Source organism: Nocardia sp. NPDC101769, assembly GCF_044766925.1.
GTDB lineage: Bacteria > Actinomycetota > Actinomycetes > Mycobacteriales > Mycobacteriaceae > Nocardia.
The window spans coordinates 900-57,858 of the sequence record NZ_JBIWMX010000029.1 but is presented as its reverse complement, the minus strand read 5'-3'; the positions used below and the strand labels follow the sequence as shown (position 1 = coordinate 57,858).

48 protein-coding genes and 5 pseudogenes are annotated in these 56,959 nt (G+C 69.4%); 22 read left to right on the top strand and 31 right to left on the bottom strand.

The annotated features are described in order from the left end of the window. Positions 1-83: 83 nt before the first annotated feature. On the bottom strand, positions 84-599 hold the full coding sequence (locus tag ACIRRA_RS34335) for a MarR family winged helix-turn-helix transcriptional regulator (RefSeq protein WP_402776864.1): 516 nt from the start codon (positions 597-599) through the stop codon (positions 84-86). An 85-nt stretch (positions 600-684) separates the two neighbouring features. Between ACIRRA_RS34335 and ACIRRA_RS34330 the strand changes: the two genes are divergently transcribed. After that, on the top strand, positions 685-2,472 hold the full coding sequence (locus tag ACIRRA_RS34330) for an ABC transporter ATP-binding protein (protein WP_402776862.1): 1,788 nt from the start codon (positions 685-687) through the stop codon (positions 2,470-2,472). 61 nt (positions 2,473-2,533) lie between these two features. Here ACIRRA_RS34330 and ACIRRA_RS34325 read toward each other — a convergent pair. Continuing rightward, positions 2,534-2,775: pseudogene (locus ACIRRA_RS34325) on the bottom strand (CocE/NonD family hydrolase C-terminal non-catalytic domain-containing protein); the annotation flags it as partial. 69 nt (positions 2,776-2,844) lie between these two features. Here ACIRRA_RS34325 and ACIRRA_RS34320 point away from each other — a divergent pair. Together ACIRRA_RS34320 and ACIRRA_RS34315 are read left to right on the top strand one after the other, a co-directional pair. Then, positions 2,845-3,636 (top strand): SDR family oxidoreductase, encoded by a 792-nt coding sequence (locus tag ACIRRA_RS34320; protein WP_357000398.1) that lies wholly within the window; start codon positions 2,845-2,847, stop codon positions 3,634-3,636. Positions 3,637-3,802: 166 nt separating this feature from the next. Further along, complete coding sequence (locus ACIRRA_RS34315) at positions 3,803-4,585, top strand: VOC family protein (protein ID WP_402776859.1); 783 nt, start codon at positions 3,803-3,805, stop codon at positions 4,583-4,585. Between the two features lie 54 nt (positions 4,586-4,639). Here ACIRRA_RS34315 and ACIRRA_RS34310 read toward each other — a convergent pair whose 3' ends face one another. Next, entirely contained in the window at positions 4,640-5,779 is a 1,140-nt protein-coding gene (locus ACIRRA_RS34310) for a lipase family protein (protein WP_402776857.1), read from the bottom strand. Between the two features lie 119 nt (positions 5,780-5,898). Between ACIRRA_RS34310 and ACIRRA_RS34305 the strand changes: the two genes are divergently transcribed. After that, the gene (locus ACIRRA_RS34305) at positions 5,899-6,537 is read left to right on the top strand and encodes a TetR family transcriptional regulator (RefSeq protein ID WP_402776855.1); all 639 of its coding nucleotides are present in this window, start codon (positions 5,899-5,901) and stop codon (positions 6,535-6,537) included. Between the two features lie 3 nt (positions 6,538-6,540). Here ACIRRA_RS34305 and car read toward each other — a convergent pair whose 3' ends face one another. After that, positions 6,541-10,071: a carboxylic acid reductase gene (gene car, locus ACIRRA_RS34300; protein ID WP_402776853.1), complete on the bottom strand. Its 3,531-nt coding sequence runs from the start codon at positions 10,069-10,071 to the stop codon at positions 6,541-6,543. Between the two features lie 188 nt (positions 10,072-10,259). Then, positions 10,260-10,581: pseudogene (locus ACIRRA_RS34295) on the bottom strand (alpha/beta hydrolase); the annotation flags it as partial. Between the two features lie 57 nt (positions 10,582-10,638). Here ACIRRA_RS34295 and ACIRRA_RS34290 point away from each other — a divergent pair. Then, a complete protein-coding gene (locus ACIRRA_RS34290; protein WP_402776851.1) occupies positions 10,639-11,943 on the top strand; it encodes an MFS transporter in 1,305 nt (434 codons plus the stop codon). 173 nt (positions 11,944-12,116) lie between these two features. Continuing rightward, on the top strand, positions 12,117-13,169 hold the full coding sequence (gene trpS, locus ACIRRA_RS34285; RefSeq protein WP_357000412.1) for a tryptophan--tRNA ligase: 1,053 nt from the start codon (positions 12,117-12,119) through the stop codon (positions 13,167-13,169). Here trpS and ACIRRA_RS34280 read toward each other — a convergent pair. From ACIRRA_RS34280 to ACIRRA_RS34265, 4 genes are all read right to left on the bottom strand, one after another. Beyond that, the gene (locus ACIRRA_RS34280; RefSeq protein ID WP_402776849.1) at positions 13,166-14,377 is read right to left on the bottom strand and encodes a serine hydrolase domain-containing protein; all 1,212 of its coding nucleotides are present in this window, start codon (positions 14,375-14,377) and stop codon (positions 13,166-13,168) included. The genes trpS and ACIRRA_RS34280 overlap by 4 nt on opposite strands. Before the next feature lie 92 nt (positions 14,378-14,469). Next, the gene (locus ACIRRA_RS34275; RefSeq protein WP_402776847.1) at positions 14,470-16,851 is read right to left on the bottom strand and encodes an ATP-binding cassette domain-containing protein; all 2,382 of its coding nucleotides are present in this window, start codon (positions 16,849-16,851) and stop codon (positions 14,470-14,472) included. Positions 16,852-16,897: 46 nt separating this feature from the next. Beyond that, on the bottom strand, positions 16,898-17,311 hold the full coding sequence (locus tag ACIRRA_RS34270; protein WP_402776845.1) for a VOC family protein: 414 nt from the start codon (positions 17,309-17,311) through the stop codon (positions 16,898-16,900). A gap of 5 nt (positions 17,312-17,316) precedes the next feature. Beyond that, on the bottom strand, positions 17,317-17,766 hold the full coding sequence (locus ACIRRA_RS34265; RefSeq protein ID WP_402776843.1) for a helix-turn-helix transcriptional regulator: 450 nt from the start codon (positions 17,764-17,766) through the stop codon (positions 17,317-17,319). Positions 17,767-17,964: 198 nt separating this feature from the next. Between ACIRRA_RS34265 and ACIRRA_RS34260 the strand changes: the two genes are divergently transcribed. After that, the gene (locus tag ACIRRA_RS34260) at positions 17,965-18,984 is read left to right on the top strand and encodes an alpha/beta hydrolase (protein ID WP_402776841.1); all 1,020 of its coding nucleotides are present in this window, start codon (positions 17,965-17,967) and stop codon (positions 18,982-18,984) included. A gap of 62 nt (positions 18,985-19,046) precedes the next feature. Here ACIRRA_RS34260 and ACIRRA_RS34255 read toward each other — a convergent pair whose 3' ends face one another. The 7 genes and pseudogenes from ACIRRA_RS34255 to ACIRRA_RS34225 form a co-directional block, all read right to left on the bottom strand. Next, positions 19,047-19,946 carry a GNAT family N-acetyltransferase gene (locus ACIRRA_RS34255; protein WP_402776839.1) on the bottom strand — a complete coding sequence of 300 codons (900 nt, stop codon included), beginning with the start codon at positions 19,944-19,946 and terminating at the stop codon, positions 19,047-19,049. A gap of 59 nt (positions 19,947-20,005) precedes the next feature. Then, on the bottom strand, positions 20,006-21,115 hold the full coding sequence (locus ACIRRA_RS34250; RefSeq protein WP_402776837.1) for a PrsW family intramembrane metalloprotease: 1,110 nt from the start codon (positions 21,113-21,115) through the stop codon (positions 20,006-20,008). Between the two features lie 162 nt (positions 21,116-21,277). Next, positions 21,278-21,847: a hypothetical protein gene (locus tag ACIRRA_RS34245; RefSeq protein ID WP_402776835.1), complete on the bottom strand. Its 570-nt coding sequence runs from the start codon at positions 21,845-21,847 to the stop codon at positions 21,278-21,280. Positions 21,848-22,023: 176 nt separating this feature from the next. Next, positions 22,024-23,100, bottom strand: coding sequence for a polyprenyl synthetase family protein (locus ACIRRA_RS34240; protein WP_402776833.1), 1,077 nt, complete (start codon positions 23,098-23,100; stop codon positions 22,024-22,026). Continuing rightward, positions 23,097-23,219, bottom strand: a pseudogene (locus tag ACIRRA_RS34235) (4-hydroxy-3-methylbut-2-en-1-yl diphosphate synthase); the annotation flags it as partial. The pseudogene ACIRRA_RS34235 and the gene ACIRRA_RS34240, both read right to left, overlap by 4 nt. A gap of 20 nt (positions 23,220-23,239) precedes the next feature. Further along, on the bottom strand, positions 23,240-24,265 hold the full coding sequence (locus ACIRRA_RS34230) for a polyprenyl synthetase family protein (RefSeq protein ID WP_402776831.1): 1,026 nt from the start codon (positions 24,263-24,265) through the stop codon (positions 23,240-23,242). A 744-nt stretch (positions 24,266-25,009) separates the two neighbouring features. Next, positions 25,010-25,858 (bottom strand): lysophospholipid acyltransferase family protein, encoded by an 849-nt coding sequence (locus tag ACIRRA_RS34225; protein WP_402776829.1) that lies wholly within the window; start codon positions 25,856-25,858, stop codon positions 25,010-25,012. Between the two features lie 174 nt (positions 25,859-26,032). Here ACIRRA_RS34225 and ACIRRA_RS34220 point away from each other — a divergent pair, with 174 nt between their 5' ends. After that, on the top strand, positions 26,033-26,602 hold the full coding sequence (locus ACIRRA_RS34220) for a hypothetical protein (RefSeq protein WP_402776827.1): 570 nt from the start codon (positions 26,033-26,035) through the stop codon (positions 26,600-26,602). Here ACIRRA_RS34220 and ACIRRA_RS34215 read toward each other — a convergent pair. Together ACIRRA_RS34215 and ACIRRA_RS34210 are read right to left on the bottom strand one after the other, a co-directional pair. Then, a complete protein-coding gene (locus ACIRRA_RS34215) occupies positions 26,557-27,324 on the bottom strand; it encodes an ABC transporter permease (RefSeq protein WP_402776825.1) in 768 nt (255 codons plus the stop codon). The two genes, ACIRRA_RS34220 and ACIRRA_RS34215, sit on opposite strands and share 46 nt — an antisense overlap. Further along, positions 27,324-28,274 carry an ATP-binding cassette domain-containing protein gene (locus ACIRRA_RS34210; protein ID WP_402776823.1) on the bottom strand — a complete coding sequence of 317 codons (951 nt, stop codon included), beginning with the start codon at positions 28,272-28,274 and terminating at the stop codon, positions 27,324-27,326. The genes ACIRRA_RS34215 and ACIRRA_RS34210 overlap by 1 nt, the downstream gene beginning before the upstream one ends. A 104-nt stretch (positions 28,275-28,378) precedes the next feature. On the opposite strand from ACIRRA_RS34210, the gene ACIRRA_RS34205 reads away from it, so the two are divergent. Both ACIRRA_RS34205 and ACIRRA_RS34200 read left to right on the top strand, forming a co-directional pair. Then, positions 28,379-29,110 carry a TetR/AcrR family transcriptional regulator gene (locus ACIRRA_RS34205; RefSeq protein ID WP_402776821.1) on the top strand — a complete coding sequence of 244 codons (732 nt, stop codon included), beginning with the start codon at positions 28,379-28,381 and terminating at the stop codon, positions 29,108-29,110. A gap of 213 nt (positions 29,111-29,323) precedes the next feature. Continuing rightward, complete coding sequence (locus ACIRRA_RS34200) at positions 29,324-29,605, top strand: hypothetical protein (protein ID WP_402776819.1); 282 nt, start codon at positions 29,324-29,326, stop codon at positions 29,603-29,605. On the opposite strand, the gene ACIRRA_RS34195 is transcribed toward ACIRRA_RS34200, so the two are convergent. Next, on the bottom strand, positions 29,571-30,683 hold the full coding sequence (locus tag ACIRRA_RS34195; RefSeq protein WP_402776817.1) for an MFS transporter: 1,113 nt from the start codon (positions 30,681-30,683) through the stop codon (positions 29,571-29,573). The genes ACIRRA_RS34200 and ACIRRA_RS34195 overlap by 35 nt on opposite strands. Here ACIRRA_RS34195 and ACIRRA_RS34190 point away from each other — a divergent pair. From ACIRRA_RS34190 to ACIRRA_RS34180, 3 genes are all read left to right on the top strand, one after another. Continuing rightward, entirely contained in the window at positions 30,682-31,131 is a 450-nt protein-coding gene (locus ACIRRA_RS34190) for a hypothetical protein (protein ID WP_402776815.1), read from the top strand. The two genes, ACIRRA_RS34195 and ACIRRA_RS34190, sit on opposite strands and share 2 nt — an antisense overlap. Before the next feature lie 19 nt (positions 31,132-31,150). After that, positions 31,151-32,056: a LysR family transcriptional regulator gene (locus ACIRRA_RS34185; protein WP_402776813.1), complete on the top strand. Its 906-nt coding sequence runs from the start codon at positions 31,151-31,153 to the stop codon at positions 32,054-32,056. A gap of 65 nt (positions 32,057-32,121) precedes the next feature. After that, entirely contained in the window at positions 32,122-33,387 is a 1,266-nt protein-coding gene (locus tag ACIRRA_RS34180) for a hypothetical protein (RefSeq protein ID WP_402776811.1), read from the top strand. Here the strand turns inward: ACIRRA_RS34180 and ACIRRA_RS34175 are convergent. Then, positions 33,384-35,657, bottom strand: coding sequence for a bifunctional serine/threonine-protein kinase/ABC transporter substrate-binding protein (locus ACIRRA_RS34175; protein WP_402776809.1), 2,274 nt, complete (start codon positions 35,655-35,657; stop codon positions 33,384-33,386). The genes ACIRRA_RS34180 and ACIRRA_RS34175 overlap by 4 nt on opposite strands. A gap of 754 nt (positions 35,658-36,411) precedes the next feature. On the opposite strand from ACIRRA_RS34175, the gene ACIRRA_RS34170 reads away from it, so the two are divergent. From ACIRRA_RS34170 to der, 6 genes are all read left to right on the top strand, one after another. Beyond that, positions 36,412-37,308: a ParA family protein gene (locus ACIRRA_RS34170; RefSeq protein WP_402776990.1), complete on the top strand. Its 897-nt coding sequence runs from the start codon at positions 36,412-36,414 to the stop codon at positions 37,306-37,308. 83 nt (positions 37,309-37,391) lie between these two features. Further along, positions 37,392-38,270, top strand: coding sequence for a segregation and condensation protein A (locus ACIRRA_RS34165; RefSeq protein ID WP_402776988.1), 879 nt, complete (start codon positions 37,392-37,394; stop codon positions 38,268-38,270). 293 nt (positions 38,271-38,563) lie between these two features. Beyond that, positions 38,564-39,334: an SMC-Scp complex subunit ScpB gene (gene scpB, locus ACIRRA_RS34160; RefSeq protein ID WP_402776986.1), complete on the top strand. Its 771-nt coding sequence runs from the start codon at positions 38,564-38,566 to the stop codon at positions 39,332-39,334. A gap of 11 nt (positions 39,335-39,345) precedes the next feature. Next, positions 39,346-40,929: a pseudouridine synthase gene (locus tag ACIRRA_RS34155; RefSeq protein WP_402776807.1), complete on the top strand. Its 1,584-nt coding sequence runs from the start codon at positions 39,346-39,348 to the stop codon at positions 40,927-40,929. A gap of 65 nt (positions 40,930-40,994) precedes the next feature. Further along, entirely contained in the window at positions 40,995-41,663 is a 669-nt protein-coding gene (cmk, locus tag ACIRRA_RS34150) for a (d)CMP kinase (RefSeq protein ID WP_402776984.1), read from the top strand. Beyond that, positions 41,660-43,075, top strand: a complete 1,416-nt coding sequence (gene der / locus ACIRRA_RS34145; RefSeq protein ID WP_402776806.1) for a ribosome biogenesis GTPase Der — start codon at positions 41,660-41,662, stop codon at positions 43,073-43,075. Before cmk ends, der begins: the two co-directional genes overlap by 4 nt. A 66-nt stretch (positions 43,076-43,141) precedes the next feature. Here the strand turns inward: der and xerD are convergent, their stop codons facing one another. The 5 genes from xerD to steA form a co-directional block, all read right to left on the bottom strand. Beyond that, positions 43,142-44,062 (bottom strand): site-specific tyrosine recombinase XerD, encoded by a 921-nt coding sequence (xerD, locus tag ACIRRA_RS34140; RefSeq protein WP_402776804.1) that lies wholly within the window; start codon positions 44,060-44,062, stop codon positions 43,142-43,144. Between the two features lie 101 nt (positions 44,063-44,163). Continuing rightward, entirely contained in the window at positions 44,164-44,817 is a 654-nt protein-coding gene (locus ACIRRA_RS34135; protein ID WP_402776802.1) for an NUDIX domain-containing protein, read from the bottom strand. Positions 44,818-44,912: 95 nt separating this feature from the next. Further along, positions 44,913-46,640, bottom strand: a complete 1,728-nt coding sequence (locus ACIRRA_RS34130; RefSeq protein WP_402776801.1) for a CTP synthase — start codon at positions 46,638-46,640, stop codon at positions 44,913-44,915. Between the two features lie 152 nt (positions 46,641-46,792). Next, positions 46,793-47,713: a copper transporter gene (locus ACIRRA_RS34125; protein WP_402776800.1), complete on the bottom strand. Its 921-nt coding sequence runs from the start codon at positions 47,711-47,713 to the stop codon at positions 46,793-46,795. A 6-nt stretch (positions 47,714-47,719) separates the two neighbouring features. Continuing rightward, entirely contained in the window at positions 47,720-48,931 is a 1,212-nt protein-coding gene (steA, locus tag ACIRRA_RS34120; protein WP_402776799.1) for a putative cytokinetic ring protein SteA, read from the bottom strand. 174 nt (positions 48,932-49,105) lie between these two features. On the opposite strand from steA, the gene ACIRRA_RS34115 reads away from it, so the two are divergent. Then, positions 49,106-49,525 (top strand): SRPBCC family protein, encoded by a 420-nt coding sequence (locus tag ACIRRA_RS34115; RefSeq protein WP_354844850.1) that lies wholly within the window; start codon positions 49,106-49,108, stop codon positions 49,523-49,525. A gap of 96 nt (positions 49,526-49,621) precedes the next feature. On the opposite strand, the gene recN is transcribed toward ACIRRA_RS34115, so the two are convergent. From recN to ACIRRA_RS34095, 4 genes are read right to left on the bottom strand one after another with little or no spacing between them, the layout of a single operon-like run. Beyond that, on the bottom strand, positions 49,622-51,403 hold the full coding sequence (recN, locus tag ACIRRA_RS34110; RefSeq protein WP_402776797.1) for a DNA repair protein RecN: 1,782 nt from the start codon (positions 51,401-51,403) through the stop codon (positions 49,622-49,624). Next, positions 51,381-52,421 (bottom strand): NAD kinase, encoded by a 1,041-nt coding sequence (locus tag ACIRRA_RS34105; RefSeq protein WP_402776795.1) that lies wholly within the window; start codon positions 52,419-52,421, stop codon positions 51,381-51,383. The genes recN and ACIRRA_RS34105 overlap by 23 nt, the downstream gene beginning before the upstream one ends. After that, positions 52,418-53,308, bottom strand: coding sequence for a TlyA family RNA methyltransferase (locus ACIRRA_RS34100; protein ID WP_402776793.1), 891 nt, complete (start codon positions 53,306-53,308; stop codon positions 52,418-52,420). The genes ACIRRA_RS34105 and ACIRRA_RS34100 overlap by 4 nt, the downstream gene beginning before the upstream one ends. A 1-nt stretch (position 53,309) precedes the next feature. Beyond that, a complete protein-coding gene (locus tag ACIRRA_RS34095; RefSeq protein ID WP_402776791.1) occupies positions 53,310-53,621 on the bottom strand; it encodes a hypothetical protein in 312 nt (103 codons plus the stop codon). Positions 53,622-53,804: 183 nt separating this feature from the next. Between ACIRRA_RS34095 and ACIRRA_RS34090 the strand changes: the two are divergent. Beyond that, positions 53,805-53,981, top strand: a pseudogene (locus tag ACIRRA_RS34090) (SAM-dependent methyltransferase); the annotation flags it as partial. 455 nt (positions 53,982-54,436) lie between these two features. On the opposite strand, the gene ACIRRA_RS34085 reads toward ACIRRA_RS34090, so the two are convergent. After that, complete coding sequence (locus tag ACIRRA_RS34085; RefSeq protein WP_402776789.1) at positions 54,437-55,339, bottom strand: HAD-IIA family hydrolase; 903 nt, start codon at positions 55,337-55,339, stop codon at positions 54,437-54,439. Between the two features lie 264 nt (positions 55,340-55,603). Continuing rightward, positions 55,604-56,587, bottom strand: a pseudogene (locus ACIRRA_RS34080) (hypothetical protein); the annotation flags it as partial. Here ACIRRA_RS34080 and ACIRRA_RS34075 point away from each other — a divergent pair. After that, positions 56,498-56,959 (top strand): hypothetical protein (locus ACIRRA_RS34075; protein WP_402776996.1); only part of this gene is annotated, 462 nt, incomplete at its 3' end. The pseudogene ACIRRA_RS34080 and the gene ACIRRA_RS34075 sit on opposite strands and share 90 nt — an antisense overlap.

The following is a 56,959-nucleotide window of genomic DNA, read 5'->3' as shown; positions in this document are numbered from 1 at the left end:
GATCGGCACAACGCCCTCCCGACCGTACTCGAGGCCCACGACAGCCCCGCCCCCATCCGTGAGACCGACCGGACCTTCGGCTGCTACTCCGGGCCGGTTCGCCGGGTCACCGGCGACGCGCAGTCGTCGGCCGCCAATGTGGCGAGGAGCTCGCGCAGGGTGCGGCGCTGGCCGGGCGAGAGGGCGGCGAAGATCTCTTCGGCGGCGTCGCGGCGAGCGTCCGACATCCGAGCCAGTACCCGGCGGCCCGCCGCGGTCGGGGTCACCAGGGTCGCGCGGCGGTTGGCCGGATCCGGCTCGCGGGCAACCAGTCCGGCGGCGACCAGCGCGTCGACCACCGTCGTGGCCGAGCGGGGCACGATGCCGAGGAGATCGGCGAGGGCGGACATGCGCAGCGGTTCGTCGCCGTACTCGTCGGCGCGGCCGATGATGCGCAGCGCGCGGGCCTGGGCCGGGGTGAGGCCGAGCGGGGACAGCCGCGCCGACTGCGTGCGGCGCAGCCGTTTGGTCGTGCGCAGGAAGAGTTCGGCGAGGTCATCATCGGGAACGACATGCCTCTCGCCCGTCGCGCGCGGCTCGTCCACAGGGCTGCTCGACATGATTCAGAGCATAACTCATTGTCCCTGGAACAATTATGAGTCAAACTCAGTTATAGCGCGTGACTCCCCGCGAAAGGAGGCGCTGATGGCTTCACAACCGGAACTTCGCCGGATCGTCCGGCTCTTTCATCCGTATCGCGGGCGCTTGGCCCTGGTCGCGGCCCTGGTGGGTTTGGCCTCGCTGGCCGGTCTGGCTTCCCCGTTCCTGCTGCGCGGCATCATCGACAACGCCCTGCCGCACGGTCGCACCGGACTGCTGACCCTGCTGGCCGTGGGCATGATCGCGGTCGCCGCGCTGAACAGCGTGTTCGGCGTCTTCCAGACCTATATCTCGACCGCGGTCGGCCAGGACGTCATGCACGATCTGCGGTCGGCGGTCTACGCACGGCTGCAGTCCATGCCGCTGTCCTTCTTCACCACCACCCGCACCGGCGAGGTGCAGTCGCGAATCGCCAATGACATCGGCGGCATGCAATCCACGGTCACATCGACCATCACCTCGCTGGTCTCCAACTTCACCTCCGTCGTCGCGGCGGTCATCGCCATGTTCGCGCTGGACTGGCGACTCACGCTGGTCTCGCTGGTCATGCTGCCGCTGTTCGTGTGGATCAGCCGCCGGGTCGGCTCCGAGCGCCGGCGCATCACCGCGGAGAAGCAGCGCAAGCTGGCGGGCATGTCGGCGATCGTGGAGGAATCGCTGTCGGTGAGCGGAATCCTGTTGTCGCGCACCATGGGTCGCTCACCCGCGCTGGTCGAGGATTTCACCCGGGAATCGCGGGGGCTGGTGGATCTGGAGATCCGCTCCAGCATGGCCGGGCGGTGGCGGCAGTCGACCATCTCGATCGTGATGGCGGCCATGCCGGCGGTCATCTACTGGGCGGCGGGCATGACCGTGGCCCAGGGGCATCCCCTGGTGTCGATCGGCACACTGGTCGCATTCACCACGCTGCAGAGCGGCCTGCTGCGGCCGACCGTCATGCTGCTGTCGACCGGCGTCGATATCCAGAGCTCGCTGGCGCTGTTCGGGCGGATCTTCGAATACCTGGATCTGCGACCGGACATCGAGGAACCCGAGCAGCCCACACCCCTGCCCGAGCAGGTGACGGGCGCGGTGCAGTTCGAGCGCGTGGGGTTCGCCTACGACGCGGATCGGAACGTGCTGAGCGACATCGATATCGAGGTCCCCGCCGGGTCGAGTCTGGCGATCGTCGGCGAAACCGGCTCCGGGAAGACGACTCTCGGGTATCTGGTGGCGCGCCTGTACGACGTGACATCCGGACGGATCACCGTCGACGGCGTGGATGTGCGGGAGCTGTCCTTCGCCGACCTGTCCGCGGCGGTGGGCGTGGTGTCGCAGGAGACCTACCTGTTCCACTCCTCGGTCGCCGACAACCTACGTTTCGCGAAACCCGATGCGACAGAGGAGGAATTGCATGCCGCGGCCCGGGCCGCGCAGATCCACGACCACATCATGAGCCTGCCCGACGGGTACGACACCCTGGTCGGCGAGCGCGGCTACCGGTTCTCCGGCGGGGAGAAGCAGCGGCTGGCGGTGGCGCGGGCCATCCTGCGCGATCCGCCCATCATGGTGCTCGACGAGGCGACCAGTGCACTGGACACCAGGACCGAGCGCGAAGTGCAGGCGGCGATCGACGCGCTGTCCGCGAATCGCACCACCATCACGATCGCGCACCGGCTGTCCACGATCCGGGACGCCGATCAGATCGTGGTGCTCGATCATGGCCGCGTCGTGGAACGCGGCACGCACCGGGAACTGGTGGAGCGCAATGGTTTCTACGCCGATCTGCTGGCCCGCGACACCTTCGACGATGTCATGGCCGCGGCCGACGTGGTCGGCGCGCTCGAATCCTGAACCCGGACAGCAGAGGCCCTGTCGTCCACGCTGACGACAGGGCCTCTTTCTCTCCCTGCCAGCCGATATTTCCGCCGAGAGGGACGTTCACCCAGCTGGGCGCGTTCGGGTCGAGGTCGATGTGCCGGGGCAGCAGCTCGCTCTCGTTCAACAGCGGGCGCAGCGGCAGGCCGCGCGGGAAGTTGAACGCGAAGACGTCGATGCGCAGGCGGTGGCCAGGCTGCAGGACCGCGTCGGTGGCGGTCAGGCCCAGATCGACGCGGTGGGCTGACCGGGGACGAGCGGCTCGCGATCGGCCAGCGTACCCAACGGTCGGACTGTAATGGCCGACACTGTCGACCGCAATCGTGGCGGGTGTCATATGTTGACCTGGTGAATACAGCAGCAGGCGAATTGGCGGGACGCGTCGCGCTCGTGACCGGCGGCGGGCGCGGTATCGGGCGAGCCATCAGTCATGCGCTGGCCGCCCGCGGCGCCGCGGTCGCGGTCAACTGGGTGCGCCACGAGCAATCAGCGAAAGACACTGTGGCCGAACTGCATTCCCTGGGGGCCACCGCCCTCGCCGTGCACGCCCCGGTCGACGATCCGGTGGCCGTGACCGCCATGGTCGACCGCGTGATCAGTGAGCTCGGCCCGATCAGCATCCTCGTCCACAATGGCGGCATCGCCAGCCGTGGCCGCCCGGTCTCGGACACCGATCCGGCGGAGGTCGAGCGACTCCTGCGCATTCAGGCCATCGGCCCGCACCACCTCAGCAAGCTCGTGCTACCCGGCATGCGCACCTGTGAACGCGGCGACATCATCATGATCAGCAGCGTGGCCGCCCACACCCTCGGCGCGGCCGGCGCCCCCTACAACATGGCCAAGGCCGCCCTGGAAGCCCTCGCCCACACCCTCGCAAAAGAGGAATCCCCCAACGGAATCCACGTCAACATCGTCGCCCCCGGCCTGGTCGCCTCCGACATGGGCGACCGCCTCACCGCAGCCCTGTCCGGCGGCATCCACCGCCACGCCGCCGACCTCGACGCCACCTCCCCCTTCGGCCATGTCTGCCGCCCCGAAGAGGTAGCCGACGTCGTCGCCTTCCTCGTCTCCCCCGCCGCCGGCTATCTCACCGGCCAGCGCATCGTCATCGACGGCGGCGCCTACCCGTACCGCCCGTGATCCGGAATCGCCGCCGACCTGGTCGACGCCGGGGTGCTCCCGGAATGTTCAACACGAGTTCGTGACCAGTCGGTATTCCGTGATCGGAATGCCGGGAAGCATGGTTAGCTGACCATGTGCCTGCCCTCCGACAGGCCGCTACCGACCGATTCTCGGGAGGATACGTATGCCCACGACAGACAAGGTTTGGCCGCAAGGAACTCCGTGTTGGGTCGACTGTTCGGTCGACGATCCCGCCGCTGCGCGGGACTTCTACGCCCAGCTGCTCGGCTGGGACGTGCTCGACAGTCCGCCCGAGGCAGGCGGGTATCTGATGGCGATGCTCGACGGCAAGCCCGCCGCGGGCATCGGGCCCAAGATGGGTGAGGCCGCCATGCCCTCGGTGTGGACCACCTACTTCGCCGCCGAGAATGCCGATGCGATCGCGGGCGCGGTCACGGCCGCCGGCGGCATGGTGTTCATGCCGCCCTTCGACGTGATGGACGTCGGGCGCATGTTCGTCGGCGCGGACCCGGGGGGCGCGGCGTTCGGCGTGTGGGAAGCCAAGGCGCACACCGGCGCCGGCATCTTCAACGAGCCCGGCGCGTACTGCTGGAACGACCTGCACACCACCGCGTACACGCCGTCGCAGGAGTTCTACAAGCAGGTCTTCGGCTGGTCCTTCGACGAGATCGGCAGCGAGCAGATGCCGTACTCCACCTTCGCCGGCGCGGACGGGCGCCCGATGGGCGGCGTGGCCGACAGCACCGGCCAGCCCGGCGGCGGCCCCAACTACTGGCTGACCTGGTTCCAGGTCGCGGGCGCGGACGGCGCGCTGGACAAGGCCAAGGAGCTCGGCGCGACCGTGCTGATGGGCCCCTCGGACAGCCCCTTCGGGCGCATGGGCATCGTGTCGGGCCCGCAGGGCGAGGTCTTCGGTCTGATCGACACCACCGTCACCATCGGCTGATCAGGAGCAGCAGTCGCCGAGGCCGAGTGGCTCTGTGCCACTCGGCCTCTCGCGTCAGGAGAACAGTCGCGCCACGAACGGCACGCTGTCGGCCAGTGAGGCGAGCATGGCGCCGCTGTGGTCCTTCCCGGGGTAGACGTGCACCTCGGGATGCGTTCCGGCTGCGGCCATGTCGGCGACCAGCTTGGCGGTCAGCGGTGCGGGGACATCGGTGTCATTGGTGCCCTGCCCGATGAACAGCGGCCGGTCGTAGCCGGTCAGCGGCACGTCCATGACCGACCGCGCGGTGGGCACGAAATCGCCGTCGGCCAGCGGCCGCGACACCAGCTGGTTCAGCGACACACCGGCGGCGCGATCGGCCAGCGGGGTGAAGCACAGGGTCTGGGCGTCGGTCACCAGCTGCTTGCCCAGCGGGGTCAGGTAGCTGTCGAGGTCGAAGTCCGGGCGGGCCGCCTTCAGGCCGTTGAACACGTAGGTGGCGTAGGCGGTGATGTGCGAGGACCCGATGGGCGGGGTGTCCGGCCCGATCAGGGTCGCGGCGTCGACGATATTGGAGGCCGGGCCGGTCGCCACCGCGCCGCGGTAATCCAGTTCGGGCGCATAGCGTGTCGCGAGCGAGGCGGTGAAAACCGCTGCGCCGCCGCCCTGCGACTGCCCGATCGCCACCCACTTCGGGGCCAGCGAATCGTCCACCGCGCGGGCGGCGCGCACCATGTCGATGGCGGCGTGCGCCTCGGCGCGGCCGTCGAGGTAGGCGTGCACGCCGGGGGTGCCCAGGCCGATGTAGTCGGTGGCGACGATGGCGTAGCCCTGCTTCATCCAGGTGGCGAGGAACCCCATGTCGCGGTCGGAACGACCGGTCACCGAGGGCGCGCAGTCGTCGCCGATGCCGACGGTGCCGTGCTCCCAGGACAGCACCGGCCAGCCGCCGGGCGGCGGGGTGCCCGCCGGGGTGAAGACCACGCCCGTGGACAAGGCGGGCTGATCGGAGGAGTCGCGGGTCCAGTAGGTGAGCTTGCGGGCCGAGCCGGCGCCGTCGATCCAGAGGTCCTGCGCCAGAGCCTCATTGCCGACGACGGCGCCCGGGGCCCCGCCCTCGGCCCGGGCGGGCGGGTCGGCCTGGGCGGTGGCGGCGAGCGGCCCGGTGGCCAGCACAGCCGCCGAGACCAGGGTGATCACGGTGCGTCGCGTCATCGGAGGAGTCCTCTCGTATCGTCTCGCTTTGGTGTCACAGTGAGACACTTCGGCCAGACTATCCTGTGAAGTGTCACTTTGAGACACCAGGGTTGATATCGGCGACACGAGAGGGCGGGATGACGGCACCGACCGGGTTGCGCGAACGCGAGAAGGCCAGGGTGCGGCGCGAATTGATCGACGCGGCGCTGCTGCTGTTCGAGCGCCGGGGCTTCGAGCAGACCACCGTGCAGGAGATCGCCGACGCCGCCCAGGTCTCGCGGCGCACCTTCCACCGCCACTTCCCCGCCAAGGCGGCCGTGGTCTTCAGCCACGAGGAGGACGTCATGTCCTACCTGCTGGCCGCCCTGGACCGCCGCCCGCCGCACGAGGCGGTCTTCGTCGCGCTGCGGGCCGCGCTGCGCGAGTTCCTGCTCGACGATGCCGAGGCCGAGCTGCGCCGCCGCCAGGCCGACACCGCCCGGCGGGCGCGGCTGGTGCTGATCACCAATCCGCAACTGCGCCAGGAGAATTTCACCGGCACGTTCGGCCGCCGGGACGCGCTGGCCCGGAGTTTCGCCCGCCGCGGCGGTCTGGCCGAGGACGATCTGCGGGCGAAACTCGCCGCCGCGACCTGCTTCGCGGCCTTCGGGGTGGGGCTCGACGACTGGGTGGCGAGCCCCGATCCGTCCCTCACCCGCCTCTACGAGATCCTCGACGGCACCGTCGCCGCGCTGCAGCACGGTCTCGAGATCCCCGCGGCGGCGGGCGGCGACTGAGGGCTACAGCAGGCCGCGCAGCCCCAGGTCCGTCACGTACTTGTCGATGAGTTCCCTTGTCAGGTGCGGGATGTCGCCGTTCGGACCGAGCTTTGCCTGCTGCACGGCCGTCTGGAAGCGCTTGGCCGGGAGCGCCGCGCCCGGGATGGGCAGGCCGGGGCGGCGGTAGGCGTGCAGGAGCGGCAGCACCGAGTGGGTGCGCTGGTGCTCCGGCAGGGCGCGCAGGGCGGTCTCGAAACGGCCGACCCAGTCGGGGTAGGAGTCGATGCGGTCGATGGGATGACCGGATTCGATGAGCCAGTCCACGAATTCGTCGAGGGAGATGCCGTCGTCATGGGGGTTGAAGACGTCGTAGGTCTCGAAACCGCTGGTGACGCGGGCGCCGAGGGTGGTGATGGCGGCGGCGGTGAAGTCCGCGGGCAGGCCGTCGTAGTGGGCTCGTTGCCGCCCGCCGTCGGAATCCAAGGCGTAGAACGACTTCGGGGCCAGACCGGTGGCGAGCACGCTGAGCAGCAGGCGGGTGAACATGTCGGGCAGGTTGAACTGCCCGGCGAACACGCTGTGCGCCAGGATCATGTCGGAGCGGAAGACCGCCACCGGCAGCCCGCACAGGTCGTGGGCCTCGCGCAGCAGCACCTCACCGGCCCACTTGCTGTTGCCGTAGCCGTTGGCGTACCCGTCGCCCACCGTGCGCACCGCGCTGATCTCGCGGATGTCGCCGTCCTCAGTGAACACGGCGGGGTCGATCTGATCGGCGACACCGACCGTGGACAGGTAGGTGACGGGTTTGCGGGTCGCGGTGAGCGCCAGGCGGATCACCTCGGCGGTGCCGACCACGTTGGGACCGAACAGCTGGTCGTAGGGCAGCACGTGATTGACCAGCGCCGCCGGGTGCACGATGAAATCGACGGTCTCGGCGAGCTCCTGCCAAATCGCTTGATCCAGACCGAGATTCGGCGCGCCGATGTCGCCGGCCAGCACACGCAGGCGACGCCCGGCCAGCTCCCGGTAGCGCCGCAACAGCTCGGGATCGCCGCTGTCGAACACCTCGTCCAGCCGCCGGCGCGCCGATTCGGCGTCGCGGCCGCGAATGATGCAGACCAGGGTGCCGCCGGTGTCGTCCAGGCGCTGCAGCCATTCCAGGCACAGGAACCGGCCGAGGTAACCGTTGGCGCCGGTCAGCAGTACCGTGCGCGGCGGCTGCGGCGCGAGCGGCAGTCCGGGCGCGGCCGCCAGCGTCGCCGCGTCGACGAACTTGTCGAGGGTGAGATCGGCGGCGCGAATCTCGCTGCCGCCGTGCACGGTCGACGCGGTGGGACGACCGCCGGCACCGGACCGTTCGGCCTCGATGTGGGCGGCGAGCCCGGCCAGGTCGCCGGCGGGGCTGACGATCACGCCGACCGGTACCTCGACATCGAAGATCTCACGCAGCAGCGTCGAGAACGACAGCGCCGACAGTGAATCCCCGCCCAGATCGGTGAAGTGCGCATCCGCCTGTGGCTCGCCGCCGCCGAGGATGGCGCGGGCGGCCCGGCACACCGTCTCGAGCACCGGCCGGTCGGCGGCCTCGCGGCGCAGCGCGAGCAGCTCATCCTCCTGCTGGCGCGCCTGCGCGCGATACAGCTCCTCGAGCCGGTCGCCGTAGCGCTGCCTGAGCTTGGGCCGCAACAGCTTTCCGATGCCGGACAGCAGGCCGTTCTCCTGGGTGAAGGGCTCGGTCTCGATCAGGAACTCGCGCGGGATCTCGTAGGACTCCAGCTCGGCGTCCTTGGCGATCTGCTGCATGGATTCGGTGATGGCCGCGGTCATCTCGGCGGGTTCGAGCGCGAGGGCGGCCGGCGAGGGCACGATGACGGCCAGCAGGTGCGCACGCTCGCTGGACCCGTGCACGAAGATCTGGGCGATGAGCGGGCTGGTGGCGAAGGCGGCCTCGAGCTTGGCCACGGCCACGAACTCGCCCTGCGACAGCTTGAGCACATTGTTGCGGCGGTCGACGTACACCAGATGGTCGGGCCGGACCTCGGCGACGATATCGCCGGTGCGGTAGTAGCCGTCCTCGTCGAAGATCTCGGCGGTCACCTCGGGACGCTTGAAATAGCCCGGGATCTGCTGCATCGACTTCACCAGGAACTCGCCGCGCGGATACGGCTTGTCGGTGGCGAAGTAGCCGAGCTCGGGCACATCGGTCAGCTTGTAGTCGATCACCGGCGGCCGGCGGATCTCATTGTCGATGAGCAGGCCGCCGCCCGCCTCGGTGGAGCCGTAGCCGTCGACGAGCGGCTGGCCCAGCACCGAGTTCATGAACTCCTTCATGTCCGCGGAGATCGGCGCGCTGCCGACCATGACCCGGAGTAGGCGGCCGCCCAGGAAGTCCTGTCGCAGTGCGGCTTTCGCGTCCTCGTCGGCCTGGTCGGCGGACACACCCGCGGCGATGCGGCGCTGCACGTCGCTCTGATAGCGCTGGAACACCATGTCGCACACGCGTGGGACGAAGAACGCCTCGGTCGGCCGGGCCAGGCCGAAATCCTCGAACAGGGTCGACATGTCGCTGGCCGCCGCGAAATACGCGGTTCCGCCACGCGCGAAGGTGCCGCTGAGCACCATCCGCCCGGCGATGTGACTCAAGGGCATGTAGCAGAAATTGATGACCGGGGCCGGAATGATCGTGGGCCCCAACCACATACCGGTCGCCAGGCGCTGCGGGTAGATAGCACCCTTGGGGGTCCCGGTGCTGCCGGAGGTATAGACGAGCAGGGCGAGCTCGTCCTCGTCGGCGGGCACGTGGAGCGGTACCGCGGGCAGGTCCCGGCCCCGTTCCGCCACGGCGGCGAGCGATTCCAGGCCGATCGCGGCCCCCGACTCCGCGATGCGGCGCTGTGCGGCGGCGTAGGTCTCGGCGTGGTGGTCGTCGCCGGGTTCGAAGTCGAAGACCACGATCGATTCCACCGGCGTGCCGCCGAGCACGCAGTCGAGCGCGGGCGCGAGCTGCTCCAGGCTCACCGCCAGCATCCGGGCGCCGGTCTCGGTGATGATCGAACGCCATTGCGCGGCAGGTGAACTCGATTGCAGTGGCACGCTCACCAGGCCCAGCCGGATGCCGGCCAGCTCGACGGCGGTGAAGTCGCCGCTGGCGAAGCCCAGAACGCACAGGAAGTCCCCGGCGCGCAGGGGGTTTCGCGGGTCCGCGTGCCAGGCGGCCGCGATGTCCCCGGAGCGCACCCACAGCTCGCTGTAGGTCGTGGTCCGGTACGCGGGCAGCAGCCGCCGGGTGCGCCGCCCGTCGGCGCCGGTCACGATCTCGGTGGCCCGCTCGGCGATGGCGGGCCGGTCGGCGTATCCGCCGAAGAGCACCGCCGCCACACCGGCCAGCCCCTGCCCGGACTGCTGAGCCGCGGCCGCGACCTCGGGTAGCGGAACCAGTGCCCGCACCTGGTCGTCGGCCATCAGTTCCTCGAACTGCTTCGCGATCTCGGCATGCGCGAGCCGATCCGCGAATCGCTGGGTAAGCTCCGCCCGAACGGCGTCCTCGACCATCAATGGCCTCCCTGGTCTCCGGCGATCACGACGCCACGAGATCTCGTTCGGGCGTCAGGTTGTCTCCCCATCAATTAGCATTGCTAATTTTTCCACCATGAGGGGCCGGGAAGGGAAAGTCAAGATCTCCGCGGCGCACCCCGAAGTCCAGGATGCGCCGCGAATCCGCAGCGTGCTACCGGGTAGCCCAGATCGGTCACCGCGGCATCGATCAGGTCGGCGATGGCGACCGGCTGCGAGGCCGGCGAGGCGTGGCTCGAGGGCAGCTCGACGGTCCCGGCGCGAGCCCATCCGCTCGGCCACGCGGCGCTCGTTGTCCGGGTTGATCACGCAGTCCTCTGAAGGTGGAGCCGAGTGGGGCCTTCCGGGTGACCGCCATGACCGGCCCTCGTCCTCGGTCAGGTCCTGACAGAAGCTGTCGTGGAACTTCTCCTGCGTGATCCGGAGATATCCGTCGGAGTCGTAGTCGGAGTCGGGGGCGATGGCGTCGACCGCGGCGGGCGGCAACTGGTGCCCCGATGGGGCACACTCGAACGGCACGTACACGACGATCCGCCCCGAGGAACAATGCAGAACCTTCCCGACGACGCCGTGCGCGTCGAAACCCCCGCGCGCTACCGGATATCGAACTCCGCGGCGTTCTGGCTGCTCTCGATCGCGCTGGGGCTGCTGCTGTTCGCGTCGGCGGCCCCGTCGCCGATGTATCCGGTGTATCAGCAGATGTGGCACTACTCGTCACTGATGTCGACGGGTGTGTACGCCGCGAATGCCATTGCGCTGCTGGTGACTCTGCTGTTCGCCGGCTCGCTGTCCGACCATATCGGGCGGCGGCCGGTGCTCATCGCGGCGGTGCTGGTGGAGCTGGCCGGGACGCTGGCCTTCGCCGAAGCGCAGTCGGTGGCTTGGCTTTTCACCGCCCGCATCGTGCAGGGTATCGCGACCGGACTCGCCACGGGTGCGATCACGGCGACGCTCATCGATCTACAGCCCGCGGAATCGCGGCTGGGCGCGCTCATGACGAATGTGGCGGCCGGCGGTGGCCTGGCGGTGGGCGCCATCAGTTCCGGGCTGCTGGTGGCCTACGCGCCCGCGCCCACCCGGCTGGTGTACTGGCTGCTGGCGGTGGCGTTCACCGTCATCGTCATCGGCGTGCTGCTGATTCCCGAGACGGTCGCGCCCGACGGGCGGGGCCTGGCGTCACTGAAGCCCAAAGTGTCGGTGCCGCAAGAGGTCCGGGTGGCCTTCCTGACCCTGGTGCCGTCGATCGCGGCCACCTGGGCGCTGGGCGGGCTCTATCTGGCGCTGGGCGGCGCGCTCATGAAGGTGCACTTTCACGTCGGCACTCCGCTGGCCGGGGGTCTGGTGGTGGTCGCGTTGCAGGGCACCTCGGCGGTCACCGCACTGCTGGCCCGCGACTGGACCATCGATCAGGCCCTGCTGCGCGGACCGATCCTGCTCATGTCCGGGGTCTCGCTGGCGCTGCTGGGCGCGGCGACGGAGTCGGTGTGGCTGTTCTTCGCGGCCAGTGTGGTGGCCGGGGTCGGTTTCGGGCCGTCGTTCTCGGGCGCGCTGCGCATGTTGACCGGCCTGTCACCCGCCGAGACGCGGGCAGAGGTGGTGACCGCGATCTATGTGGTCTCCTACCTGTCGCTCAGTGTGCCGGCGGTCATCGCGGGGCTGTGCGTGCAGCGGTTCGGGCTGGCGGCCACGACCTACGGCTACGGCCTGATCGTGATCGCGATGGAGGCGGTCGCCGTGGCCGGGTCGCTGCGCCACCGCAGTCCGCACACCGCGCTGGCCGGGCATCTGTGCCCCGCGCCGTGCCCCGGCTCGGTCGCGCCGATGCCGCGGGTGGTGTCGGCGCACCCCTGACCGGCGGTTGCGGCCGCGGCTTGTTAAGCTGGACAAGTGATTCCCACCCGGCAGGCATGGCGCTGGCTGCACTAGCAGCCCGATGAACCATGACCACGGGCTGTACGCGGCCCGTGATTCCCGACCGGAACACCCAACTCGTGCAGCCCCCATGAACTTTCAGGAGTTGTACGGTGACTACCCCTTCGGATTCCTTCGCCGCGTCCCGCGAGCGCAGCGACGAGCTGGCCGCCGAGGTGGCCGCGCATCCCGGCCGCTTCCGCGTCCTCACCGGTGAACGGCCCACGGGCAGACTGCATCTGGGCCATTACTTCGGCACCGTGCGGGAACGGGTGCGGTTGCAGGAACTGGGCGTGGACCTGTGGGTGATCCTGGCCGACTATCAGGTCATCACCGACCGTGACAGCCTCGGCCAGGTCCGCGAGAACGTCTACAGCGCGGTGCTGGACTACGCCGCCGCCGGGATCGACATGAGCCGGGCGACCGTGTTCACCCATTCCTCGGTGCCGGCCCTCAATCAGCTCATGCTGCCGTTCCTGAGTCTGGTCACCGAGTCGGAGCTGCACCGCAATCCGACGGTGAAGGCGGAGCTGGCCGCCTCGGAGCGGGCGCTGAGCGGGCTGCTGCTCACCTATCCGGTGCATCAGGCCGCCGACATCCTGTTCTGCAAGGGAAATCTCGTGCCGGTGGGCAAGGACCAGCTGCCGCACCTGGAGGTCACCCGGGTCATCGCGCGGCGGTTCAACGAGCGCTACGGCCGGGTGTTCCCGGAACCGCAGGCGCTGCTCACCTCGACCCCGGAGATCCCGGGCCTGGACGGCCGCAAGATGTCCAAGAGCTACGGCAATGCCATCTCGCTGTCCATGACCGCGGATGAGACCGCCGCGCTCATCCGCCGCACCGCAACCGATTCCGACCGGCGCATCACCTTCGATCCCGATGCCCGGCCGGGCGTCTCGGCACTGCTCACCACGGCCGCACTGTGCCTGGGCACCGACGAGCAGACGCTGGCGGACAAGCTCGGCGACGGCGGCGGCGCGGCGCTGAAGAAGCTGGCCACCGACGCGGTGAACGACTTCTTCGCGGGTCATCGGGCCCGGCGCATGGAGCTGGCCGCGGACCCGGATTTCGCGAGCGGCATTGTGCGCGAGGGCAATCGGCGCGCCAATGAGATCGCCGAGCGCACCCTGGACGAGGTGCGTTCGGCGATGGGGACGGTGTACTAGTCCGCCAGGGCCCCGTAGACCCCGGTCAGGAAGTCGTCGCCGAGCGGGCTGCGCCACTCGGCGGCGATGATGATATTGGCGGACTGCACGAAAAGCAGTGTCACCAGATCCTTTTCGGGGTCCGCGTACCAGGCGGTGCCCAGGCCGCCCGGCCAGGACAGAGTGCCGACGCTGGGTATGCCGCTGCCGGGTTCGGTCTGCATCTTCACGCCGTAGCCGAATCCTTGGTCGGCCCAGATGGCCTGGCCCAGTGGCGGATTGAAGGGGGCGGCCGCGTGCTGTTCGGGGGTGAGGTGGTCCCGGCTCAGCGCGGCAACCGTTTCGGCCGACAGGATCCGGACCCCGTCCAGCTCACCGCCATTGAGCAGCATGCGGGCGAAGCGCGCGTAATCGTCCACGGTGGACACCAGGCCCGCACCGCCGGAGGGGAACAGCGGTGGCTCGCCCCACGCGGTGGTGGCAGGCCGGTCGAGTTCGGTGCGGCCGGGGCCGTACAGCACACTCAGGCGGTCGCGCTTCGATTCGGGCACCGCGAATCCGGTGTCCACCATGCCCAGCGGCGTCAGGACCCGTTCGCGCAGAACGGTTTCCAGCGGCTGCCCGGTCACCCGGCTGATCAGGATGCCGAGGATGTCGGAGGCGGTGTGATAGCGCCACACCGTACCGGGCTGCGCGATGAGCGGCAGCTCGCCCACCCGGGCCAGCCACTCGTCCGGTGCGAGCCGTTCGGCGTTCGCGACGCCGATGGCGCTCGCGATGGGATCGGCGGTGAGCGCGAACAATTGCGGTGCGAGGCTGGAGCGGCCCCAGCCCAGGCCCAGCCGGTAGGTGAGCAGATCCTCCACCGTGATCGGGCGCTCGGCGGGCACCACGTCCGCGAGCGAGCCGTCCGGATCGCGCATGACGGTGCGGCCGGCCAGTTCCGGCAGCCAGGCGTCCACCGGATCCGACAGCGCGATGCGGCCCTCGTCCACCAGGGTCAGCGCCGCCACCGCGGTGATCGGCTTGGTCATGGAGGCGATGCGGAAGAGGGTGTCGCGCCGCATCGGCTGCCCGGCCGCCCGATCCCGCCAGCCCGCCGTGTCCACCTGCACCAGTTCGCCGTGCCGGTAGATCGCGGCGACCGCGCCGGCCACCTCGTCCCGCTCGACGTACCCGTCGAGTACCTCGCTCACCTTCTTCAGCCCCTCGGCCGAAAACCCGTTCACCGCAATCGCTCCCTTCCGTCGGCAGCCGAGATCAACCGCCGGCGGCCGCCGATATTCCCGGCGGGGTTCGGGTTTTTCCTCGGGGTCGGTTCTCAGGCACCGACATACGCGGCGAGGTGCTGACCGGTCAGCGTCGAGCGCGCGGCCACCAGATCGGCGGGGGTGCCCTCGAAGACGATCCGGCCGCCATCGTGACCGGCACCCGGACCCAGATCGACGATCCAGTCGGCGTGTGCCATGACGGCCTGGTGATGCTCGATGACGATGACCGATTTGCCGGAATCCACCAGGCGGTCCAGCAATCCGAGCAGGTTCTCCACATCGGCCAGGTGCAGACCGGTGGTCGGCTCGTCGAGCACGTACACGCCGCCCTTGTCCCCCATGTGGGTGGCCAGCTTCAGCCGCTGCCGCTCACCGCCGGACAGCGTGGTCAGCGGCTGGCCCAGGCTCAGGTAGCCGAGACCGACATCGTCGAGGTGCTGCAGGATCTTGTGCGCGGCAGGGATTTTCGCCTCCCCGTCCGCGAAGAACCCGAGGGCCTCGCTGATCGGCATGGCCAGCACCTCGCTGATATCGCGCCCACCGAGCTGGTATTCGAGCACCGCCGCCTGGAAACGCTTGCCGTCGCACTCCTCACAGACGGTGGCCACGCCGGCCATCATGGCCAGGTCGGTGTAGATCACGCCCGCGCCGTTGCAGGTCGGGCACGCGCCCTCCGAATTCGCGCTGAACAGTGCAGGTTTCACGCCATTGGCCTTGGCGAACGCCTTGCGGATCGGCTCGAGCAGGCCGGTGTAGGTGGCCGGATTGCTGCGCCGCGAACCCTTGATCGCGCCCTGGTCGATGGACACCACACCGTCACCGGCCGGAATCGACCCGTGCACCAGCGAACTCTTGCCCGAGCCCGCGACACCGGTGATGACCACCAGCACGCCCAGCGGGATGTCGACGTCCACCTTCTGCAGGTTGTTGGCCGTCGCGCCGCGGATCTCCAACGCCGCCTTCGACTTCCGGACCGAGTCCTTGAGCGCGGCCCGGTCGTCGAAGTGGCGGCCGGTGATGGTGCCGCTGCTGCGGAGCCCGTCGACGGTGCCCTCGAAGCAGATCTCGCCACCGCCGGAACCCGCGGCGGGGCCGATGTCCACGATGTGGTCGGCGATGGTGATGGTCTCCGGCTTGTGCTCGACCACCAGCACGGTATTGCCCTTGTCCCGCAACCGCAGCAGCAGATCGTTCATGCGCTGGATGTCGTGCGGGTGCAGGCCGACGGTCGGCTCGTCGAAGACATAGGTGACATCGGTGAGCGCCGAACCCAGATGCCGAATCATCTTGACGCGCTGCGCCTCTCCGCCCGACAGCGTGCCCGAGGCACGGTCCAGGCCCAGATAGCCCAGCCCGATCTCGACGAACGAGTCCAGCACCTGCCGCAGCGATTCCAGCAGCGGCGCGACCGACGGCTCGTCCAGCCCGCGCACCCAGTCGGCCAGATCACTGATCTGCATGGCGCAGGCGTCGGCGATGCTGATCTCGCGGATCTTCGAGGACCTGGCCAACTCGCTGAGCCGGGTGCCGTCGCAGTCGGGGCAGATCTGGAAGGTGACCGCGCGCTCGACGAACGCGCGCACGTGAGGCTGCAGCGAGTCGATGTCCTTGGACAGCATGGACTTACGGATCTTGGGGATCAGCCCCTCGTAGGTCAGGTTGATGCCCTCGACCTTGATCTTGGTCGGTTCCCGGTAGAGCAGGTCGGCGAGCTCGCGCTTGTTGTACTTCTTGATCGGCTTGTCCGGGTCGAAGTAGCCGCTGCCGATGAAGATCCGCCCGTACCAGCCGTCCATGCTGTAGCCGGGAATGGTGAACGGGCCCTCGTTGAGCGACTTGCTGTCGTCGTAGAGCTGAGTCAGATCGATGTCGTTGACCGCGCCGCGGCCCTCGCAGCGCGGGCACATGCCGCCGGTCACCGAGAAGCTGCGCCGCTCCTTGACCTGCTTGCCGCCCTTCTCCACGGTCACCGCGCCCGCACCGCTGATGGAGGCGACATTGAACGAGAACGCCTGCGGCGAGCCGATATGCGGCTGCCCGAGGCGGCTGAACAGGATGCGCAGCATGGCGTTGGCGTCGGTGGCGGTACCGACGGTGGAGCGCGGATCCCCGCCCATGCGTTGCTGGTCCACGCTGATCGCGGTGGTCAGGCCCTCGAGCACGTCCACCTCGGGACGGGCCAGCGTCGGCATGAACCCCTGCACGAAGGCGCTGTAGGTCTCGTTGATCAGCCGCTGGGATTCGGCGGCGATGGTGTCGAAGACCAGCGAGCTCTTGCCCGAACCGGATACGCCCGTGAACACCGTGAGCCGGCGCTTGGGCAGATCGACGGAGACGTCCTTGAGGTTGTTCACCCGCGCGCCGACCACCCGGATCAGGTCGTGGGCGTCGGCGGCGGGCAGGGCTGGCTGCGGGGACTTGCTCGGGGCCATGCGTGTCTCCATCTGTGCGGGCGTACCGGTGGGGCAGAAGAGCGGGTCAGGAAGCCTGCTGGATACGAACCAGATTGCCCGCGGGGTCCCGGACGGCGAAATCACGCACACCGTAGGGCTGATCGGTCGGCTCCTGGACGATCTCGACCGCGTCGCTGGCCTGCAGCTTCTCGAAGGCGGCGTCGACGTCCGCCGAGGCCAGCAGGATGCCGCCGTAGGTGCCCTTGGCCATCATCTCCACGATGAGCTTGCGCTCGTCCTCGGTGATGCCCGGATCCACGGCCGGCGGGTGCAACACGATGGAGGTCCCGGGCTGATCGGCGGGGCCGACCGTGAGCCAGCGCAACCCGTTGTAGCCGACATCCTTGCGGAGTTCGAAGCCGAGCGCGTCGCGGTAGAAGGCCAGCGCGGCATCGGCGTCATTGTGCGGGAGGAAGCTCGCTGCAATGGTGATATCCATGTCGGTCAGGCTAGTTGCGAGGCGCTTGCCCGGGCTTCTCGATTCCTGATCGGTCGGGTCACCTGCTTCTCGACGCAGGAGGGCATGCCCTCGGGGGCATCGGCCATCTGCTGCTTGTACACGCTGGGCGGCACCCCGACCAGCTCGGTGAAGCGGGTGCTGAAGGTGCCCAGCGAGGAGCAACCGACCGCGAAGCAGATCTCGGTGACGCTCAGATCCCCGCGCCGCAGCAACGCCATGGCCCGTTCGATGCGCCGCGTCATCAGGTAGGCGTACACCGATTCGCCGTAGGCGGCGCGGAACTGCCGGCTCAGATGCCCGGCGGAGATGTGCGCGTCGCGCGCGAGGGCCTCGACATCCAGCGGCTGCGCGTACTCCCGGTCGATGCGGTCCCGCACGCGCCGCAGCCGCGCCAGATCACGCAGACGCTGTTCCTCGTCGGGTTTGCCGGTCACCAGTCGATGGTCGCACGCTGGGCGAATACTGTCGCGACGGCGTACCCGGCTAATTGGGGCTATCCTGCAAACGTTTTGTCAGGTAACAGTTTTGCCTTGACACAAGACATAGCGTGTCGGGGGATCCGGATCGGCCGGGGCCCCGGCACGGATCGACGATGAGGCCGACGTGGCCCGAGGACTGGAATCAGCTGTTCGATGAAGCTCTCTGCACTACGTAATAGGACCGCCCTGCGGACCGCCGCCGTCGCGCTCACCGCCGCGTTGTCGGTGGCCCTGGCCACCGGCACCGGCTCGGCCGACCCGGACAAACCCTCGGCCATCAGCTCCATCCAGAAGGATGGACGGACCTGGCACCTGAAGGTCTACTCCGCGGCCATGGGCCAGGACATTCCCGTGGACGTGCAACGTCCGGCCGACGAGTCGCAGGCCGCGCCGAACCTGTACATGCTCAACGGCCTCGATGGCGGCCTGGGCACCGCCAGCTGGAACGCCCAGACCAATGCCCTCGGCTTCCTGGCCGACAAGCAGGTCAATGTGATCCAGCCGATCGGTGGCCGCGGCAGCTATTACACCGACTGGATCAAGGACGACCCGCAGCTCGGGCGCAACAAGTGGACGACCTTCTTCACCCAGGAACTGCCGCCGCTGCTCGATGCCGCGCTCGGATCCACCGGCCTCAATGCCCTGGCCGGCCTGTCCACCTCCGGCACGTCGGTGCTGCAGCTGGCCGAGGCCCAGCCCGGTCTGTGGAAGTCGGTGGCCGCCTACAGCGGGTGCGCGCAGATCGCCGACCCGATGGGCAAGCAGTTCCTCAAGTTCGCCGTGGAGACCTGGGCGGGCGGCAAGACCGAGAACATGTACGGACCCGACGACAGCCCGCTGTGGGCCGCCAACGACCCGGTCATCAATGCCGAGAAGCTGCGCGGCACCCAGCTCTACATCTCCAGCGGCAGCGGCATCCCGCTGATGAAGGACGTCGAGTACTACACCAAGTCCGCTCCCGGCCCGCAGGGTGACATCAACCTGGCGCTGGGCATGATCATCGAGGGCGGCGTCAACGCCTGCACCCACAACCTCAAGGACAAGCTGGACTCGATCAATATCCCGGCGACCTACCAGTTCGACCCGGTGGGCACCCACTACTGGCCGTACTGGGAGACCGCCCTGCACGACTCGTGGCCGTTGCTGGCCTCGGGTATGGGCATTCCCGCCTGAGTCACAGTTCGCGAGCGCCGCATGCCGTCGATCGGCATGCGGCGCTTCTGTTTTCCGGGAAACTACGCCTTGTCCGGGTTCGCCGTCGGGGTGGCGGGGTCGGGGACGCTCATCGGTGAGCGGGCGATGCGGCCGCCGAGGCGTTCGTTGACCGTGAAGCCGAGGTGGCGGCACCAGGCGGCGAGGATGGGGACCGCGGAGTCGTCGTCACGGAAGGTCGGCACCAGCTGGCCGACGATGTAGAGGTGGTGGGCGTCGGCGGCGCGACACAGGTGCTGCAGGACGGCGGTGCCCAGGCCGGTGCCGCGCAGTTCCGGATTCACCGTGATGTTGTCGAGCTTGATGGTGTCGGCGTAGATGTCGAACACCACCTCGACCAGCGGATCGGCGCGGCGCAGGGATTCGATGTCGAAGGGCACCGGTCTCAGCACGCCGGGCAGGTGGTCGGACAGCCGTTGCCGCGCGGCCTCGTCGGGGGCGGTGCGGGTGACGGCCAGCACCTCCTCGGTGAGGCCGGCGACCACGGCGCGGTCGCCGACCGCGGCCATGGGCCGGGCCTCCTCGGTGGCGCGGGCCAGGGCGGGCAGTCGACGGGCCCAGTGCGGGGCATCGTCGCCGTAGCGCTGCGTGAGGTCGGCGAGGGTGTCCTCGAGGCAGAAGGGCGTGCCGAGGCTGCGCACGAAGGCGCCCGACAGCACGCCCCAGCGGTGGTCGTCGGCGCCGACGCCGTGCACGGCCAGTTCGCGGACCAGGGCGTCGCGGCGGGCGGTGGCGCGGGCGACCGGGGAGCCGGGCAGCTGCTGCAGCCAGCGCTGCCAGCCGGTCAGATTGGCGCGAATACGGGTGGTGGCGATATCAGCGCTCGCGTCGAGATAGTTGCACAGCGCTTGCTGTCTGCGCTCCAACAGCTCCCCCACCCGCTCTCGCCCGGGCTCGATGGGCGGCGTCCAACCCTCACTCATACTGACTCACGCTAGCGTCCAGCTGACTATGCACTGGTCACCGGCACGCAGAAATTGCACTACCAGCCGTAACGCGCATGCGCGTCACCGGGGATGCCGCCCGGCCCGGGCCCGTATCCCTGGGGTAGCGGAGTTTGCTGTGGCGCAACCGAATCCAGATCCGTGACCCGGTTCAGCAGCTGGCGCTCGTAGGCCAGAGCCTGCGTGCGCGACCATCCGGTCGAATGGCGCAGCGCGGCACGGGCTTTGCGGCGGCGGTGGTAAGTGAGCAGGGGCGCCAGCCCGGCCTCGGTGCCGATGGTGCGGGCGGCCGGACGGGCGATGAGCGCCCGGAACCACCGCCGCTCGGTGGTCAGCACCCAGGCGTAGGCGACGGCGAAGATGACCAGGTCGATGAGGATGGGCAGGTAGGTCGTCAACAGCGCCGGACCGGGCGGGCGCGGGGCGTCGAAGAGGACATGCATGGTGGAGGCCAGCCCGTAGAACAGCGCGAAAACGCCCAGCCGCCAGGCCCACGACCGATCGGTGCGGCTGATCAGCAGCACGATGCCGACACCGGCCAGCGCCGACATGGCCCAGTGCGAGGTCAGTGCGGTGAAAAGCCGCAGCACCGCCACCAGGATCACGTCCACCGCCGGATCCTGCGGGGAGGACAGTGCGGTCTGGGTGCTGTAGAGGCAGTCCTCGGCGATCTGCGCCCCCAGCCCGACCGCCGCGCCGAGCAGCAGGCCGTGCATGGGCCGGGTCAGCCGGCCCCGGAACAGCAACGCGACCACGGCGATGCCGATGGCCTTGATGTACTCCTCGTCGATGGGCGCGGTGATGGCGGCGCTCCAGTTGACGGCGAAGGAGTCGCCGAACAGGTTGGTGATGGCGCGGCTGAGGTGGTCGTTGGCCCACATGGCCAGCCCGGTCCACACCGTCGCGCCCCAGATCGCGCCCATCACCATGGGGGCGACCAGGTGGCGGCGGGCCCGGAAAGGATCCAGCGCGAACAGGATTCGCCCGATGACCAGCAGGGTGAGGGCGGTAATGGGCAGGGCGGCCAGGGCGGCCGCGCCCGCGAACCACACCTGCCCGGCGGCCTGCAGCACGAACAGCAGCGGCCCGGCCATCACGGCCAGGCAGTACACCCAGAACAGCAGCGATCGCGGCTGGAACCAGCTCATGCTGCATCCTTTCCGGCCTGAGCGGAGCCCTCCATGGTTACGCTTCGCAAGCGCAGGGAGGTGGAGCGGCGCCTCCGGGCTTGACCGCTCATGCTGCATCCTTTCCGGCCTGAGCGGAGCCCTCCATGGTTACGCTTCGCTGCCGCCTCCGGGCTTGACCGCTCATGCCTCGACCGCCTTGCTCGAGTTCAGCACGTCCGCGATCATCCGGAGTCCGGCTTCGCGGGTGGATCCGGTGGCCGTGACAGTCACGCCCACGTCTCCGCTGTTGGCCACCGCGCACACTCCGCCCGTGGTGTCGGGCAGCACGCAGGTGAGCCCGTGGAAGTCGCCGACCTCCACCGCTCCCCCGTCGAAGAGCACGGTGACCCCGGCCGCGCGCAGCGGCAGCAGCATGCGCGGGGCGGCGGTGGCGAAGTCGGTGATGCCGTCGACCACCGACACCGACACCCGCTGGTCGCCGCTGTCGGAGGTCAGGACGGCGATGGATCCGTCGCCGGTGGCGCGCCGCCGCATCTGCTCGGGCGCCAGGAAGACGACGGCGTTGGCGGCATTCGCACCGCCGTGTACGGCGGCGATCCCGCTCGCGGTGATCTTGATACTGGTCCCCGCCGCCACCTCGGTCTCGCGGACCGGTACCGCCGACGACAGCAGGGGCGGCACCACGAGGGCCACCGCCAACGCCCCCACCGCCCCGATCGCGGGGACTACCGAATGCACAAGGCGCACCATGCTTTCCACCCTCTCGGCTCCCTGAGGCAACGCCGGGGAGAGCGGATGCGTTCCGGACGCCCGGGTCGGGGTCCGGGCAGTCGCCCGCCCGGCGCTTGCCGCGAGTTAACCACATCGCTGGGCGGGAGCGGGGTCGCAGCGCCGGGCGGGCCCCGGGGTGTGACCCGGGAGCGCGGCTAGGAGGTGCGCGCGATGACGGCGTCGGCGATGCTGCGCAGCCCGGACACCGCGGCGGGCGGGAACGGGGCGTGTGCGAGAGTCCGCTGCACGAGCAGCCAGCGCTCGCGGATCATCCGTTCCACCGTGGGACGCGCTGTGGCACTGAGGATCTCACGACAGAGTTCGGCCCCGCGCGGGTCCAGTCCGGCATTGCCGACCAGGGCGTCGAGCCGGGCACGCTGCTCGGGGCTCGCGTGTCGCAGGGCGAGCGCGAGCAGAACGGTGTGCTTACCCTCGCGGAGGTCGTCGCTATTGGATTTGCCGGTCAGCGCCGGGTCGCCGTAGACCCCGAGCAGGTCGTCCTGGAGCTGGAACGCCTCGCCGAGCGGCCGCCCGTAGGACGAGAGCGCCCGCGCCACTTCGGGTCCGGCCCCGGCCAGCGCCGCGCCCAGTTGCAGCGGCCGTTCCACGGTGTAGGCCGCGGTCTTGTACCGGATGATCTCGAGCGCCCGGTCCAGGTCGCGGGTGGGGCGGCCGGTGGTGAGCAGATCGAGGTACTGGCCGTAGTTCACCTCGGTGCGCATGGCGTCGAGAATCGGTGCGGCAGCGGCGGTCTGGGCCGCCGAGAGCCCCGCGGTATGCAGCAGTTCCTGTGACCACACCAGCCCGAAGTCGCCGATGAGCAGGGCGGCGTGGGTGCCGAAGCGGGCGGCGGCCGGGCGGTCGCCGCGGGCGCCCTCGGCCACGGCCCGGTGCACGGTGGGCCGGTCGCGGCGGGTGGCACTGTCGTCGATGATGTCGTCGTGGATGAGCACGGCGGCATGGAACAGCTCGACCGCGGCGGCCACCCGCACCACGGAGTCGGGCAGCTCACCGCCGCCGCCCGAGTACCAGCCGAGCACGCAGAACAGCGGCCGGATCCGTTTGCCGCCCGCGAACAGGAACGAGCGCACCGCGTCGACCACGTCGGCGGGCAGTCCAGCGGTGGCCGCGGATTCGGCCTTGTCGCCGAGGAATTCGTAGAGCGCGGCCTCGACCCGCACCCGCATGGCGTTGCGGTCCAGCGGCGCTAGGGCGATCGTGGGGGTACTCACAGGGCGTCCTCCGATCCGGTGTTCTCGATGAGGGCGACCGCTTCGGCGAGCAGCGCCTCGACGATCTGGTGTTCGGCCACGGTCCGCACCACGCGGCCGCGAACGAAGATCTGCCCCTTGCAGGGAAGCCTCTCCTTTGTCACTTGTTCCGATGGTCGACGAGCTGAGCGAGGGCGCGGAGATCACCGCACCCGGGCCGGTCCGGCAGTGCGGCCACCGCCGCGCGTATGCGCTGCCGCGCCAGCAGTTCGGCACCGCGCCGACCACCCGCCTGCTCGACGAGCGTTGCGGCGCTGTCGATCTCGTCGGCGGAGAGCGGTGTGGTCGTATCGAAGAACCGTTTCAGCGCCCGCCCGGCATCGGTATCGGACTCCAGCGCCAGCACGATCGGCAGTGATCGTTTGCGCCGGGCCAGATCCCCGGCCGGCTTGCCGCTGTGCGCGGGATCGCCCCAGATGCCGAGGAGGTCGTCGCCGGCCTGGAACGCCACCCCGAGGTTCCGTCCGAAATACTCGAAGATGGTGACGGTTTCGGCATTCGCGCCCGCGCTCAGCGCGCCGAGCGCGCACGCGCAGCCGAACAGGGCTCCGGTCTTGCCCATCGCCATGCGCTCCCACCCGGCGGCGGTGGCCTGGGCGGCCCCTGCGTGGCAGTCCTCGTGCTGGCCGCGGCACATCTCGGTGACCGTGGTCTCGAGCCGGTCGATGGCGGCGATGGCGGTGGCCGGGGGCAGCACCGCCGCAAGGACATTCACCGCCAGCGCGTGCAGAGCGTCGCCGAGCAGCACCGCGCCCGGAACGCCCCAGACCTTCCACACGGTGGGGCGGCCGTGGCGCACGGCGTCGAGGTCCATGACGTCGTCGTGGAGCAGGGTGAAATTGTGGATCAACTCGACCGCGGCGGCCGTGCCGACGGCCTCGTCGGAGAGGCCGTCGCAGGCGAGGGCGGCGGAGGTGGCCAGTGCGGGCCGCAGCAGCTTGCCGGAGGCGCCGTGGGTGGTGGCGCCGTGCTCGTCACACCAGCCGAAGTGGTATCCGGCCATGCGCTGCATGGGTTCCGGCAGGGACAGCACCGCGTCGCGCAGTAGCGGTTCGAGCACGGTCCGGGCGCGAGCCAGAATGTCGGCGGGGCGGTGCACGGGGGGAACGAGAGCGGTCACGATCATAGAGACGCTTCTTTCGGTGTGCGAACGGAATTCGGCTCACATGGTCGGCGTAGGCGCGCCGACTCACCGAGAACGCGGCCAATCCTGAAATTCGGTCGCGTGCTCGAGAACAACCACCAGATTGTGTAGCTCGCCGTCGAATTCGACCTCCTTCTGATACGAGAGCGGTCCGCGCCGAATCGGTGCCGGGATGGGCTCAGGGTTACAGCAGCCCATAGTTGCGTCTGTTGGATACCTTCCGCTCCAGATTTCGATCACGGACCTCGGGGCGGTCTCAGTGGCGCGCCTCCAGTTCGCGGTGGTCGTGCTGGAAGTCGCCTCCGACTTCGCCGCGAACAGCCTTGGGACACAGGCGGGCTCGCGCCCCCGGAAATCTCCCGAAACTCGCAACCCCGACCATGTTCCGACTACTCCCTGCGCGCATTCGAATCCACGCGATGTCGCCGCGAGCTCCGTGATCAAACCGTGCGGTCGAAAATGATGTACGCCAATGCGTTTCAGCGCTGCGCCAGGAGTGCGCAGTCCCGATCCCGTTAGCCTTCAGCCAATGAGCGAAATACGACCTGAACCGAGAAAAGTGTAATACGCACCATCGCCGACGGTAAAGCGTTACCGCTCAGCATCGTCGCCGACACACCCGGATGCGGGATGCGAATGCCGGGTGCGACGTCGAGATTCGCACCCGGCATCCGCCTCTGGCTCATACGACGAAATCCGCTGTCCCCCTATAGCAGAGCGGTCCGGCTACAGGAGATCGGCCAGGCCCTTCAGCGGCCCGGGCAGCCCGGCCACATGCTTCTTGATCCCAGCGGCCACCGGGTTCGGCGTCTCGGCGCGCAGCCGGTCCAGCTCGGTCTGCATGGTCCGGACGGACCGGGTGTAGTACTCGTCGACCAGGTCAGCGTCCTCCGGATCGCCCGGCTCGACCGACCAGTCCAGCGCGGGCAGGAAACTGACGGTCACGGAGGCGGGCAGCGGCAGCTGCGGCAGGATCGGCGCGACGCCGAACGGCAGGCCGAGGGTGTACGGAAACACCTTGGCGCGCACCAGCTTGTCGAGCTGCAGCAGCCGTGCAGTGCGTTCACCGCGGCTGAGCACGAAGATGGAGTCGTGGCCGCCATTCGCGACCGCGGGGATCACCGGGACACCCATCTCGAGGGCGAGCCGCACGAAGCCCTTGCGCTCGGCGAAGTCGATCTTGCCGCGATCGGTCCACGGGCGGCACGCCTCCCAGTCGCCGCCGGGGTACACCATCACCGCGCCGCCGTCCTTGAGTCCCTTGGCCGCCGACTCGCGCGAGGCCGCGATGACGCCGAACTGGCGCAGGCTGTCGCCGAGAATCGGTGCGCGCAAAAGGATGTCGTGCGCGACGCCATAGCTGGGCTCGTCCGGGCGGTGTTCCAGCATGGCCATGAAGGTGATCCACACCTCGGGGGCCCAGTAGATGGACGAGTGGTTGCCGATGACCAGGGCCGCGCCGGACGCGGGCAGATTCTCCAGCCCGGTGACCGTCGGGGTGAAGTAGTCGGTATAGGCCCGCGCCAGGGGCAGCAGCGGGTGGTTCGGGTCGGGAATTACCTTGGTTTCGGTCATGAGCCATTCCTGTCGATTGCTTTGCCGGGGACGGGCGGCACGCAACGACACCCCACGTCGTCGAACAACGTCGAGTCGAATTGAATTGCCCCCGGGTCACATCCCCATTGATAGCTCCGACGGCCGCGCATGCGCGGTCCGGTTCAGCGTACGGACGTCGCTGCGTTGCGACAGATGCCCGTCACCGTCCTCCTGCCCCACCGACGTTATCAAACCCAAGCGTTTGCTTGGCAGAGAGTGTGCGAATCCCAACATTCATCTGATTCAGAACGAAATCCTTACGCGGCGCTGCTTGCCCGGCGGCGCGCTCGAATCGACCATGGCGGGAGTGCCGCGGACACGACGTTCACAGCGAGGGCGATTCGGGTAGCGGCGATTCGGAAGGATGTGCCGATCATGGTGACGATAGCTGGCCCGGCCGGCCACCTGGAGGCGATCCTGCTGGCCACGGGCTCGGTGCCGGACCAGGTTCCGGACTACAGCCGCACCGAGATCTGGATCGGCACGGCCATCCTGCTGCTCACCCTGGTGGCGGTGCTGATCGCGATACTGCGCCGGCGCTGGACGGCCCGCGCGATCCCGGCTGCACGGCAGGCCGCGCAGGGCACCGAGATTCTCGGTGCCCTGCTTTCTCGTTCCGTCAGACCGGAATCATACGAACTTTCATGCCAAGATGCGCATATCAGCGTATATGTATCTCAATGTGCCGGCCGGCGACGGAACAGCGCACCCGCGCCCAGATAGCCGGCCAGGGCGATGCCCGCACACCAGGCCAGTGCGGTCGGCGCGGAGTTCCCCACCGGGGTATCCATGAGCAGCCCGCGCACCGTCTCGGCGATCGAGGTGACCGGCTGATGCTGGGCGAAGCCGCGCAGCCAGCTCGGCAGCGTGTGAGTCGGTACGAACGCGCTGCTGACGTAGGGCAGAAACATGAAGATGAACATGAACCCGTTGGCCGCTTCGGGATTGGAGGCCAGCAGGCCCAGGGCGGCGGCCGCCCAGGACAGCGCCAGCACGAAACACGCCAGCATGCCCGCCACCGCGAGCCAGCGCAGCGGATTCGCGGTCGGCCGGAAGCCGATCGCCACCGCCACCAGCACCACCAGCCCGGTCGTGAGCAGATTGCGCAGCACGCTTTCCAGCACGTGCCCGGTCAGGACCGCGCTGCGGGAGACCGCCATGGCCCGGAACCGGTCCACGATGCCGCTGTGCAGGTCGGTGGCCACCGCCACCGCCGTGGCGCCCGAGCCGAAACCCGCGCACAGCAGCAGGATTCCGGGCACCACATAGTCGATATAGGAGCCGCCGACATTCATCGCGCCGCCGAAGACGTAGACGAACATCAGCAAGATGGTCACCGGCACCGCGATGGTCATGATCATGGTGTCCGGGCTGCGCAGGGTATGGCGCAGATTGCGGCCGACCATGGTGGCGGAGTCCTGGACGGAGTACACGAGAGTGCGCATCACGCAGCGCCTTTCACGGTGGCACCGGTCAGCGCGAAGAAGACGTCGTCGAGATCCGGTGTGTGGATGGCCAATTCGCCGATCGCCACGGCATGGTCGTCGAGATGGTCGAGCAGCTTGCGGATATCGCCGACGCTGCCGTCCGAGGGCACCCGCAGCGCCAGCTGCTCGGTATCCGGTTCCGCCCCGGGCAGGGCCCGCGCGGCCGCCGCCAGGCCGTGCTCGTCGGCGAAGCCGAGTCGCAGGTGGCCGCCCGGCGCCAGCCGTTTCAGCTCCGCCGCGCTGCCCTCGGCGGCAATGCGCCCGGCGTCGAGAACCGCGATGCGGTCGGCCAATTGGTCGGCCTCCTCCAGATACTGGGTGGTGAGGAAGATGGTCACGCCGTCGGCCACCAGGCCCCGGATCACCCGCCACAGCTCGCGGCGGCTGCGCGGATCCAGGCCGGTGGTGGGCTCGTCGAGGAAGACGATGCGCGGCCGCCCCATCAGGCCCATGGCGATGTCGAGGCGGCGGCGCATACCGCCGGAATAGGAGCCCGCGCGCTTGCCCGCCGCATCGGTGAGATCGAACTGCTCGAGCAATCGTGCTGTGCGTCTGCCGGTTTCGCTGGAACCCAGATGCAGCAACCGACCCATGAGGCGCAGATTCTCGGCGCCGGTGAGGGTCTCGTCCACCGCCGCGAACTGCCCGGTGACGCCGATGGCCGCGCGCACCGCGTCCGGTTCGCGCACAGTATCGTGCCCGCCCACCCGCACCTGCCCCGCATCGGGCCGGTTCAGCGTGGTGAGGATGCGCACCACGGTGGTCTTGCCCGCGCCGTTCGGACCGAGCAGGGCGAACACCGTGCCGGCCGGCACGGTCACATCGATGCCGCGTAGCACGGGCTGATCGCCGAAGGATTTGGTGAGGCCGGTGATCGCGATGGCGGGCTCGGGTCTGGATGTGGCCATGGAGGGACTCCGATCAAAAACTGTATATGGCGTACATTTTGTTTATAGACTACACAGTTTCTGAGATGGCGCAAGATGGAGACGGAACGACGACAGGAGGTCAAATGAAGGGGCCCGACGAACGAGTCCTGCCCAAGGCGGTGAAGCTGCTATGGGATCTCGACGACGCAGGCAGCCGCGGACCCAAGCGCGGACTGAGCCTCGATCAGATCCTCGACACCGCCGTGCGGGTCGCCGACGCCGAGGGCTATGCCGCGCTGTCGATGGCCCGAGTCGCCAAGGAGCTCGGGTTCACCACGATGTCGCTCTACCGGTACGTCGACAGCAAGGACACCCTCGTCGAGCTGCTGCACGACCGCATCTTCGACGTGACGCCGGACCTGCCGGCCGACGGCTGGCGGGCCGGGCTGGAAGCTTGGGCCTGGGCCGAATTCCACGCCATCCGCGCCCACGACTGGTGGCTGGACATCCCCATGACCTCGCCCCCGCTGGGCCCGAACAATATGGCCTGGCTCGAGGCGGGCATGCGCGTGCTATCCGGTCTCGACCTCGCCGAACCGCTCAAACTGCAACTGCTGGTGAACCTTTCGATCTACGTCATCGGGCGCACCCGATTCCTGCGCGACACCATCCAGCAGGACGAGCACGACCAGGACTTCACCGCCATCCTGACCGCGGTGCTCGACCCCGGGCGCTTCCCCATCGTCAGTGCCGCCCTCGCCAACCGCGCCTTCGACACCGACGACATGAACTGGGAGGAAGCCGATTTCAGCTTCGCCCTGGATCGGTTGCTGGACGGTTACCAGGTCTTCATCGACAGCCACACCGGGGTCTGATTCCGGTCGCCGCCGGATTGCGCTGAGCGGGAACCGCATAAATCCATGTCAACCAGGCGTAAACATCGTGCAAATGGGCCCGCTACCGCTTGACCGGCCCCGCACCGAGCCCGACCATGGCCTCATGAGGCCCGCACGGCCGGTGCGGGCGGCTCGCGTTACGACGCGATGAGAGATAGACGCATCGTCGTCCGCTGCGAGGAGGTGAGGGTCATGGCCGTTGTCGCCTGGGCGCGTTCCGCCACTGTCCTGCCCACGCTGGCGGCCGGAGCCATGGTTCTCGTCCTGGCCGGGCTGACCACTGCTTTCGTCTACCTTGCGGTGCCCGCCGTGGCCGGTCCGGCCCAGCGCGCACCCGCGCCCATCGAGGTCCACACCGCTCCCCCGGCGGTGCTGCCGCTGTGCACCGAGGTCACCGAGGACAGTCCGAATCCGGCATGCGCGGGCACGGATACCGACATCAGTGCCGACCCCGCGCCGGTCGACCAGCCGTGAACAGCGAGACCAGCAGCAGCGCGGCGAGCCCGAAAAGCGCTGCCACACAGGCCACCAGGCCGGCCCAGCCGCCTGCCGCGTAGGCGATCCCGGCCGCGCTGCCGACCACCGCGCTGCCCAGGTAGTACGCGAACATATAGAGAGACGATGCCGCGCCGCGATTTTCGGCCAGCGTGCCCACCCATGCGCTGGCCGTGGTGTGCGCGGCGAAGAACCCGGTGGTGAACAGCACGATGCCGATCAGCACCGTGGTCAGGTGATCGGGGATGGTGATCAGCGCACCGAGGGCCATCAACGCCACCGCGGCGGTGAGGACCCCCGCGTGGCCGCGGCGGTCGGCGAGCCTGCCGGTGTACGCGGAGGCGACCGTCCCGGCGAGGTACAGCACGAACACCGATCCGGCCAGGGCCGTGGGCAATTCGAACGGGCGATGAATCAGGCGGTAACCCAGGAAGTTGTAGACCGACACGAAGCTGCCCATCAGCAGGAACGCCAGACCGAACAGCGCGACCAGGCCGCGATGCCGCAGCTGCGCCGCGAGATCACCGGCCATGGTGCCGAATCCGGCCGGGCGCGCGGCGAATCCGCGCGAGGGCGGCAGGGTGCGCGCGAACCAGACCGTGCACACCGCGGCGGCCAGCGAGACCGCCAGCTCCGCCCAGCGCCACGAGGTCAGCCCGAGGGCGAGCGAGGGAATCAACCGGCCCGCCAGCCCGCCGATGGTGGTCCCGGCGATATAGACGCCCATGGCCGCGCCGAGTCCGGCCGCCCCGATCTCCTCGGCCAGGTACGCCATGGCCACCGCGGGCACGCCCGCCAGCGCGACGCCCTGCACGGCCCGCACCGCCAGCAGGGTGTCGAGGGTCGGGCACAGCGGCAGCAGCAGACCGAGCGCCGAGGCCACCACCGCCGATCCGATCATCACCCTGGTGCGGCCGATCCGCGCGGACAGCGCACCCGCGGGAATGATGGCCAGCGCAAGAAAACCTGTGGTCAGTGAGACGGCCAGGGCCGCGTGCGCGGGCGGGACCGAGAAGGCGGCCGACAGGCTCGGCAGCAGCGACTGGGTGGAGTACATGGCCGCGAACGTGGTCAGCCCGGCCGCGAAAAGGGCTGCGGTGACCCGCTTCTCGTGTGCGTACCGTGACTGGTCGGGCCCGGCGGTACTGGCCGGCCCCGGCGCAGAGGTACTGATCGGCCCCGCCGCTGCCGGACTGATCGGCCCCGCCGCTGCCGCGCTGATCGGTCCCGGCGCTGCCGGACTGATCGGTTGCGGCGTCGCCGCGCTGATCGGCCCCGCCGCTGCCGCGCTGATCGGCCCCGGCGCCGCCGGACTGATCGGTTGCGGCGTCGCCGCGCTGATCGGTCCCGGCATCGCCGTACCGGTCGGCCCTGACGCGGTGGTGCTGGTCGTCCCTTGCACGGTAGTCATCGGATCCTCTCGGTACGGGGGCGCGGGATCCAGGGTGCGACGCTGGCACTTAGAACGGAAATGCATGATGATGTGGATGCCCATGCTCTGCTGACATATAGCGAGGAGGCGGCGTGCTCGGCGCAGATCTGGAGTGGTTCACGACACTCGCCGAAACGGAGAATGTCAGCGCGGCCGCCGACCGGCTGCACCTGGCCCAGCCCACGCTGTCGCGCATGCTCGCCCGGCTCGAGAAGCGGCTCGGGACACCGCTGTTCGACCGGCACGGCAAGCGCATCCGGCTCAACGACTACGGCCGCCTCTACTACGAGCACGCCCGCCGCGCCCGCGCCGAACTGCACGCCGGGGAGCAGGCCGTCGCCGACCGCATCAATCCGGCCAAGGGGGTGGTCCGGCTGTCGTTCCTGCATTCCTTCGGCAGCCGGCTGGCCCCGCAGCTGATCGGCGAATTCCGGCGCGGCTCGGGGCGGGTCGCCTTCACGCTGTATCAGGGCGCGGCCGAGGTCATCACCCGGCAGGTGCTCGACGGCGAGGCCGATCTGGCACTGGTGTCGCCGCGGCCCGGCGAGCCCGGCATCGGGTGGCACACCCTGCTGAATCAGCCGCTGGTGCTTGCGGTTCCGGCCGACCACCGGCTGGCCGCGCCGTCCGCCAAGAGCGGGCAGCGGCCGATCCGGCTGACCGAGCTGGCCGACGCCGAATTCATCACCATGCACCCGGGATTCGGCATGCGGCGGATCTTCGACGAACTGTGCGCGGCAGCCGGGATCCGGCCGCGCATCGTCTTCGAGTCCAGTGATCTGGTGACGGTCTCCGGGCTGGTCGCGGCCGGGCTCGGCGTCGCACTGGTGCCCGCCGAGGAACCGATGCCGCCGGGGCTGGCCGTCGTTCCGCTCGCCGACGCGGGCGCGTCCCGCGATGTCGGATTGATCTGGTCGGCGACCGCCGCGCCGTCGGAGGCGGTGCGGCGGTTCCGCGATTTCGCTGCCGACTGGGCGGCCCGCCGCCACCCCCGGTGAATGCGCGCGCTGTTACGGTGACTGGACGGTAACTGACCTGTTGCTTCAGACCTTGGGAGCCGCCCGTGCAGCGGTATCGCGCAACCCTCGACACGGTGGGCGGGTGCGCCGCCTCCGCGATCGCGGGCCTGGCCCTCATGGTGCCCATCGACACCGGGTGCGCCGCCGAATCGTCCGCGCTGCAGATGACGCTGCTGAGCGTGACCGTGCCCCGGGCCACCGCCGTGGGCGTGATCATCGCGGTGCTGGCCGCAGTGTGCGTGCGCATGTTCGGCACCCGCACCGCCTGGGGCACCGCGACGGTCGCGACACTGATTCTGGTCATCAACCACCTGCTGGTGCATGCCACCTCCGCGAGCCTGGCCACCGCCAACTTCGTCGATTCGATCGCGGCGGGCGTGCTGCTCGGCGCGGCCGGGGCGGCGGCGCTCGAATCCCGGCCGCCCGCAATCGGATTCCTGCTCGGGGCGCTCATCGGCGTCACGGTGGGCGACCACATCGCGACCATCGCCGCCGAGGAGGGGACCAAGTCGCTGCTCGAACGCGCCTTCGTGGATCTGCCGCCGTACTGGCTCACCGCACCGACGATGGGATTGCTGGCCGTATGCTTCACCCTCTCCCCACGCGCGGGGTTGGCGTCCTACTCCACCGCGTTGAACCTGCCGTTCGCGCCGGTGCTCGCCGCGGCCGTGGCGGTCACCACCATCGACGTGGTGTCGGAGCGGCTCACCACGGCGACGAGCGGCACCGCGGTCATCGTGGCCGGAACGCTCGCGGTGCTCGCGGCGGCGGTGATCGCCGCGCTGCTGCTGCCCGAGCGCGACGGCACCCTCACCCTGCTCGCGGTGGCGCTCGCGGCCACCGGCAGCGCGATCGCCATTGCGGCCCAGGCGCACTGGAAGCTCGCGCCGATACTGACGGTCATGGCGCTCGGCCTGGCGGCGGGTCTGCGGCACCAGGCGCCGGTCGTCGCCGCGGCCGCGATCGTCGCCCTCGGGGTGTTCGCGCTGCTGGCTCCCGGCACACGGCACGATGATTCGTGGACCGCGCTGATCGGCAGCTGCGCCCTCGCCGCGCTGGCCGGGTACAGTTTCGGCGCGGTCACCACCCGCGGCACGGCCGGGACCGTGCTGGCGATCGGCCTGCTGTTCATTCCGACCGCCGTGCTCGCGCTGGAATTCCGCGGCTGCGACACGCTCCCTCTGCATCCCAAACAGGCCGTCGGATCGGGTGACCGCGCCGCCTGGATGGCCATCGCCCTCGGGGCCGGATGCCTGGCCGCCGTCATCGCGCTGCGACACCTGCGGCCCGAGCGGGTCGAGCAGGATTAGGAGATCCGGTACAGCCAGATCCGGGGATCGGCGAGTTCACCGGTCGCGCCCCAGCCGTACGAGTGGGCGATGCCGTCGCCGTTGTAGACGCGCAGGTAAGCCCGCAGTTCCGTGCGGCCCGCGTGCCCGGACACGATGCCCCGCAACACGATCGCGGTCAGGTCGTAGGCCTCGGCAGCATACGCGGTCGGGGCGGAACCGGTGGCGGACCGGTAGTCGCCAACGAAGCGTTCGGTGGCGGCGCCGCACTGGCAGGCCACCAGGGTGCCGGTGGCCGCCGGACCCGCGAGGGTCCTGAAGCCCGGGTCGTAGCTGCCGTCGCCCAGCACGAAAGTCGCCGTGACACCGGCACTCCGGAGTTTGGTGAGCAGCGGGGCGGCAGTCGGCGGGTACCCGGCGTAGAACACCGCGTCCGGGTGCGCGCCGGCGATGGTGTTCACGGCGTCACCCGGATCGCCGTTCGGGTCCATGCTGACCTCGCACCCCGCGAGCGCGGCCGTGCCCAGCCCCGAGGTCACCGAGTCCGCGAGCGAGTCGCCGAAGCCGCCGCCGCTATCGCGCACCACGCAGACCCGGGAGAAGCGCGCGGTGTTCGCCAGATACCGGCCCAGCGCCGGTCCCTCCGCATTGTCGTTGGCCAGGCCGCGGAAGAAGCCGGACCAACCCGACTGCGCCAGTAGCGGATTCGTCGCCGCGGGGGTGAGAAATGACAGCCCGGCGGCGTCGAACGTCTGGCCCGCCGCGACCACCTCGCGGGACAGGGCGGGACCGATCACCGCGACGATCGAGGTGTCCGCGGCGATCTTCTCGGCGATCTGCGCCGCCGTCGTCTGGCTGCCCGCGGTGTCGAACTCCCGGACGGTGACCGGACAGGCCTTGCTCCCACCCTGGACGAACTGGTCGACGGCCAGCTTTACGGCGTCGATCACCGTGCGGCCCAGGGCAACATCGGTATCGGCGCCCGTCAGGGGCACTGCGGCAGCGATGGCGACCGGCTTGCACGGCAGCCGGCCGTCGTTCGCGGGGTCCTCTACCGAGACGGGGTAGGCGACCTTGTCACCGAGAGCGTCGATCTGGGTGAGCGGCACGAAACCCGGGTACACGGCGGCGTACGGGCCGCCGGTGTTCGCCGGGGGCGTGTTCTTCGACGACCCGGAATCGTGTGTCGCCCAGACGATTCCGGCCGCCGTCGCGATCACGACGACCAGCGCGGCCGCACCGGCGGCGATCCAGCGTCCGCGCCTTCCGCTCCGGTTCGGCGTAGGAGCCGGAGGTGACGACGGCTCGTCCAGCACGGTGGCCTCGCCCGCCGGGGGCAGGGTGATGGTGGCCGACACGCTGCCGCTCGGTCCGGTCGTCGTCGCCCGGGCGCTCGCGAAGAGAGTCGTCACGGGGGATGCGGCGGCCACCTGCAGCGGCAGCATGGTGGACTCGGACTCGTCCGACAGTGCCTGCAGCGCAGCGTCGGCGAACGCACGGCAGGAGTCGAAGCGATCCTCCGGTCGTTTGGCCAGCCCGCGCGCCAGCACCGCGTCGAGGGCGGCGGGCAGCTCCGGTCGCCGGTCGGTGACCCGCGGCGCCGGATGCTGCAGGTGCCCCGCGATGACCGCCGCCGCGGTCTCCGCCTGGTACGGCGTCGATCCGGTGAGCAGCCGGAACAGTGTGCACGCCAGCGAATACTGATCCGAGCGGTGGTCGAGCGCGGCCCCGGACAGCTGCTCCGGCGACGCGTAGGTGATCGTCGCCGCCAGCATCCCGGTCCGGGTGATCTGCGCCGAGTCGTCGCGCAGTCGCCCGATCCCGAAGTCCGTCAGCAGAATCCGCCGATCCTGCCCCGGCACCGAGCGGGTCAGCAGAATATTGGCCGGCTTCACATCCCGGTGGATCACCCCCATCGAATGGGCGTAGTCCAGCGCTTTGGCGGTCTCGCCGATGATGTGGACCGCGTCGTGCGTGGGCAGTGTGAACGGGTCCAGCGCCGCCGCGTCCCCACCGTCCACGTACTGCATGGCGATCCACAACCGCCCGTCCTCGACCCCCCGATCGTGCACCGCAACGATATTCGGATGATCCAGCCGGGCCACCAGCTCGGCCTCCCGCTCGAACCGGAACCGGGTCTCCCGCTGCGACACCAACTCCCGCGCCAGCAGCTTGATCGCGACCAGCCGAGGCAATCGCGGATGCCGGGCCAGAAAAACGTCCCCCATCCCGCCCCCACCGAGCCGCCGCTCGATCAAATACCCGGCGAATTCCGTACCCGCAAACAACATTCGGCCCTTCGCACCCGCAACCTCCCCCGAACCATACCCGCTACACCCCGCAAGAGATCCGATCGACGGGCCCGCCCCACCCAGACCTCCGGGACAAGTGGCGAGAAGGACGCCGGCCGGCGCAACCGCGCCGCCCCTCCGCATCCTCGCCCGGCGAAGCGGTGGAGGCGGAGTTCGTCCCCGGCGAAGATGGATTTCGGAAGACTCCGGGTATCGACGGGTGGTGCAGCCGATCGACATGTTGGCCGAGTTCGGCCCGGTCCCAGGACATGGTCGGCTCGTGCCGCCGTGTCGCGTTCGGCGGCTCGGGGCCTTATCGTGGGCAGCTGCCGTCAGGGTCGATGGCGGATCACCCCGCGGGGGCGGGGTGTGGGCGGCGAAGGGGAGGCGGTTCACCTGGTAGGGATCGACTGAGCGGGAGCGGAATCGGGTGGGCCGGATCGGACAGGATTCGAGGAAACCCCCGCTGATCTCCCGCAGTCCTGGTGCATAGGCCGTAACCTGCTGTCCCACAAGCGAAGAATGCTCCTGACCGGACACCAGTCCGACCGAGGACACCCTTACCGGCCCTGAAGTGCAGGTTTAGGGTGCGTGTCCGAGCGTTGGTCTTGCGTGAACAGGCGGTAGCGTCTAGGAGGGACCCGGTCGCACACGCGGCCGGGCGCTTCGTCCACGGCAGGTCGGTGGACGGAGCAAGGGCAGGAACGTCGAAGGAGCAGCGGACGTGACGACTACCGGTGGTGCGGGCCAGCGGATCGAAACCGCCGCGCAAACACTGTGGGAGGCACCCGATGTGGTGTCCGACGGCAAGGAGGTCGGCCCCACCGGACGCCCGGTACGCGAGATTCCGGAACCCCACGAAGCCGATCACAGCGGACCCGCCCTGATCGTCGCCATGTGCAATCAGAAGGGCGGCGTCGGCAAGACCACCTCGACCATCAATCTCGGTGCGGCGCTGGCGGAATACGGACGCAAGGTGCTGCTGGTCGACCTGGATCCGCAGGGGGCGCTGTCGGCGGGACTCGGTGTGGCGCACCACGATCTGGACGTCACCGTGCACAACCTGCTCGTCGGCCCCGGCAAGGTCAATGTCGACGACGTGCTGATGAACACCAAGGTCGAGGGCATGGATCTGCTGCCCAGCAATATCGATCTGTCGGCCGCGGAGATCCAGCTCGTCAACGAGGTCGGCCGGGAGCAGACGCTGGGCCGCGCCATCGCGCCGCTGCGCGACCGCTACGACTACATCCTCATCGACTGCCAGCCCTCGCTGGGCCTGCTCACCGTGAACGCCCTGGCCTGTGCCGACGGCGTCATCATTCCCATGGAGTGCGAATACTTCTCGCTGCGCGGCCTGGCCCTGCTCAACGACACCGTGGAGAAGGTGCGGGACCGGCTGAATCCGGAACTGACCCTGTACGGCATCGTGGTCACCATGTTCGATGCCCGCCTATTGCATTCACGTCAGGTGATGACGCGCGTAGTCGAGGTGTTCGGCGACCTCGTGTACGACACCGTGATCTCGCGGACCGTCCGCTTCCCCGACGCCAGTGTCGCCGGTGAGCCCATCACCACCTGGGCGCCGAAATCCGGTGGCGCGGAAGCCTATCGGGCCATGGCCCGGGAAGTCATCCAACGGTCGGGCCGTTGAGCGATCCTCTCGATTCACCGTCCGAGCACGACCCGGCGGACGCGGATACAGCCCTGCCCGCCGGAGATCCGGACTCGCCGGTCCTGGCCGACATCGCCGCCTCCGGCGGTAATGCCGTAGCACCGGACGATCAGGACGCGCCGGGCAAATTTCACCTGAAGCTCGCCAACTTCGAGGGCCCGTTCGACCTGCTGCTGCAGCTGATCAGCTCGCGCCGACTGGACGTCACCGAGATCGCGCTACACAAGGTCACCGACGAATTCATCTCCCACACCAAGGCGCTCACCGCCCGGCTCTCGGAAGAAAGAGGGCTGCGCGCGGACAAGGTCCTCGACCAGACCACCGAATTCCTGCTCATCGCGGCCACCCTGCTGGATCTGAAGGCGGCCCGGCTGCTCCCCTCCGGCGAGGTCTCCGACGAGGAGGACCTCGAACTCCTCGAAGCTCGCGACCTGCTCTTCGCGCGACTGTTGCAGTACCGCGCCTTCAAACAGGTCGCGGCCCTGCTGGGCGAGCTGGAGGCGGCGGCGCTGCAACGCTATCCGCGCGCGGTGTCACTGGAGGAGCGGTATCTCGCGCTGTTGCCGGAGGTTACGCTGGGGGTGGACGCCGCGGGGTTCGCCGAGGTCGCAGCCACCGCGTTCCGGCCGCGTCCGAAACCGAGGGTGGGGCTGGATCACATCCACGCCCATGCGATTTCGATCGCCGAACAGGCCGCGCTGGTGCTCGAGATGCTGAAAAGCCGTGGCGCGGGCGGCTGGACGACCTTCCATGAACTCTGCGCCGACTGCGAACTGCCGATCCAGATCGTGGCCCGCTTTCTCGCGCTGCTCGAGCTCTACCGGGGCAAGACCATCGAGTTCGATCAGCCCGACCCGCTGGGCCCGCTCTCCATCAGCTGGATCGGCGAGCTCGAAGACCAACCCGCCCAACCGGTGACGATTGAAGAGGATTACGGGTGACCGAGGTGCACAACTTGGGGGACGACGCGCAGGACCCGGCCGCCGCCAACCAGGCTGCGCCCCAACCGACCCTGGCCGAGCGGATCGTGGCCGAAGCGGCCGCGGCGGCGAAGGCCCGCGCGGCCGGGGCGGATGCCGCCGAGTCCGAGGCCGAGGTCGCCGAGCCCAGCGGTGGAAGCGTCGAAACACCGGCCGAGGTCGTCGAGGCCCCGGCGGAGGTCACGGTGCTCACCGACGAAGCGACCATGCTCGAGTCCGCCGCCACGGAGCCCGCGGCTGACGCGCCCGAGTCCGTGAACGACGGCCCGGCGTCCGTGGCTGATACCTCCCGGTCCCGCACCGGCGCTGGCGAGCCTGTGGCTGAAGTCACTCAACCTGGGGCGGAGGTCGTGGCGCCGGACGGGCCGGCTGTCGATCCGGAGGAGTTCGAGGACGAAGAGGCGCTGAGCGAGGACGAGTTCCGGTCGGCACTCGAGGCGATGCTGCTCGTGGTCGACGCACCCGCGCCGGTGGAACTGCTGGCCTCGGCGCTGCGGGATCATCCGATCCGGGTGGAGACCGCGCTCCGGGAGATGTCGGCGGAGTTGACCGCGCGGCGCAGTGGCATGGATCTCAGGTACGTGGGCGACGGGTGGCGTTACTACACGCGGACGGAATTCGCCCCCTATGTGGAACGTATGCTGTTGGACGGCGCACGGTCGAAGCTCACACGCGCCGCTTTGGAAACTCTGGCGGTGATCGCGTACCGTCAACCGGTTACCCGAGCACGCGTGAGTGCGGTGCGCGGTGTGAACGTGGATGGCGTGATCCGGACCCTGCTGGCGCGGGGCCTGATCGCGGAGGCCGGATCGGACCCGGAGACCAACGGCACTCTGTACATCACCACCGAGCTGTTCCTGGAACGGATCGGACTTGCGTCACTGGCGGATCTGCCGCCGCTGGCCCCACTGCTCCCGGGCGTCGATCTGATCGACGAGATCAACGAGAGCCTGGACACCGACCCCCGGTACACCAGGCTGAGGAAACCCGCCGAGGCCGATATCGACCTCGGCACCGATGACTGAAACAGGACAACGTGAATACACCCGCTCGCCGAGATGGCACACCGGATCGTAGGAAACGTGGCAGTGAACCGCCCCGCGGCGGTTCCCGGGCCGCCCGCGGCCGGACCGGAGACGACCGGTCCGCGCGCGGCGGCAGCTCGTACGGCGGAGGCTACGACGGCCCCGCGAACTCACGCGGCGGCGCCGCGAACACCCGTGGCGGCTCCGCGAATCGCGGCGGATCGCGCGGTGACTCGCCCTCGTGGGGCGGCAATTCCCGAGGCGACTCGCGCGGTGGCAGCGGCTCGTACGGCGGCGGACGCGGCGGCAGCGGGTCCTATGACTCGCGCTCCGGCGGATCCCGCGGCGGCTCGTACGGCTCGCGCGGTGCTTCCGGCTCACGCGGCGAAGGCTACAGCTCGCGCGGCGAGGGTTACGGCTCGCGTGGTGAGGGTTACGGCTCGCGTGGTGAGGGTTACGGCTCGCGTGGCGAAAGCCAGTGGGGCGGAGGCGGTTCGCGCGGTGGCGCGTCCTCCCGTGGCGGTTCCTCGTTCGGAAACTCCGCGCGCGGCAACCAGTCTCGCAGCGACTGGGGTTCCGATTCGCGTGGCGCCGGGCGTGGCGGCGACAGCCGTGGCGGCCAGTCGCGCACCGGATTCGGCTCTGACCGTGCCGGTTTCGGCCAGGATCGCAATGCGTCCCGCGGCCGGATCGGCGGTGGCAGCCCGCTGGCCCCGCACACCTCGCCGAACACCCCCGCCAAGAAGAAGGCCAAGCCGGTCAAGCAGGTCGTGGCTCCGGTCCTGATCAGCAATGCCAAGCCGGCGCGGCGCCAGCATGTGGACGCCGACGTGCAGGGCCCGAAGAAGCTGCCCTGGGGCGAGGGCGAGCGCCTGCAGAAGGTCCTCGCGAAGGCCGGGGTGGCCTCGCGTCGCGCGGCCGAGGAGATGATCGAGGCCGGCCGCATCGAGGTGGACGGCAAGATCGTGCGCGAGCAGGGCCTGCGCATCGATCCGCAGACCGCGGTGGTCCGGGTGGACGGCGTGCGCGTGGTGATCCGCGACGAGCAGGTGTACCTGGCTCTGAACAAGCCCAAGGGCTGGCAGTCGACCATGTCCGACGAGATGGGTCGCCCGTGCGTGGGCGACATCGTCGCCGAGCGGATCGCGGCCGGGCAGCGGTTGTTCCACGTCGGCCGCCTGGATGCCGACACCGAGGGCCTGCTGCTGCTCACCAATGACGGCGATCTCGCGCACCGGCTCATGCACCCGTCCTTCGAGGTGTCCAAGACCTACCTGGCCACGGTCAACGGCGAGGTCAAGAACCGCGAGGTCGGCAAGCTGCTCAAGGACGGCGTCGAGCTGGAGGACGGTCCCGCCAAGGTGGACCGGTTCCAGGTGCTCGAGGTCGGCCAGGGCAAGTCGCTGGTGAAGGTGGTGCTGCACGAGGGCCGCAAGCACATCGTGCGCCGCCTGCTGGCCGAGGTCGGCCACCCGGTGACCGCGCTGGTGCGCACCCACATTGGACCGGTCGCACTGGGCGATCAGCGGCCGGGCACGCTGCGTGTGCTGGGCCGGGACGAAATCGGGAAGCTCTACGAGGCGGTGTCGTTGTGAACGGTGTGGGAAGTCTGATCGACGCGACCGGCGCGCTGACCGGGTGGGCGCGGTTGGTCGTCGCCATGGACGGCCCGTCGGGCACCGGCAAGTCGAGCGTGTCGCGCTTGCTGGCGACCCGGCTCGAGGCCAGCTACCTCGACACCGGTGCCATGTACCGGGTGGCGACACTGCGCGTGCTGCGCACCGGCGTGGACCTGGACGACGCCGCGGCCGTCGCGATCGCGGTCAAGGACCTGCCGCTGATCATCGGCACCGATCCGAGCCGGGAGGTCATCCTGCTCGACGACGAGGATGTGTCGGACGAGATCCGCGGAAATGCAGTGACCAAGGCGGTGTCGGCGGTGTCCGCCGTGCCCGAGGTGCGCGAGCAGCTGGTGGCCTTGCAGCGGGACCTCACCGCGGCGGCGGGGCGAATCGTGGTCGAGGGCCGCGATATCGGCACCGTCGTGCTGCCCGAGGCCGATGTGAAGATCTACCTGACCGCCTCGGCCGAGGCCCGCGCCACGCGGCGAAACGCGCAGAACATCGCCGAGGGCCGGGGTGACGATTTCGCGGGTGTGCTGGCCGATGTGCAGCGCCGCGACACCCTGGATTCGACGCGCAAGGTGTCACCGCTGCGTCCCGCCGAGGACGCGGTGCTGGTCGACACCAGCGATCTGAACAAGAACGAGGTCATCGACGAGTTGTATCGCGTCGTGGCCGAACGGATTTCGGCGGGAGGCGGGCAGTGACGCAGGACACCTTCGCCGGTGATGGCATCTGGTCGGACGAATCCGACTGGGACATCGCCGAATTCGAGGGCGAGCAGGACGCCGAGCACATCCCGCTGCCGACGGTGGCCATCGTCGGCCGCCCGAACGTCGGCAAATCGACCCTGGTGAACCGCATTCTGGGTCGCCGCGAGGCCGTCGTGGAGGACATTCCGGGCGTGACCCGGGACCGGATCTCCTACGAGGCCACCTGGACCGGACGCCGTTTCCTGGTGCAGGACACCGGCGGCTGGGAGCCCGACGCCAAGGGCCTGCAGCAGTCGGTGGCCCGGCAGGCCGAGGTCGCCATGCAGACCGCCGACGCGATCGTCGTGGTGGTGGATGTCACCGTGGGCGCGACCTCCGCCGACGAGGCGGTGGCGAGGACGCTGCGCCGCAGCAAGACCCCGGTCATCCTGGTGGCCAACAAGGTCGACAACCAGAAGCTGGAGGCCGATGCGGCCGAGCTGTGGTCGATGGGCCTCGGTGAGCCGCAGCTGATCTCGGCCGCGCACGGTCGCGGCACCGGTGATCTGCTGGACCGCATTCTGGAGGTGATGCCCGAAACCCCGCGCGAGGGTACCGGTCTCACCGGCGGCCCGCGCCGTGTGGCGCTGGTCGGCAAGCCGAATGTGGGCAAGTCCTCGCTCTTGAACCGGCTGGCGGGCGAGGAGCGCTCGGTCGTCCACAATGTCGCGGGCACCACTGTCGACCCGGTCGACTCGCTCGTCGAATTGGGCGGCAAGCCCTGGCGTTTCGTGGATACCGCCGGCCTGCGCCGCAAGGTCAGCAATGCCAGCGGCCACGAGTTCTACGCGTCGCTGCGCACCAAGTCGGCCATCGAGGCCGCCGAGGTGGCGGTCATGCTGATCGACGCCTCGGAGCCGATCACCGAGCAGGATCTGCGCGTCATCTCCATGGTGGCCGACGCCGGCCGTGCCCTGGTGATCGCCTACAACAAGTGGGATCTGGTCGACGAGGACCGCCGCGAGATGCTCGAGCGCGAGATCGACCGCGAAATGGTCCAGGTCCGCTGGGCCCAGCGCGTCAATATCTCCGCCCAGACGGGTCGCGCCGTCCAGAAGCTCGTCCCCGCCATGGAAACCGCCCTGGATTCCTGGGACAAGCGCATCTCCACCGGCCGCTTGAACAACTGGCTCAAGGAGGTCATCGCCGCCACCCCGCCCCCGATGCGCGGTGGCCGCCTCCCCCGAGTCCTGTTCGCCACCCAGGCCTCCACCCGGCCCCCGACGTTCGTCCTCTTCACCACGGGCTTCCTCGAGGCCGGCTACCGCCGCTTCATCGAACGCAAGCTCCGCGAAGAGTTCAACTTCGACGGCTCCCCGGTCCGCGTGAACGTCCGCGTCCGCGAAAAGCGCGACCGCAAGAAGTAAGGCCCACGCGCCGAACGAAACCCAACGTCCGGGCGACGGATCCAACCGTCCCCCGGGCGTTCTCGTTCAGCGGGCGCGCGGATGTGCGGTGGCCCAGACCTCGTGGAGGGTGCCGACGGTGACCAGGGTGTAGATCTGGGTTGTTGTGACCGAGGCGTGTCCCAGGAGTTCCTGGACGACTCGGACGTCGGCGCCGCCGTCGAGGAGATGCGTAGCGAAGGAGTGGCGGAGGGTGTGCGGCGACACCTGGGCGGCGATACCGGCCCGCTCCGCCGCGGATTGCAGGACCTGCCAGGCGGTTTGGCGAGAGAGGCGGCCGCCGCGGTGGTTGAGGAACAGGGCGCTGTTGCCCTTGCCGCGGGTGGCGAGGGCGGGGCGGCCGCGGACCAGGTAGTTGTCGAGGGCGGCCAGGGCGGGCCGGCCGATCGGGACCATGCGCTGTTTGCCGCCCTTGCCGCGCAGGACCACCGCACGCTCGGCGGTGTCGATGTCGTCCACATCGAGCCCGACCATCTCGGAGATGCGAGCGCCCGTGGAGTACAACAACTCCAGGAGCGCCCGGTCGCGCAGCCCGCGCGGGCCGTCCGCGATGTCTCCTCCGGCGGCGTCGAGCAGGCGGGAAACCTGGTCGTACGGGAGGGCTTTCGGCAGTCTCCGGGCGGGTGTCGGCGGTTTCACCGGATGCGCCACATCCGCGTCGGTGATGCCTTCCGCCGTCGCGAACCGGTGCAGCCCGCGGACGGCGACCAGGGCCCGCGACGCCGACGAGGCCGCCAGTGCGGGATGCTCGGCGTCCCCCGACCGCAGCGACACCATATAGTCGGCAATGTCCGATTCGGCCACGCGGGCAAGCGTTTCCACTCCGCGCTCGGTCAAAAAGTACTGGTAGCGACCCAGATCCCGCCGATAGGCGCTGAGCGTATTGCGCGCGGCACCGCGCTCGACCGCCAAATGGTCGAGGTACGCGTCGATCTGCCGCTTCAGCACGGCTCACATCATTGCAGCCGCCACCGACGAACTCCCCGACCCGAACCCGGCGAAGCGAACAAGTTTCCCAATCGGGATCTACTGCCCTTCCCGATCGGGATCTACTGCGATGCCTCCCGGGCCTTGCGATCCAGGAAGGCGGTGGGCATCCCCGGCCAGGGCGCATCGGCGGGCCGCAGCCGAGCCCCGCTGGACCGGGCCGTCATCAGCGCGGTCACCCCGGCCACCGCGGTGGCATTGGTGATGTCACCCGCCAGGGCGGCCTGCACGGCCTCCGTCAACGGCATCCGCAGGATCTGGAGGTCGGCCTCCTCCATTTCCGGGTCCGGCCGGTCGATTTCGTAGAGCCCGGTCGCCAGATACACCCGCAGCGCCTCATCGGTGAACCCGGGCGAGAGCGCCACGTCGACCAGCACCGACCACTCTCGCGCGGCCAGCCCGGTCTCCTCGGCCAGCTCCCGCCGGGCCGCCTCGAGCGGATCCTCGCCCGCCTTGTCCAGCAGTCCGGCCGGCAGCTCGAGCAGCCGCCGACCGATCGGATGCCGGTACTGGTTGACCAGCACCAGATTGTCGTCGTCGTCCAGCGCCGCCACCGCGACCGCCGCGTGGTGCTCGATCACCTCCCGCTCGGCGACCTTGCCGCCGGGCATGACGACCTGGTCCAACCGCAGCGCCAGGATCGCGCCCGAGTACACCGTGCGACTGGACAGGACATCGAAATCGTGTGTGCCGGGAACCGGTTCCGAGGAGGTCATTCCAGAACCGTAGCGCGGATACCCGGGCAGAAACGAAACCGCCCGAGCACTCGTCGAATGCTCGGGCGGGCCGTGGAATCCCGATCAGGCGGGGATCACTTGGAGACCTTCTCGGCCTCCGCGGCGGGCACCCCGTCGGGAATCTCCACCGGAAGCCGTTCGGCGGCCTTGTATTCCAGCGCCGCCGAGATCAGCGCCGCGAACAGCGGGTGCGGGCGCGTCGGACGGGACTTGAGTTCCGGGTGCGCCTGGGTGGCGACCAGGAATGGGTGCTTGTCCTGCGGGTACTCCACGAACTCGACCAGGTGGCCGTTCGGGGAGGTACCGCTGAACTTCAGGCCGCTCTTGGCGATCTTGTCGCGGTAGGTGTTGTTGACCTCGTACCGGTGCCGGTGCCGCTCGGAGACCTCGGTCTCGCCGTATGCCCGCGCGACCAGCGAATCCTGCTGCAGCACAGCCGGGTACGCGCCCAGCCGCATGGTGCCGCCCAGATCGGCCTCGCCGGCCACGATCTGCTCCTGGTCGGCCATGGTCGAGATGACCGGGTACTTGGTGTCGGGCTCGAATTCCGCCGAGTTGGCGTCCTTCATGCCCACCGAGCGCGCCGCCTCGATGACCACGCACTGCAGACCCAGGCACAGGCCCAGCAACGGAATCTTGTGTTCGCGGGCGAAGCGGATGGCGCCCACCTTGCCCTCGATGCCGCGAATGCCGAAGCCGCCGGGGATCAGGATGGCGTCCACGTCGGCCAGGTGCGACCGCGCACCCGCCTCGGTCTCACACTCGTCGGACTGCACCCAGCGGATGTTCACCTTGGCCCGCGAGGCGAAACCGCCCGCGCGCAGCGCCTCGGTGACCGACAGGTAGGCGTCGGGCAGGTCCACGTACTTGCCGACCAGCGCGACGGCGACCTCTTCACGCGGGTTGTGCACGCGGTCCAGCAGATCGCCCCAGACCGTCCAGTCCACGTCGCGGAAGGGCAGCCCCAGCTTGCGAACGACGTAGGCGTCCAAGCCTTCCCGGTGCAGCACCTTCGGAATGTCGTAGATCGACGGCGCGTCCGGCGTGGAGATGCAGGCGTCCACATCCACGTCGCACATCAGCGCGATCTTGTTCTTCAGCGGCTGCGGCACCTCGCGGTCGCAGCGCAGGATGAGCGCGTCGGGCTGGATACCGATATTGCGCAGCGCCGCCACCGAGTGCTGGGTCGGCTTGGTCTTCAGCTCGCCCGAAGGACCCAGATAGGGCACCAGCGTGACGTGCAGGAAGAAGCAGTTGTCGCGACCCACCTCGTGGCGAATCTGCCGCGCCGCCTCGAGAAACGGCTGCGACTCGATATCGCCCACGGTGCCACCGATTTCGGTGATCACCACATCCGGCGTCTGCCCGTGCAGGTCCGGTCCCGTCATGGCGAGAATGCGACTCTTGATCTCATCGGTGATGTGCGGGATCACCTGCACGGTGTCACCGAGGTACTCGCCCCGGCGCTCCTTGGCGATCACCTTCGAGTACACCTGGCCGGTGGTGACATTGGCGTCCCCGGACAGATCGCGATCCAGGAACCGTTCGTAGTGGCCGACATCGAGGTCCGTCTCCGCGCCGTCCTCGGTCACGAACACCTCACCGTGCTGGAAGGGGTTCATGGTGCCGGGATCGACATTCAGGTACGGATCCAGCTTCTGCATCGTGACGCGGAGTCCGCGTGAAGTGAGCAGCTGACCGAGGCTGGAGGCGGTCAGACCCTTACCGAGTGAAGAGGCGACGCCACCGCTGACGAAGATGTGTTTCGTGGCCGCGCGCGCCGGAATCCGTGATTGACCCACGGGACTTCACGGTAACACGGATCGGCGACGCCGATCGCATGCCACGCATGTTGGTTGCCCGCGGTTGGCTCGATTCTGCGTGTCGCGGTCAACTTTTCCGATGTCGGCATCGACGTGGCCGGGGCTTTCCGCCGTACGGCCCTGCGCTCTGCTCAGTGCGGCATGGCCGCGACTGTGAGCGAGGTCGCCTTCGAACCCGTGCCGTAACGGCCGGTACCGCCGTTCAACTGCTCGGTGAGCCCGAGCACGGTGGTGATCCGGCCGATCTCACGATCGACATTGTCGACGGTCGTGACGGTCGACAGCCCGCCCTCGGACCGTGCCACCGCGATCGCTCCGGGCCCCTCGGCGGCCCCGTAGCGACCCGCCAGCACCACCCCGGCACTGTGGGACCGCAGACCCCCGGCGAACCGGGCGATGATGGTGCCGCGATTGTTCTCGTCGGCCCGCGCCCCGTCGCCGGTGACCACCACGGCCAGCTGGGCGGGCTGCACGTCGGCGAAGCTCAGGAAGCCCCCGCCACGCAGTGTCTCCAGGGCCAGGCCGCGCTCCTGCTGGGTGCCGCGCGGCTGCCCGCTGGCCGGATCGTCGAGCAGCACCTGGCCGAGCAGATCGCCCGCGAGGCTGCCCTGATCGACGGCGTCGACCCCGAGCCGCGCGCCGGCGGGGACCACGTTCAGCAGTGCGGTGCGGAGCCGGTCGCCCTCGGAGGAGTCGGTGAACGCACCGGTCAGGCCGATCCGGCCGGTGACCGTGGCGCCCGCGGTGGTGAGGGCCGCGGTGACGGTGTCGGCGTCGCCGCTGTCGGCGTCGGGGGTGGTGAAGACGAGTACCGCGCGGTTGGCCAGCGCGCCCGCCAGCAGCTTGCCCGCCGAACCCGACAGGAAGGCGTCGGCCGCCTTCACCTGTTCGTTCAGACGCCCGTTCTCGGCACGCAGGTCGTCGATCTGCTGCCGGTCGCCCGAGCCGGGAAACAACCCGTTGCCTTGCGTGCGGGTGCCCAGCACCACGCCGACCGCCAGGGCCAGAAATACCGCGGCGATCGAAATCGCGTGGTGGCGAAACGAAATCATCGGTCCCTACCTGTGTCGGTCCAATAGACCCTGTGCCCAGTGCGATCCGCGATGCCAGGTGTCGGCGGTCCAGGTCAGCGCCTCGACACCCATGTGGGTGGCCAGCAGCGCGACCATCAGGGCCACCAGCGCCGCGAGCACCACCAGCGCGACCGCCCAGCCGGAGCCCCGGTGGCGGTACAGCGAGGCAACGGCTTTCGCGTCCATGAGCTTGGTGCCCATTTTGAGGCGGGTCAGGAAGGTCGCCGGATTCGAATCGCGTCGGCCGCGGTCGAAGAAGTCGTCCAGCGAGACCGCCGCGCCGACGGTGACGATCAGCGACGCGCCGTGGTGATCCGCCAGCAACAGCGCCAGATCCGCGGGCGCACCCGAGGACGGGAAGGTGGTCGCGCCGATGCCCAGATCCTGGATGCGCTCCAAACCCTTGGCGTGGCCGTCGGTGTCGGCGGGCAGGATCACCTCCGCGCCGGACTTCAGCGTGGTGGCGGTGATCTCCTCCGGGTCGCCGACGATGAGGTCGGGCCGGTAGCCGTGGCGGGTCAGGGTGTCCGCGCCCCGGCCGACACCGATCAGGATCGGCGCGTACTCCTTGATGAACGGCTTGATGCGCTTGAGGTCGTCGATGTGCTCGGGACCGTCGGCCACCACCACGACATGCCGCTTCTTCATGTCGACTTCGACATCCGGCACGCCGATTCCATCGATGAGCAAGGAGGATTCGGTGCGGATGAACTCGATGGTGTTGCCGGAGAAGGCTTCCAGATGGTCTGCCAGCCCGTTGCGCGCCTCGATCATGCGCTCGGCGATGGCGGCCTCGGTGAGCTCGATGCCCTCGACGAGCGCCTCGGGTTCCTTCTTCGCCGGCTTGTCCGCGTAGACGACACCTTCCTCGACGCGAACCCGGGCGCCGTCCTTGATCTTCTTGAAGACGTCCGAGCTGACCGCGTCCAGCAACTGGATGCCATTGGCCACCAGCACTTCCGGACCGAGGTTCGGATATCGCCCGGAGATCGACGGCGAGGCGTTCACCACCACCGCCACCCGGGCTTCGACCAGCCGTTCGGCAGTGAGCCGATCCAGGTCCATCTCATCGAGCACCACCACGTCGCCAGGCCCCACGCGCTGGAGCAAACGCCTGGTGTTGCGGTCCACCCGGGCCATCCCGGCCAGACCCGGCAGCGTTTCGGTGTTACGCGACAACAGGGCCAGCATCTTCATAACGATCGATGATTGCCGCAAACTCTCAGCCATTGGTGGAGGCGCGCCGGTCAGGATCACCATTCGTCACAGTGATGCCGAATGAGCGGATCCTGCCGTTCCTCTCGCAGCTATCTTCTTACCGGGCGGTAAGGATATGCTCCGGACATCGGCACGAGAGGAGACAATGCCGTCATGGCCAGCACCACGGTTGATACCGTCCTACCCGCCCCGCGTGAGGTCGTCTACAAGCTCTTCACCGAGCGCGACAGCCTCAATGCCTTTCTGCCCATTCAGATTTCACTGAAGAAGCCGGGCATCGGGAGCCCGTCCGGCGTCGGCGCGCAGTACCACCTGGGCCTGGCCGGCATCGGCCCGACCGAGGAGACCACCGAGCTCGTCCCCAATGAGCGCATGGTCTACCGCGTCATCGCGGGCGCCCCGGTCAAGCGGCACGTCGGCACCATCAGCTTCTCCGACGCGCCGGGCGGCACCCGGGTCGTCTACACCATGGAGTCCGAGCCCAGCCTCCCCGTCCCCGCCCAGATCCTCGAGCCCGGCCTCCGCGCCCTCACCAACGCCCTCATCGGCGGAGTGCGCAAGGCGATCAAGTAACGCTCGGCCACCGCGCCTTCGGAGTCGGCGCGGCGGTACCGGAACAACCGGCCGGATCCTTCGCGGGCCCGGCCGGTTTTCTGTCTCTGTGCGCGGTTACTCGCCCGAGACCGCGGCGCCGACCTTCTCGGCGTCGGCGGTGGTGAGGAGTTCCCAGGCGTGAGCGCGGCCGGTTTCGGTGTCGCCCATGCCCGCCAGCATGCGGGCGAGTTCGATGACGCGTTCATCCTGGGTGAGGGCCTTGACGCCGGATTTGACGGCCTTGCCGTCGTCGAGCTTGTCGACCACCAGGTGGGTGTCGGCGAAGGCGGCCACCTGCGGCAGGTGGGTGACGACGATGACCTGGTGGGTGCGGGCCAGCCGGGCCAGCCGGCGGCCGATTTCGACGGCGGCGCGGCCGCCGACACCGGCATCGACCTCGTCGAAGACCATGGTGGTGCCATGTTCGGAGCTGGCGAGAACCACCTCCAGGGCCAGCATGATGCGGGAGAGCTCACCGCCGGAGGCACTCTTGCTCAGCGGCAGCGGATGCGCGCCGGAGTGGGCGGCCAGGCGGAACTCCACCTCGTCCACACCGGTGGAGCCGGCGTGCAGTTCCGTGCCGTCGATGACCAGCGGGGCCGAATCCTGCACACCCGCAAGGACGGGACCGACGCCGACCTCGAGCCGGGCACGACCCATGGCCAGACCGCCCAGCTCGGTGCTCACGGCCGACGCCAGCTTCCCCGCGGCCTTGCTACGGGCCGCGGTCAGCTTCTTGGCCGTTTCGCGCACCTTCTCGGCCGCGGTCTCGACATCCGCCGCCAGCGCCGCCAGCGCCTCCTCCGACACGTCCAGCGAAGCCAGGCGCGTACGCGCCTCCTCGGCCCACTTGATGACCCCGTCGATATCCGGCGCGTACTTGCGGGTCAGCGTCTTCAGCTCGGCCTGGCGAGTCAGCATGGACTCCAGCGCGCCCGGATCGGACGGCAGGTCCGACAGGTAGGAGCTGAGCTCGGTGGTCAGATCCACCACCACCGAAATCGCCTCGCCCAGACGGGGAGCCAGCGCGGTCAGGATCGGATCGTCGGAGGCTTCGATGCGGGCGCGCGCGGTACCCAGCAGATCCAGGGCGCCCGCGTCCTCACCCGGTGAATCGACCGGACCGGCCAGCGCGTCGTGCGCGGTGGAGGCCGCCTCGCGCAGCGAATCCAGATCCGACAGTCGGCGCACCTCGGCCACCAGGTGGTCATCCTCGCCGGGTTCCGGTGCGACGGCGTCGATCTCGGCCAGCGACTGCGTCAGATGGTCGGCTTCCAGGGCCAGTTCCCGGCTGCGCGCGGTCCGTTCGAGCAGCTGATTGCGCTTGTCCAGCCAGGCCTTTCGGGCCTTCTGGTACTTGGCCAGCAGCGGCGCCACCGCGTCGGAGGCGAACTGGTCCAGCGCGTGCAGCTGCTGGTCGGGCCGCTGCAGCCGCAGCTGATCGTTCTGCCCGTGCACGGTGAGCAGCGGGGTGGTGAAGTCCGCGAGCACCGCGGCCGGGACGCTGCGGCCACCCAGGTGAGCGCGGGAGCGGCCATCGGATCCGACCGTGCGGACGGCGATGATGCTGCCGTCGTCATCACGTTCGGCGCCGGTGGATTCCAGCACCTCCTCGACCTCGCCGAGGGCGCCGTCGTGCACCTCGTCCACGGTGAACCGACCCTCCACCACGGCCCGCGACGCCCCGAGGCGCACCCGTCCCGCGTCGGCGCGGGCACCGCTGAGCAAGTGCAGGCTCGTCACCACCATGGTCTTGCCCGCACCGGTCTCACCGGTCAGAACGGTCAAACCCTCGTGGAATTGTGCGGTGGCGGTGGAAATTACGCCCAGCCCGTCAATCCTGATCTCTGTCAGCACTCGTGCTCTCCGTTCGGCGGTCTTCGATCTCGCCTGCGCTCGGGCGCTCCGTGGTTACGCGCGCCGCCGCCTCCGCGCCTGACCGCGCAGACGGGCGGCCACGCCAGCCTGTCACGGGCAACTGGAATTTGCGCACCATCCGATCGGCGAACGGCGCGGAATCGAGCCGAACCCACCGCACCGGTTCGGTCCCGCGGACCGTCTCGACCCGGCCGCCCCGCGGCAGTGCGAGAGTGCGTCGGCCGTCGAGGAAAACGATCGCATCATGGCCCGTCGCAACGGTTTCCACCGCGATCAGCGAATTCGGGCTGGTCACCAGGGGCCGCGCGAACAGGGCGTGCGCATTGGACGGAATCACCAGCAGCGCTTCGAGTTCCGGCCACACCACCGGCCCGCCCGCGGAGAAGGCGTAGGCGGTGGACCCGGTCGGCGTGGCGATCAGCACACCGTCGCAGCCGAAGGCCGACACCGGCCGGCCGTCCACCTCGAGGACCACCTCCAGCACGCCCATGCGCGCCGCATTCTCGATGCTGGCCTCGTTCAACGCCCAGCCGCGCTCCACCACCGCATCGTCGACGCGCACGGTGACGTCGATGGTCATCCGCTCCTCGACGGTGTAGTCGCGCCGCACCACCTGGGACAGTGCCTCGTCCATGTGCTCGGCCTCGGCCTCGGTGAGAAAACCGATGCGCCCCAGATTGATTCCGAGCACCGGCACCGAGGCACTGCGGGCGAGTTCGGCCGCCCGCAGGAACGTCCCGTCACCGCCGAGCGCCAGCACCATCTCGGTGCCCACCGCCGCGTCGAGATCGTGTGCCATCACCCGCACCGGGTACCCGTCGGTCGCACCGTTGTCGTCGATGTCGAACCGGGTGCTGTACGCCTCGTCCTCGAGCACCCGCAGCCCCATCCCGGCCCCGCACAGGATCTTCGCGACCCGGTGCGCGGTATCGGTGATCTCCGGCCGTCCCGGATGCGCGACCAGCAGAACCTCCCTGGCCGGGCTAGCCACGTTCACTGTGGACCCTCCTGCACCGCACGCTCGATCAGCGCCGCCACACGCGCCGCCTCGTCTGCATCGTATGCGCCCCCACCGACGTCCGCGCCGTCACCGGTCGCACCGGGCTCGGTCTCGGGACGCTCCGGCGCGCCGGTCTCCTTGCGCAACCAGAGGAAATACTCGACATTCCCGGACGGACCGGGTAGCGGACTGGCCGTCACGCCACGCGTACGCAGCCCGAGTTTCGCTGCCGCGGCGGCGACTTCGCGCACCACCTCGGCGCGCAGGGCCGGATCCCGCACCACACCACCGGATCCCACGCGATCCTTACCCACCTCGAACTGCGGCTTCACCATGGGCAGCAGATCCGCGCCCGGCGCACAGCAGGCGGCCAGTGCGGGAAGCACCAGGCCGAGGGAGATGAACGACAGGTCGGCGACCACCAATTCGACGGTGCCGCCGATGAGTTCGGCCGTCAGCTGCCGCACATTGGTGCGATCGTGCACGCGGACGCGGTCATCGTTCTGCAGTCGCCAGATCAGCTGGCCGTATCCGACATCGGCGGCCACTACCTCCTTGGCTCCGCGCGACAGCAACACATCGGTGAATCCACCCGTTGACGCGCCCGCGTCCAGGCACCGCTTGCCCTCGACCGAAACGCCCTGCGGCTCGAACGCCTCGAGCGCGCCCAGCAGTTTGTGCGCGCCGCGCGAGGCCCACTGCACCTCGTCGGGTTCCTCCCGCACCAGCAGCGGCGTGCCCGCCTCGACTCCCGTCGCCGCCTTGGTGGCGACCGACCCATTGATCAGGACGCGGCCCGCGTTGATCAGCTCGACCGCGTGTTCCCGCGACCGCGCCAATCCGCGGCGAACCAGTTCCGCGTCCACCCGCGCGCGCCTGGCCACCTCAGATCTTGTCCACCGTGGCCAGGGCCTGAACCAGCACCTCGTGCGCCTGCTCCAGAATCTTGGCCCGCCGCACGATATCGGTGCCCTCCGAGTGCACACCAGGCGCGCCCGGGAAGCCCGGATTCGGTGCGCCCGCCGACAATTCGGCCAGCAGCGCGGCGACCTCCGCCTTGACCCGCTCCGGGTCGGCGAACTCCTGATTCGCACCCGGCAGATGCTGCCCGGGCAACGGCGTCCCGGGACGGGGCCCCGGCGTCCCGATAGGGGATCCCGGCGCGGGAAACTGCGGGCGAGGCGTGGGCATAGTCATCGTGGCGACAACGCTACCCGAACTCGCATTCGAACACACGTACCCCACCGCGTACCGATCCACCCGCCGACCGGCCCCGGCTGCGTTGCCCGCCCCACTCTCCCGCGTGTCCCGGAAAACCGCTCGTGGGCGGCCGACAGCATGAGGCAAATGGACAGCGACTTCGAGAAGCTGATAGCCGAGGCCCCGACCTTCCCGCCGACCATGGTCGCCACCGTGTCGTCGCCGCCCGATCCGGCGAAGGCGGCCCGGCTGCTGCACCCGCGCGGCGCGGTGGTCGTCGCCGACCCGGACGAACCGCCACTCCCCTTCGCCGGCGCTGCCTTCGACTTGGTAACCGGCCGTCATCCCGCGACCGTTCGAGGCGCGAAAACCGGTGCGAGACTTCACAATAACGAGCTGTCGAGGTCATCGATCGCCGGGCACGAGGTCACCCTCGAACCCGGCAGTGCCCGTGGACATTCCGCGTCCTGGTCGATGCGCGGCCGAACCCGATGACCCTGATCACCATCGACAGGGGCTACAGCAATAGGCGCCCAAACGGCTACAAATATGTGGCCGAACCGGTTCCAGCCGAATCGATCAAGACGGTGGCCGGATGGGGCACGCTACGGAACCTCCGGGCGACGTCCGATTCCGGCCTACCAGCCCTGCAGGGCACGCTGGAAGAAGGCAGCGCCGAGAGCTACAACACCGTCGTGAAGTTCGAGGAGTCCGTGCGTATCGAGTTCACCGCGGACCTGTCGGCCGCGGAGGTCACCGTGGACAACTTCTCCGACGGCGCGACCTGTGCCGGGCCCGCGGCAAGTCCTCGACTACACCCGAGGCGTCGAGGAGACCCGGATGGCACGGCCCGGGGCCGCGTCCAGACGCGCCGTGATCTCCTTCGCGATGTCTCCGGCGCCCGGCACGACCGGATCGAGGTCGGCGACAGGGTGATTCAGCGCGTCGAGGGATTCGGCGAGGTAGGTCGGCATGCGATCCGAGGGCTGGGTGTCCAGATCCTCGAGCGTGCTCACGCCGGTGAGCACCATCAAAGACTCCAGGCCGGTGGCGTGCGCGCCGTCGATATCGGTGTCGAGGCGGTCGCCGACCACCAGGGCGTCGCGGGTACCGGCCCGCTTGAGCGCATCCTCCATCAGCGGCGCGTACGGCTTGCCCGCCACGATCGGCTCCAGGCCCGACGCCTGCCGGAGCGCCGCGACCATCGAGCCGTTACCGGGAGCCAGGCCACGCTCGGTGGGGAGCGTGGCGTCGGTATTGGCGGCCACCCACAGCGCCCCGGCCCGGAGTGCGTAGGCGGCCTCGGCCAGGTCCGCCCACGCGGTCTGCATCGAATGGCCCTGCACCACAGCACTCGGCGCCAGGCCGTCGAATCGGCGGACCGCCTGCAGGCCGACATTCTCCACCTCGGCCATCAGGTCATCGGTGCCGACCACCAGCACCGTCGACCCCGGCGCGATCCGCAGCGCCAGCAGCCGCGCGGCCGCCTGCGCGCTGGTCACCACTTCGTCCTCGTGGGCGTCGAAACCGAGCTCCCGCAGGTGGAAGGCCACCGCGTCGGCCGAGCGGCTCGCATTGTTGGTGACGTACATCAGGCGCTGTCCCGGATCGCCCGCCGAAAGTGCTTCCGACGCACCCGGAATCGGCTCGTGGCCGCGGAACAGCGTTCCGTCCAGATCCAACAGCAATGCCTCGAACCGATCCCGCAGTCGCATTACGCCGTCCCTCTCGTCACTCTTCACAGAAACAAAAACGACCGTGCGGCTGCGCTGTTGCGCTGCCGCACGGTCGAAATCACTTGCCGGTCCTCAGTTCTCGGAGCCGTCTGCGGGCTTACCGGAACCATCCGCGGCTTTCTCTGACGGCTCCGACTCGGCGGCGGTGTCCTGGGCGGCGGAATCCTCCTCCGCCGCAGCGGAATCCTCGTCGCCGTCCTCGTCGCCGTCGAACGCCGCGGTCCAGTCCGCGCCGCCGTCACCATCGTCGGAGAGTTCGGCGGCGCGGTCCTCGGCGTCGGTCTCGCCGTCCAGGTCGGCGGAGGCGGCGTTCATGAACCAGGTCAGCGCTTCGTCTTCGCGACCGGCGGCCAGCAGGGCCTCGGCATAGGCGTAGAACAGGCGCGCGGCCGCGGAACCGGTGCGTACCGGGTCCAGCTCGGCGGTCTGCAAGGTGACCACCGCCTGGTCGAACTGCCCCAGATCAATCCGGGCGCCGGCGACCACGATGCGCAGCTCGGTGGCCTCGTCGCCCTGCAGGGCCCGGGCCTCATCGCTGCGGCCCAGCTCGATGGCGCGCTCGGGACGTCCCAGACCACGCTCACAGTCGGCCATGACGGCCAGCAGACCCGAGCCACCGGACATGCGGCGCGCGGTCCGCAGCTCCGACAGCGCCTCGGCCCACTCGCCCGCGTGATAGGCCGCGACACCGGCGGTCTCGCGCACCACCGCGATGCGGCCGGCCCGCTGCCGGGCGGCGCGCGCGTGCTCCAGCGCCAGCTCCGGATCCTCGTCCAGCAGCTGCGCCACCATGACCAGGTGCCGGGCCACCGACTCGGCATTGCCCTTGTCCAGGCTCAGCAGATCGCGACGCACCGCCGGCTCGAGATCGGAGGCCTGCACGTCGTCCGGCAGGTTCGGCTCATCGGGACGACCCGAACGCCGCTCCCCCGGTCGGCCGCCGCTGACCCGCGCGCCCTCGCCACCGCGGCGACGCTCCCCGCCCTCGAACGACCTCTCCGCACCCTTCGCGGCCCGCTCGACATCCTGCCCCGCGCCCGAGTACTCCGGACGCTCATCCGCGAACCCATTGCGCGCGAAGCCCTTCCGCTCCTCCCGCTCCCCACGGTCCCGGTCGGATCCCCGTCCTCCACCACGGTGTTCGCCACGGTTGAAACCGCCTTCACGACGGTCACCACGGTCGAAGCCACCCTCACGACGATCGCCACGGTTGAAGCCACCTTCACGGCGCTCGCCACGGTTGAAACCGCCCTCACGACGATCACCGCCGCGATCGAAGCCACCCTCACGACGGTCACCACGGTTGAAACCGCCCTCACGACGATCACCGCCGCGATCGAAGCCACCCTCACGACGGTCGCGATTGAATCCGCCTTCACGACGGTCACCACGGTTGAAGCCACCGTCACGATCGCCACGGTTGAAGCCACCTTCGCGGCGGTCACCGCGATTGAAGCCACCGGCACGGTCGCCGCCTCGGTTGAAACCGCCCTCGCGGCGCTCGCCACGGTTGAAACCGCCCTCACGACGATCACCGCCGCGATCGAAGCCACCCTCACGACGGTCGCGATTGAATCCGCCTTCACGACGGTCACCACG

Excerpts from the sequence above, each read along its gene's own strand:
- ACIRRA_RS34335 (WP_402776864.1), bottom strand. The coding sequence starts at position 599 with ATGTCGAGCAGCCCTGTGGACGAGCCGCGCGCGACGGGCGAGAGGCAT.
- ACIRRA_RS34330 (WP_402776862.1), top strand. The coding sequence starts at position 685 with ATGGCTTCACAACCGGAACTTCGCCGGATCGTCCGGCTCTTTCATCCG.
- ACIRRA_RS34315 (WP_402776859.1), top strand. The coding sequence starts at position 3,803 with ATGCCCACGACAGACAAGGTTTGGCCGCAAGGAACTCCGTGTTGGGTC.
- ACIRRA_RS34310 (WP_402776857.1), bottom strand. The coding sequence starts at position 5,779 with ATGACGCGACGCACCGTGATCACCCTGGTCTCGGCGGCTGTGCTGGCC.
- ACIRRA_RS34305 (WP_402776855.1), top strand. The coding sequence starts at position 5,899 with ATGACGGCACCGACCGGGTTGCGCGAACGCGAGAAGGCCAGGGTGCGG.
- car (WP_402776853.1), bottom strand. The coding sequence starts at position 10,071 with ATGGTCGAGGACGCCGTTCGGGCGGAGCTTACCCAGCGATTCGCGGAT.
- ACIRRA_RS34290 (WP_402776851.1), top strand. The coding sequence starts at position 10,639 with ATGCAGAACCTTCCCGACGACGCCGTGCGCGTCGAAACCCCCGCGCGC.
- ACIRRA_RS34275 (WP_402776847.1), bottom strand. The coding sequence starts at position 16,851 with ATGGCCCCGAGCAAGTCCCCGCAGCCAGCCCTGCCCGCCGCCGACGCC.
- ACIRRA_RS34270 (WP_402776845.1), bottom strand. The coding sequence starts at position 17,311 with ATGGATATCACCATTGCAGCGAGCTTCCTCCCGCACAATGACGCCGAT.
- ACIRRA_RS34260 (WP_402776841.1), top strand. The coding sequence starts at position 17,965 with ATGAAGCTCTCTGCACTACGTAATAGGACCGCCCTGCGGACCGCCGCC.
- ACIRRA_RS34255 (WP_402776839.1), bottom strand. The coding sequence starts at position 19,946 with ATGAGTGAGGGTTGGACGCCGCCCATCGAGCCCGGGCGAGAGCGGGTG.
- ACIRRA_RS34250 (WP_402776837.1), bottom strand. The coding sequence starts at position 21,115 with ATGAGCTGGTTCCAGCCGCGATCGCTGCTGTTCTGGGTGTACTGCCTG.
- ACIRRA_RS34245 (WP_402776835.1), bottom strand. The coding sequence starts at position 21,847 with ATGGTGCGCCTTGTGCATTCGGTAGTCCCCGCGATCGGGGCGGTGGGG.
- ACIRRA_RS34230 (WP_402776831.1), bottom strand. The coding sequence starts at position 24,265 with ATGATCGTGACCGCTCTCGTTCCCCCCGTGCACCGCCCCGCCGACATT.
- ACIRRA_RS34225 (WP_402776829.1), bottom strand. The coding sequence starts at position 25,858 with ATGACCGAAACCAAGGTAATTCCCGACCCGAACCACCCGCTGCTGCCC.
- ACIRRA_RS34220 (WP_402776827.1), top strand. The coding sequence starts at position 26,033 with ATGCCCGTCACCGTCCTCCTGCCCCACCGACGTTATCAAACCCAAGCG.
- ACIRRA_RS34215 (WP_402776825.1), bottom strand. The coding sequence starts at position 27,324 with ATGCGCACTCTCGTGTACTCCGTCCAGGACTCCGCCACCATGGTCGGC.
- ACIRRA_RS34210 (WP_402776823.1), bottom strand. The coding sequence starts at position 28,274 with ATGGCCACATCCAGACCCGAGCCCGCCATCGCGATCACCGGCCTCACC.
- ACIRRA_RS34205 (WP_402776821.1), top strand. The coding sequence starts at position 28,379 with ATGAAGGGGCCCGACGAACGAGTCCTGCCCAAGGCGGTGAAGCTGCTA.
- ACIRRA_RS34200 (WP_402776819.1), top strand. The coding sequence starts at position 29,324 with ATGGCCGTTGTCGCCTGGGCGCGTTCCGCCACTGTCCTGCCCACGCTG.
- ACIRRA_RS34190 (WP_402776815.1), top strand. The coding sequence starts at position 30,682 with ATGGCCGCGAACGTGGTCAGCCCGGCCGCGAAAAGGGCTGCGGTGACC.
- ACIRRA_RS34195 (WP_402776817.1), bottom strand. The coding sequence starts at position 30,683 with ATGTACTCCACCCAGTCGCTGCTGCCGAGCCTGTCGGCCGCCTTCTCG.
- ACIRRA_RS34175 (WP_402776809.1), bottom strand. The coding sequence starts at position 35,657 with ATGTTGTTTGCGGGTACGGAATTCGCCGGGTATTTGATCGAGCGGCGG.
- cmk (WP_402776984.1), top strand. The coding sequence starts at position 40,995 with ATGGACGGCCCGTCGGGCACCGGCAAGTCGAGCGTGTCGCGCTTGCTG.
- ACIRRA_RS34135 (WP_402776802.1), bottom strand. The coding sequence starts at position 44,817 with ATGACCTCCTCGGAACCGGTTCCCGGCACACACGATTTCGATGTCCTG.
- ACIRRA_RS34125 (WP_402776800.1), bottom strand. The coding sequence starts at position 47,713 with ATGATTTCGTTTCGCCACCACGCGATTTCGATCGCCGCGGTATTTCTG.
- steA (WP_402776799.1), bottom strand. The coding sequence starts at position 48,931 with ATGAAGATGCTGGCCCTGTTGTCGCGTAACACCGAAACGCTGCCGGGT.
- ACIRRA_RS34115 (WP_354844850.1), top strand. The coding sequence starts at position 49,106 with ATGGCCAGCACCACGGTTGATACCGTCCTACCCGCCCCGCGTGAGGTC.
- ACIRRA_RS34095 (WP_402776791.1), bottom strand. The coding sequence starts at position 53,621 with ATGACTATGCCCACGCCTCGCCCGCAGTTTCCCGCGCCGGGATCCCCT.
- ACIRRA_RS34085 (WP_402776789.1), bottom strand. The coding sequence starts at position 55,339 with ATGCGACTGCGGGATCGGTTCGAGGCATTGCTGTTGGATCTGGACGGA.